We start from the raw sequence: 57671 nt of genomic DNA, 5'->3' as shown, positions 1-57671 counted from the left end.
GAAGAGAAGTTGCGTCCGCTCAGCGGTTATATGGCGATTGGGCATACGCGCTATTCAACCACCGGTTCATCAAAGCTCGAAAACGCCCAGCCGTTCGTTGTCGAGAGTGCATTAGGGCCACTGGCGGTTGGTCACAACGGTAATCTGACCAATGCTGCCGCACTTCGGCGTGAGTTGTTGCAGCGTGGCGTCGGTCTGACCAGCAGCAGCGATAGCGAAGTTATTACGCAGATGCTGGCTGGCGGCGAAGGGCGTACCTGGGAAGAGAAGCTCAAGGTCTTTATGGTGCGGGCCCAGGGTGCGTACTGCCTCACCGTACTGACGCGCGATGCGCTCTACGCGGTGCGTGATCCGTGGGGGTTACACCCGCTCTGCCTGGGTCAGCTCAGTGACAATGGTTGGGTGGTGGCTTCAGAAAGCTGTGCTTTGGGGACGATTGGCGCAGAGTTCGTGCGTGAGATTGAGCCGGGTGAAATTGTCAAAATTACGCTTGACGGTCCCCAAACTGTCTCGCATCAACCGTCCCTGCACCCGGCTGCCTGTCTGTTCGAGTACATCTATTTTGCACGCCCCGACAGTATGCTGCACGGAACGGTTCTGCACGCCATTCGGGTCGCTCAGGGGCGGGAACTGGCCCGTGAAGCGCCATGCGATGCCGATATTGTGATCGCGGTTCCCGACAGCGCAACGCCGGCAGCAATCGGTTATGCGCAGGAGTCGGGTATCCCCTACTCGGAAGGGTTGATTAAAAACCGCTACATCGGACGAACGTTCATTCAGCCTGATGATCGATTGCGTCAACTTGGTATTGCGCTCAAATTCAACGCCCTGACCGATAATCTGGCCGGCAAACGGGTGGTGTTGGTTGATGATAGTATCGTGCGGGGCAATACCAGTGGGCCAATCGTGCGTCTGCTGCGTGAGGCCGGTGCGCACGAGGTTCACGTGCGCGTCTCGTCACCACCCATTCGCCATCCCTGCTTCCTCGGCGTCGATATGGCAACCTATCCTGAGCTGATTGCCCATCGTTTGACCATTGAGGGCATTCGCCAGCATCTCGGTGCCGACAGCCTGGCCTACCTGAGCCTCGAAGGCTTGATTCGCTCGACCGGACGCGATCCTTCTACCTTCTGCACCGGCTGCTTCACCGGTCAATACCCGGTTGAGGTCGAGCTAGTTGACAAAGAGGTGTTTGAGGTGCGCTGAAATGCGCTGAAAATAGCAGGTCCACGCCGACGCATGTGTGGGGGGAGTAGGGAATGGCGTGTTCCGTATAGCGTCCGGTCACCTTGCTCCCGCCCCCCTCCCGACCTCCCCCCGCTGGGGGGAGGAGACGCGGGAAGGGTGTCCAGAATCGGCGAGCGCAGGCAGGGCTGTGTCCGCCGTGTCTCTGTGGTGCATCTACAAAAGCACTGCTCCGCTCCCTTCGGGGAGTGGGGAGTAGGGAATGGCGTGTTCCGTATGGCGTCCGGTCACCTTGCTCCCGCCCTCCCCCAGCTGGGGGAGGAGACGCGGGAAGGGTGTCATCTAGCAGCACTCTCGCTTCTATCTCCTACCTCCTATTTCCTATCTCCTACCTCCTACTCATCACCAACGATCCATTGGCGATACGCAGGTGGTTGCCGAAGTTTCGTTGCCTGCTCGAAAGCGTAAGCCAATCGGATCAGCATCGGTTCAGACCATGCGGTGCCGATGAAATTAATTGCGATTGGTAGACCGAATGCCATACCTGCCGGCACCGTCACCATTGGATAGCCGGCTCGTGCCGCGAGCGAACTGCTCCCGCCGGGGTAGCGATCTCCGCCGATCAAATCAATCGGCCAGGCCAGACCAGTTGCCGGCGCGACCAAGGCATCGATCTGCTGTTCGTAGAGCAGGGTATCGAGTGCCTGACGAGTAGCATCACGACTGGCGGCCAGGGCCTGTTGATACGCTGGATCATCGAGGTCGCCAACGGCTGCGGCCTGGACAAGCAGTTCCTGACCGAAGAAGCGTAACTCGTGTTCGGCATGTTGTTCGTTAAAGGCGATCAATTCCTCTAACGAACGTGGCGCAGGGGTGGCTGCCTGCGGGTCAGGCACGCGGCTGGCAAGGTAGTGGTTGAGCGTGGCTTTGAATTCGTACAGCAGAACCGTTAATTCGGCTTCATTAAATGCCAGCAACTCATCAGGAAATGTCACAGGATCAACCACGTGAGCACCGGCGTCGCGCATTGCGGTCAGTGCTGTCGCAAATGCCTGTTCAACGTGGCGGCCAAAGCCGGCGAAGCGATCACTGCGCAACACCCCGATCCGTGCGCCACGCAAAGCGTCGGCCTGAAGACAGGTGCGGTAGTCCGGGCGAACGTGTCCGGCAGCGGCTACGGTCGCCGGATCGAGCGGGTCAGGGCCGGCAATGATCCCCAGCACCGTGGCAGCGTCGGCCACACAACGGGCGTGCGGGCCGACGGTGTCCTGGGTGGAGCTGATTGGAATCACACCGGCGCGGCTGGTCAGTCCAACCGTCGGTTTAATTCCTACCACACCACACATCGCCGATGGGCACGAAATAGAACCATCGGTTTCGGTACCAATCGCCGCTACACACATACTGGCTGCCACCGCAATGGCCGACCCCGAACTGGAACCACACGGACTCCGGCTCAGCACATAGGGGTTGCGTGCCTGACCTCCCCGCGCACTCCAGCCACTTGATGAGCTGGTACTGCGGAAATTCGCCCATTCGCTCAAGTTAGCTTTACCCAACAGCACGGCACCAGCAGCTCGCAGACGGGCGGCAACCGTTGCTTCAGCAGCCGGTCGCGAGCCGATCAGGGCCAGGGAACCGGCAGTCGTGGCAGTGTCGTCAAGCGTATCGATGTTGTCCTTGAGCACTATTGGAATGCCGTGGAGCGGACTGCGCGGGCCGTGCACGTCACGTTCAGCATCGAGGGTAATCGCGGTTTCGAGGGCGCCTGGACTGACTTCGATCAGCGCATTCAGACACGGCCCGGCCCGATTCAGCGCATTGATCCGCTCCAGGCAGGCCATTGTGAGCGCTTCTGCTGTAAGGGTACCGGCTGTCATTGCCGCCTGGAGATCGGCAATAGTTGCTTCGTAAGCCAGCGTTCCGATGGAACTGGAGGGATCGTTGAACGTCATAGCATCCTCATTTCCAGGCATCACCGGCAAATAGCATCAGGTATCCCTGCCCGACCCACGTCAGTCGGGCAGGGATACCCTGCCAGGCACTACAGCACCTTCACCGGTTTGAGCAACCCAGGCCGTTCGCGATTGGCGGCCTCGATAGACTCTGCCGGGCCGAGTACCGCCACCTGACCATGATCGCGTAAGGCTGCTGCCGCTTCGGCAAATGCTACGAAATCGGCTGGCGACGTTGCCAGCACTTGATCGCGTATCTGCTGGCGATATTCGTCGCTGACACTGGTGAGGTAGCGTACCAGCGCTGTGTAACCTTTGGCATCCGGCAACTGATAGGCATCCATGTCGCCGATAGTGCCGATAATCGCCCGTTCAACGGTTGTTGGATCAAGAGCGATGGTTTGCAGGTACGTTGCCATTTCATCGTATACATCCAGCGTGCGAAGCAGGTTGGGGTCGCGGTAGGATGTGGTGATGAACAGGCCGGTGCTGCGGTCGTAGTTGCCACTGGCACCATAGGCACCACCCTGAATCCGAATCTGGTCTAGCAGATAATCGATCCGGAGATGGCGTAAGACAACCATCGCCGCACCGCTCGGCCGGATGCCGTGGGCATGCAGGTTGACCCCCTTGGCGACGTAGTTCACCTGGGCAGGAATGATCAACCCTTCGCCATCATCAATACGGCTGGTCGGCCACGATGCCGGCGAGTATGGCTGATCTGGCAAACCGGCTATCAGCTCGTGCAGCAGCGGCAACACGGTCTTCTGACCATCAGCGTCGAGCGTGAGATTGACCACCAGCCCCCGCCGGTTGATCAGTGAAGTGCGCACCGTTTCCAGATCGGCCAGCACCCCCGGCCAATCCTGCTGAATCCGTTGTTCGAGTTCGCGTAGGAAGAAGATGGCCGAAATGCCCCCCATTTGTTCATCGGCCCACTCAGCGGGAGAGAACCGGGCCGCAAGCCGTTGTCGGGCGTAAGCATTGCCGGCTGGCACCAGCGACGATTCTTTGTTTGCGCGGGCACGCAACACGATCTGACGGAAGCGTTCTTGATTGTCAAGCTTTACAGTCAGCAGAATCTCCTGCAACAGCTTGATCAGCTCTGTCGTTTGGGCCAGCGTACTCTTGCCCCGCACCACCAGGCGACCTACCGGCGTTGCCGTCACTACGTCGGTTGCCGTCATAGTCGCCGCCGAGATACCACCGGTCTCACGGCCAATTCGCTGCAACAGCCGCACAAAATCGGAGGTTGCGGTACCCATTTCGGTGAGTGCACGGGCAAAGAGTGGAACATACGGTAAGAGCTGTGGTGGTAGTGCCCGCAAGTCAAAGGCCAGATCGAGATACACAATGCCATTTGTGAAGAGAGGATGCCGCAGCAGCGGTACGCCATCCATCTCGTCGATATCGGTTGGAATGCGCTTCACCTGGCGGTCGAGATCGGTCAGGTGCAGGGTCGGAATTGTGGCCAGCGCCTCCGGTGGATCAGGAGTTTGTTGCCATTCCGCCAGGGCCTTGGTCTCAGCAATCAGTGCCGCCCGCTTCTCAGCATCGAGCGTGGCCGCAAACGCCTCGATCCGGGCCTGCTCGGCAGCAGCCAGCCGGGCGGCGTATTCAGGATCGGGGCGCAGCGTAACTCTGGTGCGGTGCGGATTATCGAGCAGTAATTCGCGGATTAGACGCTCAAACAGACGTTCACCGTTGGTAACTGCTGCGCGCACCGCTGCCAGAGGTGCTTCGAAGCGCAACGGCGCAATTGGATCATCGTCGTACAGCCAAGTGCTCAGCGCTCGCATCATCAACACCAGGCCACGCGGAAAGCTGCCGGTGTTATTCTCGCGCAGACTGAACTCGAAGGTGTTAAACGCCGCCGCAATGGTCTCCGGATCAAACCCATGTTCAGCCAGTTCGTTGAGTGTACGCAAAATGAGCGCCTCGACCTGTTCGGCGTTCGCCGGATCGATCCCTTTCATACCGACCGAGAAGGTGTGTTGCAGGAGATCACTCTCGTACCCGCCGATCACCTCTTCACCCAGCCCCGAATCGATCAGGGCTTTGCGCAAGGGAGCGGCGGCATTCCCCAACAACATATAGCTCAGCAGCTCACGCGCCATCAACTGCGTCGGATCGCGATTATCGTCAATTAGCCAGTTGACCATCACCATACCCTTCTGCTGCTCGTTATCGGCAGCGCTGAAGGTGTATTCAAAGGTGCGCGGCGCGGTGAAGCGCTCTTGCTTCTCGATCTGCGATGGTGGTGTAATCGGCTCGAACTGGCTGAGATACTCATCGAGTTTGCGCAGCCGCTCTGCCGGCGGATCATCACCGTAGAAGAAGATACGTGCATTCGAGGGATGGTACAGGGTCTCGTGAAACCGTTTAAAGGCTTCGTAGGTCAAATCGGGAATGACCAACGGGTCGCCACCTGATGAGTAGCCATAGGTGGTATCGGGGAAGAGTGACTGCTGCGAATAGCGGTAGAGCATCCCATCAGGTGATGAATATGCCCCTTTCATCTCGTTATACACCACCCCTTTGATGGTGATCGGCGCATCAGCTGCCGGTAATTCAAAGTGCCAGCCCTCTTGCTTGAGAATTTCAGGGGTAATGCGCGGAAAGAAGACTGCATCGAGATAGACATCAACCAGATTGTAGAAGTCTTTCAGATTGGTACTCGCGACCGGATACGCAGTCTTGTCGGGGAAGGTGATCGCATTCAGAAAGGTATGTACCGATCCCTTCACCAGCGTAAAGAAGGGGTCTTTCACCGGATACTTGCGCGAACCGCAGAGCACCGAATGCTCCAGGATATGGGCAATCCCGGTTGAGTCACGTGGTGGCGTGCGGAAGGTAATCCCAAAGCACTTATTTTCATCATCGTTTTCGAGCGAAAGGAGTTCAGCGCCGGTCTTTATGTGGCGATACAGGCGGGCGCGCGTGTTGAGTTCGGGAATAAACTCGTCGCGTAGCAGCTCAAATCCATGCTCGTTCGACATGACAACCTCGTCTGGTACAATACGCTTGTATGGGGTACCGATGTATCTACAGTATTGTACCAGAATGTTTTAATTCCTGAAGGCTATGGCAACCACTGTTTCCATCATCTGCACAGTGCGTGACGAGGCAGACAACATTGCGGCGCTGCTCGACTCGATGATCGCCCAAACCCGCGCTGCCGACGAGATAGTGATCAACGATTGTCAGAGCGTCGATGAGACGCCGGCCATCGTGGCCGCTTACGCAGCGCGGTATCCGCAGATTCGTCTGGTGCGCGGTGGTCATAATATCTCTTCTGGGCGCAATAACGCGATCCGGCATGCCCGTGGTCAGATTATTGCCAGTACCGACGCCGATCTGATTCTTGATCCGTACTGGCTGGCCCGGATTGTGGCCCCAATTGAAGCTGGTGAAGCCGATCTGGTGGGAGGGTTCTTCCATCCCACGCCTCGCTCCCTGTTTGCCCTGGCGCTGGGTGAGACGAATTACCGGCGCAGTCGCGAGATCGATCCGGCAACCTTCCTACCGTTTGGCAAGTCAATGGCCTTTCGCAAAGAGGTCTGGGAAGCGGTCGGCGGCTTTCCCGAATGGGCCAGTCATTGCGAAGACCTGCTCTTCGATCTGGCAGTCGAGCAGGCCGGTTTTCGGCGCACCTTTGTCCCCTCAGCCGTTGTCCACTTTGCTCCCCGGCCAACCCTGCGTGCCTTCCTCCGCCAGTACTACACCTATGCACGCGGCGATGGACGGGCCGGCCTGTGGCCACTGCGCCATGCGCTTCGCTACACCGTTTACGCCACCCTCAGTACGTTACTGACTGTGGCTTTGACCAGACCTCAGCTACGAGTTCCGATAGGATTTTTGATTGGATTGGGAGTAGCCGCCTATACTCGTGGCCCTTACCGACGGCTCTGGGTACGCCTGCGTGGCCGGTCGGTTGGTGAGCAATTATTCGCGTTGATCCTGGTTCCATTCATTCGCCTGGCCGGCGATCTCGCCAAGATGGCTGGCTATCCGGTTGGTGTCTGGCAACGCCTGCGCACCGGGATGACGCAGTAGAATCACTGAATACTGCACCGGACGTTATTGCGTGTCGCTGCTTTGTTCTGCTCACCTTGTCGTGCAGAGGATCGAAGCCGCTCTTACCTTCACCGGCGGAGTCATGCACCGGATTGGCGGTCTTCTACGCTTTCAAGCGGCTCGTTTTGCATTGTCCACTGGCAACTCTGAAGAAAAGCGGGTGAAGGCTGACCCTTCACCCTGCAATAAGAATGCTGGCGTATGATCATATTGCCGGTGCTGCCTGCCGTCGTAAACGGTGCTGAAAGAACCGAATGACCTGATCAATCGCTACCACAATCACGGTGATAATGCCGATCTTAACCAGCGTATCGAGCAGGTCGCCTGCGTTGGCCGGTGATGGAGCTTCGGCGATATGCTCACCGCGACCACCAAACTCACCGTCTCCACGCTCCACTCTCCTCAACCCTTCGCCACGCTCAGTCAACCTGAACTCTTCGCCAAACTCATCACCGGCAAACTGTGCTGGGAATGTACTGCTATTGACAGGAAGGCGATGTTGGTCAACGAGCCAGTTCATCCCCAGCACGATCAACCAGGCGATCCCCAGGATTATCAGAATGCGACCCAGCAATTTCATTGTTGTACCTCCTCAAGCCGATTCATGGCAACAACCGGCTTGCGTAATGACCGTCGCTGTGGCAGGATTCGGCGTACCATTCCTACAATCCAGCTCCAGTGGATTGCCACGTGCAATCCCAACAGCAGCACAGTGAGATCAGATGCCTGATGATGCAGCAGTTCCAATGTACGGTCACGTGTCATCGTGAGGCCAAAGAACGGCAATGCCTCTCGTGAGATCAGGATACCGGTGGCAATGGTGACAGTGAAGGCAACAAACAGCAGTGCATTCAGCAGATAATTCAACCGCGAGCGCCATGTTGTTTTGGCAAAGAAGCGTTTACCAATCGCGATAATCCACTGCCAGTGCAACAACAGATGGGTGACGATGGTTGCTGCCAGCGCCAGACTCAACCACTCGTGGATCGCTAATCCGCTGAAGCGTGGTGCCGTCGCAATCAGAAAGGCCAGAAACATTGCACCATCGATCAGAAAATTCGTCAGATTTTGCTTCATCTGTTTCATAAGGTGATCTCCTCGTGAGTTGTTGTGTTCTTACGCTTACGATTATGCGGGGAGATTGTGAAGAACTTGTAGAGAGGCTGCAAGAGGATTATGAAGATTCACTACCAGATTGCCAGGAAGAGGTAGGAAGCAGGGCTGATGCACCATTTGGTCACCGTCTCGCCTATCTGGATGTATCTGCGGATGCCGCGATACAGCCCGGATACCGGTAATAGCCGGTACGCTGACGAATTGTGAAGCCAGACGAGTGAGCGTGGACAGCGTGAATAGAACGAACGTCAGCCAGGCAACCTCCATACCAGGAAGATAACGGAATACCGTTGCCTTCCCAGACACCATTGCCGCCACTGCACACTGGATACAGGAACACAGCGTACCGTTGCTGCATACAAACAGAAAGGGCACGCTGTGTTGTGCCCTTTCCCACTGATCGTTTCTCTTGCCAACAGGGTTAGCTGCCGCGACTCGTCTGCATTAGCGGGTTTTGATGCGGAACGGCAAATAGAGCGGACAGAACCCAATGGCGCTAGTGGCGAGAAAGACCACTGCCAGAATGCCGGCGATCCAGGCCCAGATACCTGACAAAACATTAGTGACAATCAGTACCGTTACCAACAGTGCCACCACAACACGTACAATGCGATCAATATTCCCCATATTCGGTGTCATTGTCTCCTCCTTACTCCTGCATACTGGTGTTTCTGATGGCAGGATAGCACATAGTCAATCGGCGATCAGTGACAAAGTCACATTACAGGCGACGATCACAGCAAGGGGTGGGTTGTTCAACCGCTAACCTGTACCGGGAGATCACTCGCAATAAAGCGCGTTTTCTGCCACTCTTCGCGACTGCGAAAACAATGTTATTCCCGGTTTATGGTATTGTATGCCAGACGGTGCGTTTACGAGGAGAGCAGTGAGATGCGCATTCTGTTCATCACCGGTGAGTATCCACCGCAGCCGGGCGGGGTTGGCGATTATACCCAGCGGTTGGGGCAGACGCTGGTTCGTAACGGACACGAGGCTCTCGTTTTAACAGTCGTCAAACGCAAGTGGCAGCTTTGGCAGGTAACGACTACTGGGGAGCGGGCGCTACCAGCACCGGCGGGTCGGGCCGGTTGGGGGCTTGCTTCGCTTGGTGGGCTGACCAGACTGGTACGCCAAGTGCGCCCTGACTGGTGTCATATCCAGTATCAGACCGGTGCCTATCAGATGAAGATTGGGGTGAACCTCTTGCCACTACTTCTGCGGCGCTCCCGTTTGCCAACGGCTATTACCTATCACGATCTGTTGCCACCATACCTCTTTCCCAAAGCGGGTGTGGTGCGTGAATGGGTAACCATGCTCCCGGCCCGTACAGCGCGAGCGGTGATTGTCACTAACCCTGAAGACGAGACGACATTGCGGGCAGCGCGAGTGAGACCGCACCTGATCCCAATAGGAGCCAATATTGATCCTGTGTTACCAGAGGGGTATGATCGATCTATCTGGCGTGCCGATCTGGGTGTTCCTGACGAGATACCATTAATTGGCTATTTTGGTCTCTTATCGCCGGGTAAAGGGATCGATCTGCTAATTGATCTGATTGCCGATCAGTCTGCCTGGCGTTTGCTGATCATCGGGGGGGCTGCCACCTCACCGACTGATCGGGTGTACGCCAGAACTATCCAGCAACGTCTTGAGACGCTGGCGTTACGGGATCGAGTACTCATTACCGGCCACGTTGCTGCTGAACGGGTTTCGGCGTACTTGAATGCCTGCGACCTGATCGTGCTTCCTTTTCGCGATGGCGCTTCTTTACGTCGCGGTAGCCTGCTCGCCGCCCTGGCCCATGGCTGTGCTGTTATCACCACGCCACCTGCTTCACCGGCAACCGCGGCTGCTTTGACCGGTGTTGTCCATTTTGCCGCTGCCTACCCTGAGTCGTTAAAAACGGCGATTATCTCTCTGCTCAGCAATCCCAATGCCCGACTTCGGCTGAGTGAAGCAGCTCGACAGGCTGCCCGCCGCTTTGACTGGCAGAATATTGCCGCTGCGCATCTTGAGTTGTACCGGTCATTGTAGTATCGGTGTTACAGACGCATAATCGCATCACGAAGATCACGAGCGACCCCAATCTCATGCAAATCGATCCCCAATCCGATCATCGTCTGCGCAACATCAGGACTAATGCCAATCAAGTACAGGCGTGCACCGAGGAGGCGTACACTGCGTGCCAGAACAATCAATCCATCAGCAGCCGTCTGATCAATGAACGGCACACCGGTTACATCGACCAGCAGGAAACGGGTGCGCTGCTGTTCAATGGCGCTGAGTGCACGTTGTTGCGCAAGTGACAGCCGTTCGCCATCGAGTGCACCGATCAGCGGTATCACCAACATGTCATGGCGAACGGCTAAAATCGGCACACTCAGCGCCTGTATTTCTCGCCGTTGTCGCTCATTTTCCTGCAACGCAGCCGTGAGCGCTGCCTGGCGTTGTTCGCTTTCTGCCAATGCCGTCTGCAAGGCCGCTGTTCGTTCGGCCACACGCAGCTCTAGTGCCTGATTAACCTGGCTCAACTGACGGGCCAGGCTTTCGGCCTGAGATTGAGCCTGTTGTGCCAGTTCGATTGCCCGCCGCACACTGCGAGTGCCAATGCCCCCAATTAATCCAAAGACCAGCGAGAGAAGTATGCCAACGATGATAATTTCTCCCGCCGATGGTGCCACTTGTGGTCGGCCTGACACTCCAAGCCACTGCCCTGCCATACCGGCAATCCCGAACACGACCGCAAAAACAACGTGATGCTCTTGCCCGATGACGGTAGCTGTGATGACTGCAACCAACGCAAAAATAGGTACCAGGCCAATCTGGCCGGTACCGAAGGGAATGATGGCAGAGCTGATTACCAACAGTGCAACCATGGCACTGGCCGCCAGATTAATCAACCCAAACCGGGCAATGCCCAGAACCCCTATCAGGAGTCCCAGGCCGATCAGGTTGGCGATCAGTTGGGGAAGTGGATCGGGCTGAATGAGCACCAATGGAATTGACAGCACCGACATAGTGGCCAGTCCCAGACCAACGATGGTTAAATTTTGGCCACGCCGCCGTGTTTCTGGATCAGGATGAGGTATTGCCAGTAACCAGTTCCACAATTGCATAATGTTGTTTATCCACTGCTGAATGTAGAGATATGTGTTGACAACATCCGAGGAATGGGATCAAGGGGTCAATAGCTGCAACCCGAATGCAGTCATCACAGCTTGCCTGACCAACGACGTTACCTACTTCCACCATGCCACTCTGCTTCGTTGTCCAATAACTATGCTGTCAAGCATACAACGGATCAGGTGTTTCTTGCCACTACTATCATACCATTTCGTGTTCTGGTGTGGCGAGTCATCAAATCCTACGTAAGGCATCAGCTTACCCGGCCAGAAATGATCGCACGAACTCCAACACCTCTGCCGAACGTTGTTCAGGAAACCAGTGTGGATTGGCGGTCATGTGCACGATGCAATCTGCTCGTTGCCGTAATGCCTCTTCAAAACCGGCTGTTGTGGCGATTCGATCAAGGGGGCAGCGTATGAACAGAACCGGAAAACGAATATCGATGAATGGTAGTTGCTGTCCATAACCCGCCAACCGTAATGGCAGGCGTAGCAGCGTTAATGGCCAATCCCAGTAGTGAAAGCTATCGTAGGCCGCATTGTGTGCATCCGGCGCTCGATACCCACTAAGCATGAGCATCGCGGCTACAAAAAAACGTGCCGGTGGCAGATAGTATGGCAACCCAAACAGCACACCGTACAACCACCCCAACGCACCAATACCGTGTTCACCAAAATCGTAACGAAACGATGACCCGACTGAAAGGGCCACCATGCGCTCAATCGGCACATCGGGACGCTGTCGAACATATGCCCAGACAAACGTTGCTCCCCAATCGTGAGCGATAATCACAACGTTGCCGGTTGGGCTGGTGGCAGCGACAATGTCGATCAGAGCTGTCACCTCACGTTCGAGGCGGCGCTGCCAGAGATCGGATAATGATGGCCAGTTTGGATTTGTCCGTCGATTTGGTAGTGCAATCGCGTATATACTTCGCCCGCGCAGCCAATCCTGGCATCGTTCCGCCGGTGTCACGTAGTCATCGTACATGTGCTCAGAATCGGGAAAACCGTGTAGCAACAGTAATGGACTGCGCCGGCTATCAGGTTCGTGATGGATGCGGCGCAAGCGACAGAGCATCGTGTGCGCTGGTGGTTGTCGTATGGCATCCCAGAAGGTAGGAAAGCGTCGTGTGTTCATGGTTAATCAGCCCCTGTTACAACCTGGCGTGATGATTGCCCCCACCAGAGTGCGGCACTCAAGGGAGCTAAGCTGAAGACAGCTCCAATGATACAGAGCACCAGATACCCGAAGCCGGCCAGAATAAAACCGCTACTCAGGCTGCCCAGTGCCGAACCAAGATTAACCAGCAGGTCACTGGCACCCTGTACCGCGCCCCGTTCACCAGGCGTGATGGCGTCAGCCAGCAGGGATGAACCGGCAATGTAGCAAAAGTTCCACCCCAATCCAACCAGAAACAATCCCAACGCCAGCCAGGGTGTGAGCAGTGAAGCTGGCGCAATGAGTGCACCAACGATCAGCAAAAAGGCGCCTGCAATGATGGTTAATGGCCGACCTAACCGGTCTGCAATCCGCCCGGTGATCATCGACAGGCCAAACATCCCGAATGTATGGGCGCCGATTACCAGCGAGATGCTGTCAAGCCCGTGATGATGATGACTCATGTGCAGTGAGGTGACGCTCATCACCAGTACCATGACGAACTGTCCCAATACCATACTGATCAATCCGGCTCTCACCAGTGGTACGCGCAAGATGGTGGGTAATGAGCGGGTTGCCGTTAGTGGCGCTATTGTGGCATGGGGCGACTGATTCGCCTGTTGCATTGCCAGCACCCGTGGATCAGGGCGCAAAAAGACGAACAGAATGAGGGCAGCCAGTGCAAAGAGCAGCGCACCCCCAAACATTGGTCCGGTCAAGTCTGGCAAGCCACCTGCTGCTGCGATCCGGCCAAGCGGTCCTACCAGCAATGGCCCACCAACGGCACCAATCGTTCCCGCGAAGACCACGGTGCTGATGGCTCCCGCCCGCCGGGCAGGGAGCACGGCATCGGCTGCCGCATACCGGCTCTGATCGGTAATACCGCGTGCCATACCAACCAGAAACAGACCAACCAGAAAGAGCCAGAAGGAGTGGCTAATCACCGCTACCCCGTCGATCAGCATGCCGACTAATCCCAACAGCATCCCAACCGTCAATCCCGGACGTCGACCAAAACGCTGCATCGCCCGTCCGGCCGGATACGCCGACAGTGCAGCTCCCGCCAGCATGAGCGTTGCCGGTAGGCCAGCCAGAGCGTCGTTGCCGCTCAGTTGAGCGCCAACTATCGCATTAACGGCGATATTGGCAATAAATGCCGCTGATGCCAGACTCTGGGTCACGAAGAGCGCCCCGATAATCCGGCGAGTGGCGACGGCGTGGTCGAGAATAGACTGTTCCATGCGATGATCTCCGTGACGAAGTGTATGCTGTTGGTATTATAAAAGATTTTGTCTTGTCAAATACTGTCAGAGCGAGGAGATCGTAGAGGAATAGGGTTTGATGAAGCGCAACGTGCTGCCGGCGCATCGCCTTTTTATCAAATCTTGCGTGATACGATGCATCACTGCCTGGCACCGGATATGTGGTGCTCTGTGACTATTCGTCCCATTGGCGGCGATCCGTGGGGGCACCGGCATGATACAGATGGGCGGGTTTCGTAGGGGCCGGTTTAGACACCACCTCTACTCCCTGCGCTGGGTTCGGACGGACAGAATAAAACCAGCACAACGCCTACCACATCAGGAAGCCCTGGTACAGGCTTCTGCGCTCCCCTCGCCCGCGCAGCGGGCGAGGGGCCAGGGGTGAGGGCGTTCATAGCTCTTCCAAGCCCTATCTCTCGCATACTCGCTTCCTAAATCAGGGGAGACATGATAGCGCTCTCGCCTTCAACAGCATGAAGATGTTTCCGTTAGTCACAGTAGACAGATCGCCGGTAACGTGTTAAAGTCATCACTGTGTGTTGCAACAACAATAACGACCCTGTTCGCTCAGCGTATACACTGTAATTCTCACCTGATCAGAAACCTGTGATGTACGATGCGAATCTTTCGCCGTTTTCAATTGATCGTCGCCCGTCTTTCGGCTACCCGCCCCGGTGCCTGGTTCGTCCGCACGTGTATCCAACCACTCGACCGCTTTCTGCTCCGGATCAGCGGTGGCCGATTCGGTGTCGTCTCTCTCGTCTACCCCACGCTTACCTTGATCACTACCGGTGCGCGTAGTGGAGTTCAACGTCGCACACCACTGTTGTTCGTCCCCGATGGCAATCGCATTGTGCTGGTCGCCTCGAATTTTGGTCGTCGGCAACATCCGGCCTGGTACTACAACTTGCAGAAGAATCCGGTCGCTCAGGTGAACATTTATGGACGCACTTTCACCTGCCGGGCATACGAGGTTTCCGGTATCGAGTACCTGGAGCTGTGGGAGCGGGCAGTCCGCTACTATCCTGGCTTCGCTACGTATGCGCAACGGGCCGGGCGTACCATACCTATAGTGGTGCTTGATCTCAATACACCAGCCTGATCACCAGCGGGGTTACCAGTCCTTCAACGATAGCCGCAACCAGGACCAGTGGGGCAATCAGCAAGAGCCATACCTTAGCTGTCTGGGCTGCCGCCCAAAGCAAATTTTCACCAACGCTGAAATCGCCCGGTGTACTCAACAGTGCTGCCCCCATCCGCAATCCCAATGCCGCGCTAACCATAAAGGTTGGTAGCTCGATGATGCCGTGCGGGAGCAGATACGTACTGACGAAGAGCAGCGGATCGCTCAGTGAGCCGCCACTGTTGATAAATAAACGCCCACAGACATACCCGATCTGGGCAAAGACAGTGGCCGGTACCAGAAATGGAAACACCCCCAGGCTCACCGGTGCCAGCAGGTTCGACAGAATCGATACGCGCAGGTTGTTGGCAAAGATGAAGAGAGCGAGGAATAATGACGGTGCTGGCCCGAAGGCAAACGTAGCGAGTGCCTGCTCAACCGGTGGTAATACCAGCGTGTGCGCTAATGTCAGCCCAAACACACTCCCACCCACTGCGGCCAGCAGGCTGATGAGGAGCGGCAGACGCAATTCGTTCAGCAGCGCCGGGAATTCGTGACGGTAGAAACGTGTCGGCGAGAATGGCAGGCCGCGATAGGATGCAAGGGGCATGCCTGCTGGCTGATATTCGCTGAAGAAACGCCGGAAGACCGACCATATCCGTCGTAAACTCATCTCTTCCCGGCTGCGGGAAAAGATAGCAGCTCGCTGAAACGTCTGCATCCCACTGCGCAAAAGGGCAAGTGCCACGACCAGCAATGCTACGATGGCCAGCCAGACTACGTCAAACCGACGGGCAATGAAATAAGGTGCCTGAGCCTGCAATATCGCCGTGGTTGGTAGCAAAATCGCTGAAGCCATCATTGATGCTTCCCGCACGCTACCGGCATGGATAGAGAAGCTTACTGCGCCTGAAACCAGGGCAACCGCGACCATAATGGTCATCAGACTCATCTGACCCAGTAAGGTTAGTGACATACCATCGGCGTAGAGTGCCGGAAAGTTGAGTGCCACCAATCCGTAGAAGAGATGCTGTGTGATCAGAGCCGTCAGCAGCGGGATCAAGAGCGTACCAACCAGTTTACCCAGGAAGAGCTGGTGATCAGAGATCGGTAATGCACAGAGTGCTTCAAGCGTATTACGCTCCCGTTCGCCAACAAATGACTCCAGCGCGGCTACCAGCGCAAAGCTGATCGGGACAAAGCCGGCCAGTATGCCTGCAAATGGAACCAGCGGGGACAGGGCGAGCGGATCATCGAGTTGGGGCGCGACTGCATAAATCGCAGCGGTCAAACCAGTGGGCATGAGGAATGCCAGAAAACCGAGCAACGTTAGCGAACGCCAATCACGTGTGATTTCCACCATCTCGCGCCGGGCAACCACCCATACCGCATGACCACTAAACCACGCAATTTGCCGCCGTGGTCGTCGGTAGAACCAGCCAAACCAGGGTTTACGAATCTCTTCGCGGGCCAGCAACTCTTCGCGACTGAACGAGCGCATGCCGATGTGAACCAGCAGTACAACGACCACACTCAATCCCAGCCAGATACCGATCACACCGTCCCAGCGATTACCAACAATGAGAAAGGCGATCAGCTGCACAACCAACGCCAGCGGCACCAGAATCAAACTGGAGAGCAGACTGGCCGCTCGCACCGTCGTCACGTGGGCAGAGATGATCACTGCCCCGCTCACCATGACCATCGCCATGGTCACTACCAGCACCAGCAACAGCAACAGGCGGAGTGGTTGAAATGCGACCAGAGCTACATCAGGCGCAAACACCAGCAGGGTGATACCAAACACCATCTGACTGAGCAGAGCGCCGATTAACGGCAGGGCCAGCGCCGCTATCCATTTGGCGAGATACAGCTCGCGATCCCCTAACGGCATAGCCAGCAGCGTTTCCAGGGTATTACGTTCGCGCTCACCGGCAAATGATTCGAGCGCCAGGATCAACGAGAAGCCAGCGGGCAAAAAACCGACCAGCAAGATCGCGAACGGAATGATTTGAACGGCAAGCTCAACCTGCTCGGTAAAGCGGATGAGCGCCAGCGCCGCAGCCGCTACCAGCAGTGGCAACACCAGCGCCAGCAACGCGAGCGGCGTTAGTAAGCGCCAATCGGTCAGGGTATCGCGTAATTCACGGCGCGTAATCAACCACCACGCTGGCAGCGGCTGTGCTGGTAAGGTGGCAATCGTCGGACGAGAGAGCGAAAATCGTTTCATCACCTTCACCGGGAATGTGGATTCGGAACGGCTTCGTCTTCAGCAACAATCCGCAAGTAGAGATCTTCCAGTCGGCGTGGTTGTTCGGCCAGGCTATGCACACCAATACCGGCGGTCAACAGTCGGTTCAAAATGACCGGATGGAGCAAGTGTGGTTCAGCAGTCTGCCAGCCCAGCCGGTCGGTATCCAACACCTGTACGGAAACCAGATCACACAGCAGCGCAACCGCCTGTGGTTGATCGGCTGGATTGGTCAGCTTCAACTCAAACGCTGGCTCACCGAGCAACTGTCGACTTAATTCGGCAAACGAGCCACAGGCAATGATCTGCCCACCACGAATAATCGCAATTCGGTCGGCCAGTTCTTCCGCCTCACTCAGATTATGGGTCGTCAGCAGAATACTGCGCTGCGCACTCCGCAATTCACCAATCGCATCGCGTACCGTGCGCGCACTCTGCGGATCCATAGCAGTCGTCGGCTCATCGAGAAAGAGCACCGGCGGATCGTGGATGAGCGCCCGGATCAGCGCCATCTTCTGCCGCATACCCTTGGAAAAACTCTCCAGTTGCCGATCACGTACTTCCCACAGGCCAAACTGCCGCAAGAGCGCCTCGCTCCGCTGACGACACAACGTTGCCTCAACACCGAGCAATGCACCGAAGAAGGCCAGGTATTCCAATGCGGCCATGCGGCCATAGAGACCAGGGTATTCGGTGAGCAAACCAACCATACCGCGCACCCGCTGCGCATGGCGAACCACATCATAGCCACAAATGTGCGCCTGCCCACTCCCCGGTGGCAGGATGGCTGCCAGCATCCGCACCGTCGTCGTCTTCCCGGCACCGTTTGGCCCCAACAGTGCCACCAGCTCACCCGGTTGTACAACCAGATTCAGGTCACGTACCGCAACAAAATCACCAAATTGCTTACCGAGCTGAATGGCTTCAATCATGAACTACTCACAGTATCGTGTGTACCATCATGGTCTACCCGTGACAGGGTAGCGATCATACGCTCAATAGTATTGTAGCTCAGGTTCGTAACCAGAAGCAGTTACAGCGGGTATGAACAGCGAGGAATTTGTTGGCTGTTTACTTGACAGTGGGAACATCTTGCACCGGTGGTTCCTGCCTCCAGCGGGGAGGGTGGGGTTGGGTCTGTGCCTCTGGAAGCGCGAGCCTCCGGCTCGCCCAACGGCGAGAGTCATTCCCGCTCTTAGCGGCTATGCATTACCCACATGTCACGCTGCGTTAGGCCGGGCTGCAAGCGTTCCCTGTGGCGGTATCACACCCACCGCTGGCAGGTACTGGCCGTAACCGCTGGTGCGCAGGCTTGACGTCTGCCCCATGGTCTGATCCAACGGCTACCTCCTCTGCTATCATCCGTTTCCCGTTCGTGACGCAAGCCCCACGCGACAGTAGCGCAACGCGATAGTACCCAGGATTACGCACGATGAGATAGGCGCTACTGATGCGTGAAGAGGTTGACAAAATAGTTATGGGTAATGCATAGCCAGCAGGGGCGGGGTAGGGTGAGGGCGGGTCTGGAATGCCCTGGGAGTGCGAGCCTCCGGCTCGCTGGAGTATCGCTCACCCTGGAATCAGCGCCCAACGGCGGGTGTCATTCCCGCCTCCAGTGGAGGCGGGGTAGGGTGGGGCGATACAAGGACAAAAAACAGAAAAGCGTTGTATCGCCCTCCACTGGGAGCGCACGCCTCCGGTGCGCACAATGACGAGAGTCATTCCCGCCCTAGCGGGGGCGGGGCAGGTCGCAATACATGCGATAACGTCCTAAATCAACGTTCGCGCCACCCCCAGCTCCGGCATCACTTCTTCAAACAGATCAAACATCGCGGCAACAATGTCTTTAGCGGGTTTCTGGTCAACCGACTCGACACGGTAGAGGTCTTTCAATTGTGCAAACAGCGCTGCCAGATGCTGCTTCTGTGAGTCACCGGACATGACCTGAAGCGCAGCAGTGAGAGCTAATGCGCCGGTATTGCATCCCCAAAGCCCTATCTTCACGTGCTTTGGTCGGGATTTGAAAACCTTTGTGCAAGGATTGTTGCCTATCAACGGTTTTCCGAGTAGAGGATCGCCTGTATTACCCACACCTGTTTCGGCAAACAGACGTTCATCAACTGGAATGTACTCAGGTAATCAGCAGGCATTGTCAATGTAACACCCGAAAAATTATTCTTTAGCCACAGCAGCAACCTGATCGCCTCGGTAAACTTGCCCTGCTTGATTTTCCGGGCAATCAGATCGAGTACGACAGGCATCATAACGACCGGATAATCATCGGCGACTGCGCAGACCTCTGTCTTCTGCGCACATGCATTGGTATACGTGTGTAATGCCAGCAATCTGGCAATCAAATCGCGTAACCCCGCGTTTTGCCCGGAAACTGCCGACAGTATCGAGATTGCTGGAGCCTAGTCATAGGGCTGATCGAGAAAGATATGTTTCAGAGCAGCCATATACGCATGATTCTGCTCTGAGAAACCGCCCCTGGTAGACAAGATGAAACATACAGGCTTACCGGTAATCTTGTTGCTGGTGAGGTCGTCACTTCCAATGCCGCCCGCATATGCTAACGGGTACGGCTCCCAGGTAGCAGTATACGGGTTGTAAGACTGGGTCTGCCCATCTTTGAAACTTACAATCGTATACGTATTCGTATCCAGTATCTTCAACGCCAGGCTAAGTACCTTTTCCAGATCGAGATCCACGATTGTCAGCGAATTCGGCACAGCATTAATCGTATTGAGAAACGACAATGCCATCTCGGCGATCTTCCCGGCTCCCAGCAACACGAGGTGATTGTGGGGAGTGTCTATCACCTGCTGGATGTGCTTTTGAAAGGCGCCTGTCTGACGGAACCTGAAATCCTGGAAGCTGCTCCGACTCAGACTCAGGGTTAACAATGACACGGCAGCAGCTACCGTGGGTGCATGACCATTGGTGATCAGCCTGACTGTTGAGACGATCCGACCATGTTCATCATATTCAAACCCATGCAATGGACACGTGTTGAGATCGAATTGTTTTGCTCGCAGCAGCGCCGTCATCATATCAATCGCTATTTGGGTTAGCACGTCAAGCTCGGCTGCCGGCAGCATGCCGCCAAAGGCAATCACCCTGATGTCACTGCGTAAGAAGAGAAGTAATGAGCGTACTGCGAGGTTGAATCGCTCTTCTAGGCTGGTTCTTCTTCCGAAGGGATAATGTATAATATCTATCACTATCTCGTCAAAATCGCTACTATTTTTCAATTTTAACACCTGTCTGACTAATGGAACAACTTGGTTTGTACATACGACGGGATTGAGAAGTTGACTACTAATTCGTCTGAAGTACTCTTCTTTTAATAATGGAACAACTATATCGATTGCATAGGAATGGATGATAACCTGTAAAACCAAAAAATCTTCCCAATAATTGGATTAACCCTTGATCAAATAATGAGAACAACTTTCTGATATATGAATTGAATATTGGTGAGTAAGCACTTAACTGCCCAGGCGATGCGCCGTGAACGGCCCAGACACCTCGCAATTGCTTTGAAGTTTGCGTCAATGATCTATTGGAAATTGGTATGTGTAATGCACGTTTTAGAATATCAATGAGAAGTGGGTTTTCATTATCTTTGCAGACTCGGTCTGCCCATGCTTCTACCATGCTCTGCCATTCCGAAGACGTACTATTCTGGTAAAGTTTCTTAATCTTCTCTATGTAGCCCGATGATCTTTCGTAACTATTATCAAAAATTTATCAAGACTAAAAAGCGATGTAAAATTACTGTACTCGACTGGATTATTAAACCCTTCCACCTTTTCTACTACTATTGTTTGCTAAATCTCTGAAAATTCACCAGATACATCAGACGGTTTACTATCAGATCGATTTCGTATCATTTTCGATATAAACGAAAAAACACCATCCATAACTCCCTCCTCACTCAACGCCCCTGACATTCACATTGACATCTTCCAGGTGGGCTTGAATTTCACCGGATGTTGTGCTGCCTGACCGTCGGACGGAAGCGTACTTCAAGCTGACCGCTACTCTGCAAGCGCGTTTCAAATATCTGTACACTGCTACTGATTGCCAGCACCAGTTTGGACAGACTGGCGTGCCCAAAGTGATTTGGGCGAAATGTGGGATCGAGCTTTCTGATTTCCTGACCAACAACTGCTACACTCACCCAGCCCTGGCTATCACGCCTGGTAATTTGTTCCATTGCTCTGGCAAGCAATGGAACGGCATCATATAGTGGTCGGGTTGCACCATTCGTCATAGTTACAGTCTCCCGCGTGCCCAATAGGGGATTGGCGGCAGGAATACTGTCAGATGTCATCTGTGCATCGCTGGTGGCCGCTGATGGCATAGCTGGATGGGGGTTTACCTCTGCGGGAGCCTGCCCGCCGGCTGCGTGCGCAGGCATCGAATCTGGTCTTGCTGTATCACCTGCTGTGTCCGTTACTCCGCTTATCAGAGGTGGCGACGGTGGTGTGAAACCGGTGTTTTGCCGTGCCTCTGCAAACGAAATAAACCGACTACACGCATCCCTGAGCGCCTCTGCGGTGTGTTCGCTGCCAATCACAATCACCTCTTTACCAGCTTTGCGCAGGCGCTTCACCAGCGGTACATAGTCGCTGTCACCGGTTACGAGGCAAAACCGATCAATCTGTTCGCCGTAAAGCAGATCCATAGCATCCACCACCAACAGAATGTCGGTGGCATTCTTGTTTGTAGCAACTCGTTCGTGATGAACAGGCTGTAAGCCATAACGCGCTACCGGTTCAATCCACGCCTGATTGGCAGGCCGTGACCAGTTAGCATACACTCGTTGCACGACAAGATGGCCCTGGCGTCGGGCAATCTCCAGGGCAACGTTTGCCTGAACCGCAGGATAATTTTCACCATCGATCAGTAATGCTGTACGGGGAAGCTGAGTGATACGTGCAGATGCACGCAAGACGTTTGAAAAGAGCGATTGTGCCTGTATCTGTGGCACGATTCGACGCATCAATCGTTGTAATCTGTTTATGAAAGATAACAACATGATGTTTTACTGCACATTGCATAGTAATCTGTGTGTAGTGTAGAAGAAAGCTATTACCACGGCATTACCATAGAGCTGCTTCCCTGCCGCGAGAGCCTGTAGCAAATCTTGATGTGCATCATACAGATTGTCGTATCCGTGTTTGAGTACTCTGGGCATACCACCGGTGAATGCGGTAGTTCGTTACAGGTGAAAAAATTGGTTCACGTGCAGCCGTGCGTGGAGTGCGCGGGTGATGAGAGGTGAGTGGGTGACGGTGGTGTCGCGTTCAGGCGTGTGCTGCGCCCCGCTCCCGCTAGGGTTATGCATTACACATAACTGGTGTCAACCACGTGCGTATCAGCGAGTATGATTGCCATAGGTGCTGTTGTGGGCGACTGGCCTGGTGACAGTGCGCCGCTCCAGTCGTGCCAACACGTGCTGGATGGATTGCCGTACCCGCTCGTCATGCGCGTGTCGTGCGGTTTGGAGTGCGGCAGCCATGCTGCCGCGCCAGCCGTACACACGATCCAGCGCATGGTACATCGTTACCCATCCTGGTCACGGGGGTGCTGGATGGGATCGTGCCGATCATCGAGTCGGTCAGGCATGAATGAGCTACCTGCGCGTAGACGTATTGTTGCACCAGGTTCGTGCCTGTACACCAACGGTCACGGCCAGCACCTGACGGCGGTGGAGAGGATGTCTCCACGCAGGCTGGAAGCCTGCGCCACGGAGAGCGCTTGCAGCCCGGCCTAATGCAGCGTGACATGTGGGTAATGTATAGCCCGCCAGGGGCGGGAACACCGGTACCGGCGGTTCCCGCTGTCGTGCGCCGGTTTGGGGTGCGATACCACGCAAGTCGCAGGGACAGTGGGCTGTGTCAGGTGGTAAGCAAGTCGGAGGCTCGCACTCCCAGGGGATGCGAGCTTGTGCGTATCAGAATTGAGCGCTTAAGGGAGCAGCGTGAGGGTGACGGTCGATGGTGTGCCATGACGTTTATCATCTACCTGCGAACGTATCGGCTCATTCCTTTGCTTCATGCCAGCCGGTGCTAATTCAGGTATACTGAATATATTCCACCAATACTCAAACCCGGAGTTTCCTATGGCACAACCACCGCGCAGCGATGGCCCGGATATGGGCAATCATCTGACCTATTGGAGCATTATCGGTATTACGCTTCTCCTCTGCTTTGCCTGGCTGCTGACTGGGAGCCTGGTTCTGACCTTGCTGATCATTTTGCTCGGCCTGCTCCATCTGGCGCAGTTCTTCCCTGCCGCCGAAGCTATCGTGCGCGCCGATCCCATTCTGTCGGTTATTCGCCGCTTTTCGCTATTGCTTGTCATCGTGATCACGGTTATCGCGCTAATTATTCGCCAAATACGGTTGTGAAATTTAGACATTTTGCACAAATAATGTACCGCTTTAATTGTTGAAATCATCCAAAGCTTCTGCTATGATGCGAGCAGACAGCCATCGAGTGATGGCTCCATCAGTCTCAAAGGAGAGCTGATCGGGGTTGCAACGCAGCAGCGCGGAGGAAGCGATGGAAGTGCAGGGATTTTTGCTCGGATTGATCGGGTGGGCTGCCACAGCGGTACTGGCGCTTGGCGCTCGCCGTCTGTCTCCAATTGAACAGCGGGCCGTGATCGTCTGTAGCTGGCTGGTCTGGATGATTCCCGGCTTTGGGGCATTCGTGCGTATGGGAGTGCTGACAATTGATACCGCAGCACTTCTTGTCGGATTGTCAACGATCATCCTCGCCGCGCTGCTGCTCATCGGCGCTCGTGGCCGGACGCGCGCTCGTTAAACGAAAGCCCAGTGTGACGAGTCTAATGTAACGCTGACCTGTTCGTAGATTGCAGTAGGGGTACGGCATGCCGTGCCCCTACCTCGCTAGCACATCATCATGCTGGTAGCAACTACAAATACGGAGAGCGGCGTTTCTGCTGCACACACTGTGGTATAACGCGCCGGCATGGATATGGTTTCAGGCCGGATTATCCATAACCCATGGTTTGGCGTGCGGATGCCACAAGCTCGCGCCACCGCACGTACTGGCAGCGTGGGTAGCGCATACATGAAACTGGAAGGGCAGGCTGTCAGCCTACCCTTCCAGCGAGCACACCATCTCAGTTGCACCTGATTTAGCGGTACGGACGAATTGCACCGGCAAAGCGGCTCGTCCAGTAGGATCCCCAAATACTCGAAATCTGCACACCGTAAGCTGGTGTCATAGCGTGTACCATCTGGCCATTGCCAATGTAGATGGCAACGTGGGTAATGCCGCGCCGACCACCGGTGTTAGCGAAGAACATCAGATCGCCGGGTGCGAGATTGCTCATGCTACCGATCATTGCCCCGTAACGAGTGCTAAACTGAGAAGCAGCACTACGCGGCAAGTTGACCCCAAACTGCCGGTAAACATACGATGTTAGACCACTGCAATCGAAACCGGTACGTGGGCTGGCACCACCCCAGACGTAGCGATACCCCACGAACTGTACTGCATAGCTGGCTACATCACCACTGGCAGGAATATTAACTGGTCCACTGTTGGCCAGGCGATTACGGTTGGGAAGCACCGGGATGTCATTGGTGTACGGAACCCGACGGGCAGCCATCGGCGTCACGCCTAATAGCTCGGCATAAATCCACGCTTTGGTGCCATTGGTCAGCTCAACCCGGTACCAGTCCTTGTGACGGGCAAGCAGCTTTACTTCCGTCCCGGCATTGACTGCACCGATCCGCTCGTAGGCTGAACCGGGGCCTTTCCGCAAATTGACCGAGTTCTCAAGAACCGAACCCACAAGTGGCGGGTTAGGATCGGGGATGCTTGCTGCCACCGGAACTCGTTCTACAACGCCAGAGGCAATGCTAAGGAATTCAGAGGTCACCCATCCGAACAAACCGTCGGTCTCAACCAGGAACCAGCCATTGAATTGCTCAACAAGGTTCAACTCTTGCCCAGCGGTGAGGCGTTTCATGCTGACATAGTTCGTACCGGGGCCATCACGGAGATTAAGACCGTCTTCGCGAACCGTTGCAACCCGTGGTGGTGGGGGCGGAGGAATATCCGCTTCAGCCACTGGCTTCAAGTTGTAGAAGACTGCTTCGGGCAAATCAACCAGTTCGGCAGCAATCCAGCGGAGTGAGGGGTCATCGGCGGTGCGGAACCGCAGCCATTCGCCATAGCGTCCAACGACCTCAATGGTTGCTCCGTTCGAGAGGCGTGCAATATCGTCATACGCGAGGCCAGGGCCAGTGCGGACTTTGGCAGTGTCGGCAATCACAGTTGCCGGCACGATCAGCGGTGCCGTCATCTCACTACGTGAGAGAATGGTTAACGGCACCGGTAATGCCTCGTCGGTATCGAGCGGTGGATCGCCCACTACTTCTCCGGAACGAGTTGAGTCAAGATTCAGGGGGCCTGGGATATATATCGGCACTGCACCCTCAATCTCGCCTGTTGGAATTGTAGGGGTGGTGACGACGGGCTTCATCGGTCGGAGTGGTAATTGCCCTAACAGCAGGGCGACCGGTAAGAGGAGAGTTACCACCGAGTGGAGAAGATACCGAGAGGGAAGTTGGCGAAGCCTGCGTTGTAGTTCTAGCGCAGAGCGGGCGAATTCAGCGATTGTAGCAAACGGTCGCGATTGTCGTAAGTATCTACTTCGATGATGAACTGCTCGTTCACGCAAACGTTGCAGTTCAAGGGGAAGTAGATCACCAGAGCGATCGTGATGTAGCTCAATCATGGAGCGTCTTTCCTCTTTCTCGCTGCTAACCACCGGCATAAAGGCTTATGCCAATACCACACACTTGGTGGCGCCGGAGGTCGGCAGGGTAGGAAGCGAAGCCGACGTAGGGGTTGATGTCAGGTTGTTATCAGTTCAGCTTCAGCTTCTTGCCAGCGTTCACACTGTGTTGTCGTTCAAGAGTCATATCACAGCGTAGCGTCGCAAAAGTAGAGAAATAGTAATATACTTTTCGTCATTTGTCAATAGTCGGCGGCGATTGCACGACTTTTCTTCTTTGTAGTGCCTGATCTGTCCAACAGGTGTACATTTGGTTCGTGTTTGACTGTTAAATGTTTTGATATAAAAAATGACGCTTTGCGGCAAATGGGCGTTACCGGTTATTCATGGCAGCGCGTTAAACACAAGGAACTTTTGTCTAAGAAACTATCGATGAATCTGATAATGTTTATCAGTCTGTCGCACAAACGTGACGCAAGATGGTGTGCTATCAAATCTGGTGTAATGTGAGGTTACGACACACTATCCACAGTTCATCTGATAGCGTACCTGAGCGCGGAAGGGTGTAACCAACGCTCCCGTACTGCGACGATCTACAAAGCGCTCGCTGGTGGCGCTTCAGTACGACTATCAACCTGAATGGGTTTTATTGCCGGTGATCTCGGAAGTCGTACCTGTGTACCGTGTGTCATGTTTGCGATATTGCAATTGGCTCGCACAAATCACCCGGTAGCGGGAAGATGATTGTAGAAGGTAGAGGTGACTCACCGTCTATCCGACAGTACGCTGGCGAGTAGGTCCCGGACTTGTTGAATAGTAAACGGTTTCGCCAGTATCGCATCAATTCCCCGCTCACGTGCCTCGTCAGGATCAATCTGTTCGCTCCAACCGGTAACCAAGACCACACGGGCTGCCGGATCAACTCGACGCACCTGCGCGGCTACTTCCCAGCCCGACATACCCGGCATACCGAGATCGGTACAGACCAGGTGATACCGTCCGGCCACGAATTGGCTAAGAGCAGTTTCACCTGAGTCTGCGCTGTCTACCTGATGGCCAAGGCGTTGCAGCATGCGCACTAATACGTTACGCACGGCGTCCTCATCATCGATAACCAGGATATTGAGCGATGGTACCTCGGGATACTTTGGTTGTGCTACTTCACTTTGTGGAGGTGTGCCAATCGGTAGCAAGATGCGAAAGCAGGCCCCTGCGCCAGGTGCACTCTCAAGATCAATCCGTCCTCGGTGTTGCTGCACAACACTGCGGACAATGGCCAGCCCCAGCCCGGTACCGCGTGTCCCCTTGGTCGAGAAGAAGGGTGCAAAGATTTGTTCTTGAATAGACGGATCAATCCCAACCCCTGTATCAATGACTTCCAGTAGCACGGCTGCCTCGCCGAGGCGTTGTGGTGGGGCGAGAGCGGTGCGGAGGGTGAGGGTGCCACCTTCTGGCATTGCGTCAAGAGCGTTGAGGATGAGATTGATAACCAGTTCACGCAGGGCAGGTGCATCGCCTATGATTGCTGGCAATGGTGTCAGATCGGTGCGGATGGTAATCACAACTCCACGACTCTGGGCCTCATCGCGCCAAAGCGGTCTGGTAAGAGCTAAACTCTCTTCGACGATCTGATTCACATTCACCGCACTGTTCGGTGTCGAACGACTGCTTTGTGCAAAGCCTTGCAACCGTCTGACCGTTGCAGTACCATCGAGTGCGGCCAGCTCTATCGCCCGCAACCCTTCTTCAAGTCCGGGGTCGTGGTTTTCGGCCAGCAATAACTGTACATGACCCAGGATGCTCGCCAACAGGTTGTTAAAGTCATGAGCGACACCACTCGATAGTTCACCAAGGGCACGCAATCGATCCCGCTCGACCAACTGATCGTGCACCCGCTGCAATTCGGCGTCGTGACGCAGATTGGCAATGGTTACACCTATCAGATGAGCCATCGCCATCACCAGCTCCAGATCGCCCTGGCTGAAGATACCTTTGACTGCGCTTTCAATGATGATCACCCCAAACACACGCTCATCAACCAGGATGGGAACAACCATCTCGGCAGCAGTCGCCGGTAGGCTGGGATGACTGATGTATCGCTCATCACGAGCTACATCATTCGCAATGGCCGGTTTGGCGTGGCTGATCACCCAACCGCTAATGCCGATATTGATTGGTGTGGGCGGAAAGGTTTGGGGGTCTTTTCGGAGATGACCGACCGCTGATCGTATCACCAGTCGATCATCTTCGATAACGCCGATTAAGACCTGATAATAACCGAACGATTGGTGAAGCAGTCGTGCAGCTTCATCGAGCAGACGATCAACCTCACGGAGCGTACCAATGCGCACACTGAACTGTTGCAGTACCTGAAACTGACGCACTCGCTCTTGGGCTTCGCGGAGCAGGCGCACATTATTGATCACAACTGCCACCTGCTCGCCAAACATCTGCGCCGTCGCCACATCCTCTGCTGTAAACGCATTGGGTGTCCACTTGTCAATTGTCAGGACACCAATCGTCGTCTGATCAACCCGCAGCGGTACCCCGATCCACGAACGAATGATGTCGCTATCAGGAACTTTCTGCCAGTTCGGGAGCTGTTGAACGTCAGGCTCATAGATAGCTGTGCCCAAACGGCGCAAGTCGTTGATTAACGACCCCGCACCGGCAAAGAGGGTCACCTGATCGAAGGAGCTGCGCAGACCGCGTTGTGCAAGCAAACGAACATACTCTTCGTCGTGTACGACAAAGATACCAGCCGAGTCGAAATTGATAAAGCGGTGTAGCTCTGCCAGAATGTGATCGAGAACGCTCACCTGATCGATGTGCGCATTAGTCAACGCCACCAAGTGACTTAGCGCTTCAGCACGAGCATGCGAGCGTTGTTCATACGCCCGCTGGCGGGCGTACATGATCTGGCCTGCAGCAAACGCCAGCAAATCGGCATCACTCTGTGTCCAGTAATGCCCCGGTTGATCGACAACCAGCCAGGCCGGTAGGCCATCGAGGCGTAAATCGACGATCAATGCCCTTTCACGTCGCCAACGGGCAAAATCACTTGCCGAAATCGGAGTGCCGGTATGATCAAACATTGTGCCGCTGGCGATAGTCGTTATCAGGCGCGGTGTCGTACCAAGTACAGTCGTCAGCTCCTGTAGTATCCTGGTTTCGGCATCATTGGTTGCTACACTGGCTGCCAGAATTCGTTCGCGGGCAGTAGCCCGTCGCAAAGCCTGTGCCGTGTTAGCGTTGTCGATAGCAATCGCTGCCTGATCGGCAAAGATCGAGATGGTTTCAATAAGCTCCTGGTTGAATGGTGTCGACAGCTCAAACCGGGACAGGCTCAACGCACCAAAACAATGCTCACGAACGATTAGCGGAATGGCGAGAATCACTGCCGGATGGCGATCAAGTTGCTGGACGTAGCGCGGATCACTGGCTGGATTGACGAGTTGCAGGGCCTGGCGATTGGCGACCACCCAACCGGCGACCCCTTCACTCCTCCGCAATCGTAAGCTGCGAGCATGCTCTTCAACCCCCAACGTGGCCGCACTGCTCAGCCACTCACCACGTTCATCAAGAAGCCAGATCGACACAACATCGGCACCGGTCAGTTCACGAGTAGCAACCAATACTCGCTGCAAGACATCAGCCAGATTGAGCGACGAGAGCACCGTTTTACTGAGCGCGAGAATCGCCGCAATCGGTGATGTGATGCCGGAGGCTCCGGTAGATGGGTTGGGTGAATCGAGCCCGTGTGTCATGACTTTCATTATACTCCCTGATTATTCGTTCTGACACTTTTTTGATACCTTTTATCAAAAATGGGTAAAAATTCCCGTGTCACTTTTGGGCACTTATTACGGTTTATTACATGACAACAGAAATACGACCGGTGCAATGCTGAAAGCAGAAAGGAGTGGGTGATGCGCAGCTTTCGTGGTACGGTGAATCGGGTCGAGCTGATCGGACGATTGGGAGCCGATCCAGAGGTGCGGCAGGTGGGTAATGGCGTCTCGTTTTGTCGGTTCAATCTGGCTACCAATCGTCCGGGCGGGACGGATGAACAAGGGAAGCGGCAGAGTGAAACCGAATGGACAACGGTGGAAGCGTGGGAGAGGCTGGCGGAGGTGTGTGGTAACTATTTACAGAAGGGGCGTCGGGTTATGGTGATGGGCAGCCTGCGCACTGATAGCTGGCAGGACAAAGAGAGCGGGCAAACCCGTTCACGGACATACGTTCGCGCTGACGAGATCATCTTTCTTGATGGTGGGAACAACCGCCACGAGAGTGAGGAGGAGGAATAGGATGCACAGATAATGACAACCACTATTGCTATGCCGGAGACATAGCATACCGGTCTGGTCGTGGTGTATTTGGGGGTGAAGGGAGCGGGTTGACTGCCCGCTCCTCGATATTCAGAGAGTTGTGTCTTATCGTCTTTTCTTTTCGCTGCGCGTACAACAGCGGGTTGACTGCCCGCTCCTTAATATTCAGAGAGAAATATTTGATCTAGTGCAATGTTTGCCTCATCAGGACGCTCTGGTACAGGTCTCTGTAATCCCACCTCATCTATACGTGAGCAAGGAGAGATCACAAGCCTGCATTTGTACTTCCTGATATGGCAGAAGTTATGTTATCTCGCGTATTCTGTCTGCCCTTGAACTGCACAGGGAGCTGCCCGGTGGTATGTTGCCGGCATGAAACGCATCCGTCATGTCTCACCCCATCCAGGCTGCAACCTTCACGACAGGCTCCCGGCAAGGATGTGAATGTGCCTTGTCCGGGCCTGCTCGCTCGTGATCGGTGGTGCTCAGCCGCAGGAAGCTTACTACTCAACCTGCACCATCGTCTCGGTGGTAACGGTGGTAACAGCCGGCTGTGGTGTAGCGGTAAACCGATTACGTAACGTACCATACAACACCACCAGTGAAGTTACCAGCAAACCGGCGCCGATCAGGTAGGGAGCACTCTGACTAACCAGGTCGAATAACATCCCGGCCAGCAACGGCCCAGCCACCATCATCAAACTGTTGTAGGATTGCACACCACCCAGCGTTGCGCCCTGCTCGTGGGCCGACACCGACTGTGATACCAGACTCGTCAGAGATGGGGTAACCATACCGCTACCGAGAGCCACCAGACCAATAGCCGGGAAGAGCATCCATCCAGTAGTAGCCAGACCAGTAGCCGCGAAGCCAGTTGCCATCAGGCTCAAACCAGCTACAGTTAGGCGGGCTTCCCCGAAGCGGGCAACCAGCTTCCTGATCAAAAATCCTTGCACTACGACTGCAATCAGACCGATAAATGCGAACACAAACGCATTTTGCTGCGGACTGAAACCAAAACGTTCATCGCTATAGACTGGAAAATTGCTTTGCAGTCCAGCAAAGGCCAGATTGAACAGGACGCTACCGAGAATGAATGGCTGGACACGCTGATCACCGGCGACGGCCAGCAACCGCTTGATGGGATTGAGATCACGGACGTGCGACTGAACTCGCTTTGCCGGTGGCAGCGACTCAGGCAGACGGAAGAAGCCGAAGGTCGCATTGGCGAAGCTGAGCGCTGCTGCAAAGAGGGCTGGGGCATACAAACTGACATTAGCCAGCAACCCGCCCAGAGCCGGGCCAAGCATAAAACCAAGACCGAAGGCGGCACCAATCATTCCCAAACCACGAGCACGCTCGTTTGGTGGTGTGACGTCGGCAATATAAGCCTGAGCTGTACTGATGCTGGCACCAGTGATTCCAGCGGCAATGCGGGCCAGAAACAACAACCCGATCACCGTCTCAACGCCGAGAAATGTTAACTGTTCGGCCAGAGCAAAGACCAGATAGCTCAACCCGGCGCCAACCAGGCTCAGGAGTAGTACCGGCCGGCGGCCAAATCGATCACCGAGCGCACCCAGAACTGGGGCGAAGAGAAATTGCATCAGCGCATACGAAGCGATTAACGCTCCGACGACAAACGCTCGGTTTTCAGCCAGCCACGGCCATGTCGATTGTTCAACAATTTTGACATATTCTGGCAGCAACGGTAAGACAATACCGATGCCGAGCAAATCAATGAAGATAGTCAGAAAGATAAAGACAAGCGGCGAGCGTGATTTCATAATCTCAGTTCTCCATCTATCGAAGTAAATCGCAAGTCGAACAATTCACTGTACAAATGATATGACAATTCATAGCTTTTGTCAATACTTTGCACAGATTTTGTCACGTTTCTGTGCACGAGCGAGATATGGTACCATGGATCAAAATGTGCTTGCATAAGCCGCAGAGCCAACCCGGCTTGTACGATGCCCAGGATCCGCGTTGCACGGACAAAACGGACTCTCTTGCGTCATATCAGATGCTTGCATAAGGTGTATCATGGGGAGAGGAACAGATTCACCGGTCGCATCCGGCGGTGAGAAGGTATGACTTTCAGTGGCTTTACAACTGAACGACTAACCGGCATCCCGCCGGAGTTTTTCACCGAGATATTGCCGGCTATTACGAAGCCGAGCGAAATCAAAGTGACGCTGCATCTCTTCTACCGCATCAGTCGCCTGCGTAGCCGACCACGGCGGCTCAGTTGGGATGATCTCCTCAATGACGATCTGCTTAGGCGCTCGTTGCAGTCGCTCAGTTCATTGCGCTCGTTCGAGGAGTTGCTCGATGAAGGACTGACAGCAGCTGTGCGCCGGGGCACCGTTTTACATCTGGTAGAACCACGCGATGGCCGGGTACGGAACTGGTATCTCATCAATACACCGGCCAACCGGGCCTGGGTAGAGCAAGTCGGAGTGAGTGGGTTCGTTCCTCCAGCCGGTGAGGCGATTGGCGAGCGACCGGGTTTAATAGAATTGTACGAACAAAATATTGGACTGGTAACACCATTATTGCTTGAGGAATTGCGTGAGGCCATTGCCCGCTATCCCGCCGAATGGCTCGAAGATGCCATTCGCGAGGCAGTACGGGCGAATGTACGTTCGTGGCGTTATATTCAGCGTATGCTGGAGAGGTGGGCCGCCAATGGACGAGAACCTGCGTCGTATCAGACCGGACGACCTATCGATATTGAAAAATATACCAGCGGACAACTCGGACACCTCTTCCGCCGCGGAAGTGACGAGAGCGATCTCTGAAGAGGTGTGTCCAATCTGTCGAGGTGTTGGCTACTACACGCTGGCCGTGCCGTATGGTGATCCCAATTTTGGTGTTCTGATCACCTGTCGTTGCAAACAGGCCGAGAAAGAACGCCGACGCTACGAAGAACTGGAGCGACTCTCAAACCTGGCACCGCTGCGTGATAAGACATTTGCCACCTTTGACCGTACCGTACCCGGCGTCCAGCGGGCATTTGCCCGTGCCTATGAGTATGCGCAAAACCCCCAGGGCTGGCTGGTTCTGTTTGGCGGGTATGGATGCGGAAAAACTCATCTTGCTGCAGCCATTGCCAATGAAGCTCTTGATCGTCATACGTCGGTGCTTTTTACCGTTGTGCCCGATCTGCTCGATCACCTTCGCTCAACCTTCGGCCCTAATTCTGAGACGGCCTACGATGAACGGTTTGAACTGGTACGCGATGTACCATTGCTGATCCTTGACGATCTGGGCACCGAAAATACGACCCCCTGGGCCAGGGAAAAACTTTACCAGATCATGAACCATCGGTATAATTATGCTCTACCGACGGTGATCACCAGTAATCGTGACCCGAAGGATATCGATCCGCGCATTCTTTCCCGGATGTACGATACCGCTATCTGTCGGGAACGGATTATCATCGAAGCAGGAGACTATCGCCGTCTGAGTCTTGAACAGCGGTATCATTCGCGCCGACGCCGGGGCGACAGCGCTCGCGCCAGGACTCAGGAATGAACTGAGTGAAATACATGCTGAGGCGCATCCAATCCTGTCGGCGTTTGCCAGACCTGCCTGTGCCTGAATAGTAAAGAAAGAATATTGCCATGACATTACGACATTTTCTCTCCGCAGCCGACCTTAACCGTACTGAGGCGGAAGCCCTGCTTGACCGGGCTGCAATGCTTAAAGCGGCCTGGCGCACCGGCCAGGTTAATGATAGGCCCTTGTTAGGCCAGACACTCGCTCTCGTCTTTGAGAAGCCGTCGCTGCGGACACGGGTGGCCTTTGAAGCTGGTATGACCCAACTCGGTGGACATCCTTCCTACCTCTCGGCAAATGACATTGACATGGGCGGGCGCGAGAGTGTGCCTGATGTTGCGCGCAATTTAAGTCGCTGGGTGGCAATTATCGCGGCACGGGTGTTCAAACATGCTACGGTTGAGACCTTGTCTCGCTATGCGACAGTACCGGTTATTAATGCCCTCTCGGATCGTGAACATCCATGCCAGGCTCTGGCCGATATGCTAACGCTCCGTGAACGTTTTGGACGATTACAGGGGCTCACCCTGGCGTATGTTGGTGATGGAAATAATGTTTGTCACTCGTTGATGTTGTTGGGTGCAACGCTGGGCCTCAACCTGCGTATTGGGTGTCCACCCGATTACCGACCGGCACCCGACATTATCGAATTAACGGAACGACTGGCCCAGGAACACGACGCCACGCTTACCATTACAGCTTCACCGGTCGAAGCGGTTAGCGGAGCTGATGCAGTGTATACTGATGTCTGGGCATCGATGGGGCAGGAGCACGAGGCTGCACGTCGTCGTCCGGTCTTTACACCGTATCAGGTAAACACAGCGCTTATGGCCCATGCGGCACCACACGCACTGGCGATGCACTGCTTACCGGCGCATCGTGGTGAGGAAGTAACGGCTGAGGTTATCGACGGGCCGCAATCTGTTGTATTTGAGCAGGCAGAGAATCGACTCCACGTTCAAAAGGCGCTCATTTTGTTCTTGTTGGAGAAGTAGCGCTGATAGCATGCGGAAAGACGCTATGGCAGGCAACCGGGCAATCTTTGATCGCGCAATGGAGCAGTGTCGGGACGCTTCGGCACAGGGTCGTTGGGAAGACTCGTTACGGGCAGCGGTACGGGCATTGCAAGAGTTTCCACAAGATCTCGAAGCACGCACCGCAGCAGCCGTCGCACTCTTTCAGACGAACCGGTTTGATAAGGCGTTGCAGGCATTTCGCGACCTGTACGAAACCGACCGCACCAACGCATTTTTTCTCAGCTACATTGCTCAATGTTATCAGCGGCAAGGTGACGTTGCGGCGGCGGCTGATGCTTACCGGGCGTTAGCCGATCTCCACAGTGCGCAGGGTCGCTCGCTACAGGCTGCCGAGTCATTGCGTGAACTGCTCGCCCTTCAACCGGAACTTGATGATCAACGCCGTCGGTTGGCGCAGCTTTACGAAGATATTGGTGCACTCCCCGAAGCTGCCGATACCCATCTGGAACTGGCTCAGCGCCTGATTGCCCAGGGTGATCTGGCCGCAGCGTTACAAGAGGTCGAATGGGCGCTCCGCCTGATGCCCAATCAACGTGCCGCCCGTGACCTTGCTGCCCGGTTGCGTGAACAGATCGGTGCACAACCGGTGGCATCGGTTGCCATGCGTGGCACGAGCGGATTACGTCCGTCACTCCCAACCGGTGCCCTTCGTGGTTCGGCGTCGCAACCCGAACATCTCGTTGCCGAGGCGATGGCATGTCAGCAAGCCGGTGATGAGGAACGGGCGGTGGAACTCTACGAACAGGCTCTTCAGGCTGGCCTCGAACGAGCGGATGTGCTCTATTCACTCGGCTTACTCTACCAGTCGCAGGGTAATCTCAAAGCGGCGGTGGGTGTGCTGACCCGTGCAGCCGGCGATCCCGAATATGCACTCTCTGCCCACTTCGCATTGGGACAGGTCTATCGTGATCTTGGGCAATTGCCCCAGGCTGCGCAAGAGTTCGAGCTAACGATTAGCCTGGTTGATCTTGAGACTATCGGTAAAGCGGAGGCCGATGATCTCATTGCGATGTACGAGAGTGCGGCAACGGTTTACGAGCAAATTGGTGATCTTGCCCGGGCTTCAACCCTCTACGGCACGCTGGCCGATTTTCTGGCAAGTAAGCGGTGGGGGCGTGATCGGGCAGCCGAATTCAAGAACCGGGCGAAAGAGCTGGCCGACCGCAATATGTTTGCCAAGTTGCGTACCATCGGGACAGGTGTCTTGCAGCCGCAGCCGGTACCGGCTGAACCCGAGCCTCCTGTTTCTGATACGGATACCGGGCGATGGGGCAAGATTCGACCGATTACTGACTTTCTCCGTTCAGGGAGTATCCCGAACAACGATCAGGCACCAGCAATCGAGCCGGTGGTCATCGAACAGTTGCCACTGCTCGAACGAATGAGCGCACCAACGGCACTGGCAACGCCTGAATTTCCACCACCAACCCCGCTCGATCCCACCGGCCTTGATGAGGTGACAGCCGGCTGGCTCGAACTGAGTGGAACCTATCTCACCCAGGGCTTGCTCGACGCGGCGCTCGACGCATGTCTGGAGGTCATCCATCATAACGTTGAATATCTCCCGATCCATCTACGGATGGGTGAAATCTATGAACGGCAGGGCCGCCCAGAAGAGGCGCTTGCCAAGTATCAACTTCTGATCGAGACGTACCGTGTGCGTGGTGAGGCAGAAAAAGCGATTGACGTCTACTTTCGCTTTATCGAATTATCGCCCGACACGGTCAATGCGCGCTCGAAGCTGGCCGAGTTATTGAAGCAAACCGGACGCATTGACGAGGCGGTTGAGCAGTTGCTTCAGGTGGCGAACACCTATTTTCGGCTTGGCCAGACCAATAAAGCGCTGGAAGAGTTTCGGCGTTTGCTGCAATTGGCACCAAAACATCGCGATGTGCACGCACAGTACGGTCTGGCCCTGCTTAAACTCGAACGGTTTGAAGCGGCTCTCGACGAGTTTCGGCAGGCGCTTGAATTGGGTTCTCCCGATAACCCTGTCGCACTGGCACGGTTGAACATCACGCTGGCGTTGATGGGTGAGCAACCTGCTGTCATTTGGGACTCGCTGGCAACAGTGCTGGCCCAATTGAAAAAACAGCCAGGCGAGTTTGCCGCTGTGCAGGCAGAGTATCGCGCTGCCTTCTTGATTGAGGATCGCGCACTGCTGCACTACATGCTGGCAATTATTCAACAACAGCACGAACAACATAATATGGCCTTACTTGAGCTGGATCAGGTACAAGCCTTACTGGCGAGTGAACCTGATCCGATGCTCCCGCTGGCACTGGTGTATCAGGCAACTGCCGATAGTTACATTGCGCTTGGGAAGGCAGAGGAAGCCCTTGAACAACTCCGCCGCGGTCAGGCTGTTGCTGACCAGACGTCCCCCAACCCAACGCTACGCCATCCTTTTGCAATCCCGCCTTCACGCGCCGATCTGGTGCGACGAATGGCTGAAGCGTATGCGGTAAGTGACGATCTGGTCGGTGCTGAGCAGGCGCTGGTAGAGGCGAAGCGATTACTGCCTTACGACCGTGCGATTTATACCAAGCTAGCTGAAGTCTATTTCCGGCAGGGAAAACTGGCCAAGGCACTTGCGCAGCTCGATGAAATGGCAACCTATTATGAGAAACGGCAACAGCTTGATCGGGCGATTGAAATGCTCGAATATGCGGTACGGCTGGCGCCAAACCATATCGGTATGGGTAATCGCCTGGCTCGTATGCAATTGCGCCGTGGTTATCTCGATCAAGGACTGGCCGGTCTGGTACGGGTGAGTGAATTACAAAAGCGGGCCGGTCAACTAAAAGATGCAGTCGCCTCGTTGCAGGAAGTTGCCCAGACCTACTGGATGCTCAGCGATCACGAGCGGGCGCGGGAGATGTATGATCGGATCGTTCAGATCGCGCCGAACGACGTTGACGCCCGCCAATGGCTGGCACTCATGCACACGCTGGCCCGTCGCACTAAAGAGGCTATCAGCGAAAAGAAGCAGATTGCCCGTATCTTTGCCCAACAACGCGATTACGATAATGCTATCGCTGAACTTCATCAGATCATTGGGCTTGATCAACAAGACCTGGAAGCCTACTACATGCTCTACGATATGCTGATGCGGCGCGAAGAATACGGTCAGGCCAGCCAGCTCTGCCGGCGAATGCTAAAGATGCCGGGAATTGAAACGGAACGGGTAGAAGCTATGTTAAGTGCCGCCAATCGTATGCTAGAGCAACGTAAGTCGGCGCCGCCACAGAGTTAACAATGATAGAGCTTGAGCGTCTTTGGACGCGGTTAAATCCGCTTACCTCACCATTCGCGCTGATCGACATTTTCATTGTTACAGCCTTCTTTTACTGGCTGTTGGGCATTGTGCGCGGCACACGCGCTGTCCAGTTGCTGCGCGGGGTGGGTATTTTGCTGGCCATCGCTTTTCTGATGCCTGCTATCGCCAGTGATCGGCTTACGCTCATCACCTGGTTGATCGTGAATGTCATCTCACCGGCTTTGATCGTTGCTATTCCCGTTCTTTTCCAGCCAGAGTTGCGACGGGCGCTGGAGAGCCTCGGTCGGTCGAGCGACCTCTTTGGGCGCCCGTTTGGTGGTGCCAATCGCTCTGAGCTGTTGGAGACGATTACAGTGATCAGTCGTGCAGCAGCCCAGCTTTCACAGCAGGGGGTTGGGGCACTGATAGTGATTGAACGCCGCACCCAGTTGCAGGAATTTGCTGACCGTGGCGTTATTCTCGACTCCCGTATTTCGACGCCGCTTTTGCTCAATATTTTCTTTCCTAACTCACCGTTGCACGATATGGCTGTGATCATTCGCGGGAATCGAATTCTGGCAGCTAATGTTGTGCTACCGCTTAGCGAAGATATTTCCGGGCCACGACGGTACGGTACACGCCATCGTGCGGCCAAAGGGATTACCGAGCAGACTGATGCGCTGGCCGTCGTGGTTTCAGAAGAGACTGGTGCTATCTCACTCGTCAGTGATGGCCGTATGGTGAGCTATTTAACCGAGACACGGCTGCGGACAATGCTGGCCGATCTCATGCAGGTGCCGCTTGAGAAAGAAGCGAAGAGGGCGGCATGAATGGTGTTCGTTCAATCGTGTTGCGGGTGTTCCTGGCCTTTGGTCTGAGCTTTGCCCTCTGGTCGTTTGTTTCTTTCAGCGAAAATCCTGAAGAGACGGCCCGTTTTGAGGACCTCACGCTCCAGATCGTTGGCCTGGCTGACGATCTGGTGATCGTTGATGCGAATGGTTTGCCGACAACCTCGTTTCCACTGATTGACGTCACCCTCCGCACCGATCGCCGACAGCGCTCGGAGTTGCGTCCGGTTGACATCCGGGTTGTTGCCGATCTGAGTAATCTTGGTCCCGGCGATCACCTGGTGCCGATCAATGTTCAACCAACGCGCAGCAATCTCTCGTTTAGTGTGCCGGCGGGAGGGATCGAACCGTCTGCAGTTAGCATACGTATCGAGTCTGTAGAAACTGTGACTGTTCCCATTCGCCTTGAAATCGTCGGTTCGCCACCGTTTAGTTTCGAGCGTGGTGATCCAGAGATACGCTACAACGGGAATCTGATCGAAACCGTAACGGTGAGTGGTCCGCAGAGTCGGGTCGTGCGGGTGACGGGGGTGCGGACTGTGGCCAATATCGCGCAACTCCGTGCATCGTATGTCGCCCCGTTGAACCTGACACCGGTTGACAATAATAATCAGCCGGTTGAAGGGGTGCAGGTGCAACCGGCAACGGTGACTGTCGTTATCCCGATTAATCCGGTCGTTGGTCTGCGGCTGGTGCCGGTTTCACCGATCATCATCGGCACACCGGCGCCGGGGTTTGCCGTCACCGATATCAAGGTTGATCCACCATTGATCACGCTTACCGGTAGTTCTGGCCCACTTGACGCGATCAATCTGTTACAGACAGAAGCTATCGATATCGCTAACGCTCGCGAGACGGTGGTACGCATTGTGCCGTTAATCATCCCAACCGGTACTTCGCCGGCCCAGGGCGAGTCGAACGCTGTGCGGGTAACGGTCGAGATCACGCCAATTACCTTGCCATTCCAGATCCGCTTACCGGTAGAGGTTGTGATTGACGGTTTGGAAAGCGGTTTCCTTGTAACCGTATCACCAACGGCTGTTGAGATAACCTTCGCCGGTACCAGTACTCAACTAAATGCTCTGGCGGCGACGCCGCTGGAAGCTACCATTAACGTAAGCGGACTTGCTCCTGGTACCTATCAGTTCCCCGTCCAACCCCTGCTGCCTGCTGGAGTCAGCATCGTGGGTGAAGCGCCGACCGTGACAGTGGTGATTATCCCGGAGCCGACGCCAACCCCGACCCCATTACCCTCTCCCGAACCGTCACCGGAAATCGAGCTAACGCCAACCCCGGACGGTGGCTAGGCTATCAGGGCAATCTATCAGTCGTCAGAACCCGATGTTGCATCGAGGGTGGATGCAATACTTCTGCACCGGTTCATCTCTGTGGCTGGAGTGATAGGTTACGGGGAGCCGGCCACTTCGCGCTACCAGATGTAGACCGGCACCGCCCGACAGACCAGGCTTCCAGCGTAGCAATTGCCACAGTTGTGGAGAAGCGCTATACTGAACACACCGTAGATGCCTGGGGAATGCGCCGGTATTGGCGGATAACGATGGAGCAAAGCGCCGGTAACTATCGCCAGTTGTTGTGCTAAACACGTTTAGAGCATCTACGAAGCGGAGAACCTGTTCGCTTCTCGCGCACAGTGGTTATTCAGTATAGAACAGTCTGAGACAATGACGCAATTGGAACAAGCACGTGCTTTGCTGGAAGCCCATGATTCAATCGTTTTCGCTATGCTCTTCGGTTCGCTGGCGAGAAATACAGCGCACCCCCGGAGCGATGCAGATATTGGCATCTACGTTACCCGTCCCTGGTCACTCCTGGAAACAGGAAAACTCGCCGCTTCCCTGGAGACAGCGCTCGGTCGAACCGTTGATCTGTGTGTGCTAAACGTGGCGCTTGAGCGTAATCCCCTACTCGCCTACCGGGTTATTGCCGAGGGGAAACTGTTGTTTTGTCGAGACCCTGACATCTTTGCTGATGTTAAGGCCAGGATTATCTTGCACTATCTGGATACATCCTTTCTACGGACGATGTCGATGAATGCCTTTCGCGAGCGTCTGGAGAGCGGGCAGTTCGGCAAAGGGGGATGATCGTGTTAGAGCGATTACAGCGGCTGGAAACCACTGTGCGCGAGCTTCAGCGTTTTGCGCAAACGTATTCTCTCGCCGATGTGCGACAGAACACACATCTGGAGTGGGCACTGCGGTATGGTTTTCTGGAAGCTATTCAGATGGTGATTGATATAAGTTGCCAGATTGTTAGCCGGCATAACCTGGGAGTTCCCACCACATATGCTGAATGTATAGACCTTCTGCACCGTGTCGGCTATGTTGATCATCATCTGGCTGATACACTGCGTGGTATGGTCGGATTACGCAATATTCTGGTGCATGAATACATTTCTGTTGACCTTGAGCAACTGTATGAATTACTTCATCGAGTAAGTAATTTTCAACAGTTTGCCGAACAGATTAAAAATTATGGATAAGTAGAGCTTATTTCATAAAAAGCTATGCCGTCGTGCTTCCAGACGGTTGCACAGGCTCACGAACGCTTGCTAATCGCCAACGACCGCATATCCTGCTCCCAATCTATCGGTATGGTAGCGAGGAGGGCGAGCGATCATCTTCGGTGCCCTTACGTGCTGAAATGGGTTGCCTTACACGCTCGTCATACACATGTCGCGGCGTGTGGCGTGCGGCAGCTATGCTGCCACACGCCAAACCCTGCACCACGCGCATGACAGGCGAGTAAGGCACGCCATCCAACGAGTGATGGTCCTGACAATGGTTGTCAGTCCTCCGCGCTGCTATGCCGGTAGCCTGAGCGCAGGATATGGTATCGATGGTCGGTTCGCACGACAGTACAGCTTTTATGAAATAAGTTCGAGTGTACTCGTGAATGTTCAGTGGCCTGGCGACTCGCGATACTGCACCCTGGTTTCGTCATTCGCTACCGTCACCCGCTGCTGACGGGCAACGAGTACACTCCCCGCCGTGATCAACAGAAATACCACAATACTCACCGCATTCAACATCCCACCCCAGCGTCGTAGATCGACCACCATCAGCAGATCACCAAACACACGTAGTACCAGCGAGAGGTGCAATAATCCCAGTGGTAGATAACTCCAGTTGCTAAAGCGCAACGGCACCTTCAACAGAGCGGGAATGATGATCGGAGCATGCCCAAAAATCATCGCAAAGACAAAACCGACAAAGACGCTGTGTAGGATAGCGTCGTAAAGAAAGCCACCATAGACACCGCCGACAATCACCATCAGCAGACCGCCAATTGCCAGCCATGCACTGCCTGAGAGCATACAGGTCGCGCTGAAGCGGGGTAATCCAGGCCGGCGAATCGTCCGCCGTCCGATGTCATAAGTTAACAACCACAACCCACTACCCAGCAGGCCGAGGCCAGCAATGTGTGAACCATTGACATAATCGAACAACGCCCATAGCAGACCTAACCAGAGCAACCCAACACTCAGACTAAAGCTCCAGAACGCCTGAACCGGCAACTGGCGCAGCCGCCCCAGCTCCAGCCGTTCACCGAAGATGGTCAGGGTCAGAAAGCCGATCCACCAGAGTGAGGGCAGCGCTAAAGGTTTGCCACTAAGCCAGAGCAGGTTACCGCCGAACCACGCCAGCCCACCGAGCGCCATCGTAATCAGGAAACGAGCCGGTTGGCGCTTGAGCAGAGTGGCAAAGATGATGAGCAGGCCAAAACTGCCACTACTGATAAGTAATGCACCGAGGGTAGTCGGCAATCCCAGCAGCAATCCCAAGCCGCCGATGAGGGTCAGCAGTGGCCCGGCAAAAGCCCAGGGGCGTCCAATCGCTACAGCCCGTTCCAGCCCAATGACTGTACCGAGCAGACCGCCAACGAAAAGCTGACCATGGAGCGCAACCAGCGCGATGGATGAGAAGGGTAAAGCCCAGCCGATCCGTAATAAGCCTGCCCAGAGTGCACTCACCAACATCACCATGACGCTGGCGGCGAATCCTACCCGTAACCCAAAAGCATACTTTGATATGTTCATGGCGTATCTCCCCATTGCTATGAACCATGTTTGTATTACCAACACTCCGGCTTGTCTCTATGGTTCGAGCGAGTTTCCTCGTGCTCCAGCATAGGATGCAGCGCCAAAGCTCGCTGTGACTTTTTTCACAGCAAAAACCTGCCTGTAACTCTACTGTAGAAACAGGCAGTACAGGCGTGATGGGAGCCGGTCTATGAGATCACGACATCGGTGGCAAACACTCGTCGGTTGGCTTTGCATATGCTGGATCATAGCCGTTCCGGTATGTGCCATCGCCGCACCACAGACGGTAGAGACTGATGACGATAACGGGGTCATTCACATTATCCGCGTGGGTGCAGGCGGGGATTACAGCCAGCTCACCGACGCACTGGCAGCAGCGCCTGCCGGCGCTATCATCGAGGTCCTGCCCGGTATCCAGATCGGCCAATGGGTCATCGACCGGCCATTGACATTGCGCGGCTCCCACGGTGCCATTCTCGATGGTGGCGGGAGTGGTACAACGCTGACCATTACTGCGCCAGATGTTCATGTTCAAGGGTTGAATTTCCAGCGTACCGGATTGCAGCCGGTTGATGCCGCGATTCTGGTGCGTGCTCGCGCAGTCACGATTGAGGGCAATCGCTTTGAACGCTTTATGCGTGGTATTACGATTGGTGATGGTGCCGGTGTGAATGGTGATGCGGTCTACACCATCGTCAGAAACAATACACTCGTCGGATGGCCTGATGGCACACTGCCAGAACGTAGCATTGGGATTGCTGTGCTGAAAGCCTCGGCAGTGCGGATTGAGCTAAATACCATTCTCGCTGTGCAGACCGGTATAGCAGTTGATGATGCACCTCGTGGGGTCATTCGGGGCAACGTCATTCGGGCAACTGAAACAGCATTTGTCACCCCTCTTCTGGCCGGTTCGACTTCCATCCTGGGTACTACTGCAACCTTCTTCAGTGCAGCTCTATGCCTGCCTACCGCCAGCGACGTTGTATTTGAGCAGAATACGTTAGAACATAATACGACGGCAATGAAGCTGGCCGGCAGTGCACGGATGACCATCCGCCAGAATCTGCTCCGCACGCAACATGCCGATGCTCTGCTGGTTCACAATAGCACTGGTTTGCTGATTATCGATAATCACTTCCACCAGAATCCACGAGCCGTCACGATTGGCGGGAGTGGTACCGTAGACATTCGCCAGAACCGATTTACCGACAACGAGACAGCGTTCATCCTCGCGGCGGGTGATGCAGTAGTTACCGTGCATCACAACGATTTCATTCACAATCGGAATCTGCTAATGCGCGACGTACAGGCAGCAACAGTCGCCTGGGAAGGCAACTATTGGGAACAACATGTAGTGACCGATTGGTGGTTTTGGCTGCGTGCGCAATGGGTGAGTCAGGATCAGCAGGGACGTAGCGTGTTACCATACGTTGTTGATGGTGTTGTTGATCCCTATCCGTCACTCATTCCCTATTATCCTGATGTTCAGGCAACAAATCGACAACAGTTGTTGGTTGTGATTATATGCATTGGAGTCTGTCTGATTGCATTGTATCGATTCTGGCGACTGAAAGGAGTACAGTGATGGGATTGCCGGCAGAGCATGTCATCGATGTTGCAGCAGCCATGCGAGCTGCGACTCATGATGGTGCGATCTGGAGCGTGAACAGCGAACAGATGAATGTGAATCTCATGCGTTTGAAGACTGGGGCGACCATTCCGTCTCATGTTAATGCGGAACTTGACGTGTTACTGGCAATCTACGAAGGAGAAGGTGAATTGGTGGTTGATGAGACGGCTGTGGCGCTTGCTCCCGGTATCGTGGTGGTGGTACCACGGGGCGCCCAGCGTTCATTGCGCTGTCTGCGCGGGCCGCTGGTCTTCCTGTCTGCCCACCGTCAACGGGGAGGCTTGATGCCTCGCTGATGCCCGGTACGTCTTTCATTCTAAATCTTGCGCAACAATGTGCATTGTTCTGGTGTGCTATCAGCGAGTTGCCGGTGGGTTCTTGTGAGCGTAGTCGTAGGGGTATAGCATGCCGTGTCTCTGCCGATGTCTAGCGGTGCATCATCCAGGTACAGGTTCCGTAGGGGCGGGTTCCGCAACCGTCCCTACAGACGGTGCATGTGCCCGTTCACATTGCCATACGAGAGAAAGGGTACGTTTTGGATCGCGTGCCCTGCATGGGGCCGTATCAGATTTGATATAACTCTGTCTGGATAGTATCCCTCCGGCATCCGGCGTGTCCGGGTTGTCTTTGCGCGTGTGGAAGCCGCGCTTTCGTACCCCTGTGCGCTGCATAGATGCACGTGACCATCGCACTGTTTCACGGTCGTTTCGGGCAATCCAGGTGCCATCGCAGCGTTCGTGCAACGTCTGCACATAGCACAACACACCGTCCTGTGTGCCTTGCACGCATTCCTGCCCGATCACCCCTTACCTGCACCGCACCACAACGCGGCATTTTACAAAGTGTCGCGACAAGAGTACAATGTCGTGTTGATCCACGCCGCCACGCTGCGGCTACTGCCTCATAAAGCTGTGTTGAAAGGAAAGAAGCGCTGTGAGCAAGAAGATCCGCGTTGCGATTATTGGCGTTGGCAATTGCGCCTCCTCACTGGTACAGGGCGTCCATTACTACCGCAATGCCCGTGATGGCGATGACATCCCCGGTCTGATGCACGTCAACCTGGGCGGCTACCACATTGGCGATATCGAGTTCTCGGCGGCATTTGATATTGCCGATACCAAGGTTGATCGTGATCTGTCCGAGGCGATCTTCGCCGAACCAAACAACACCTACCGCTTCGCCGATGTACCGAAGCTGGGTGTACCGGTGTCACGTGGAATGACCCACGATGGCATCGGCAAGTACCTCAGTACGGTGATCCGTAAATCGAAGCGCGATACCGACGATATTGTAGGTATTCTCCGCGAGACGAAAACGGATGTTGTCGTCAATTTTCTGCCGGTCGGCAGTGAGATGGCGACCAAGTGGTACGTCGAGCAGGTGCTCGATGCCGGTTGTGCATTTATCAACTGCATCCCGGTCTTTATCGCCAGCCAGGAGTACTGGCGACGCCGCTTCGAGGAGAAGGGGCTGCCGATTATCGGCGATGACATCAAGAGTCAGGTCGGCGCAACTATCACTCACCGCGTGTTGACAACCCTCTTTAAGGAGCGTGGCGTTCGTCTCGACCGTACCTATCAGTTGAATTTTGGCGGCAATACCGACTTTCTCAACATGCTCGAACGTGAGCGTCTGGAGAGTAAGAAGATCAGCAAGACCAATGCTGTCACTTCACAGTTGGGGTACGAGTTGCCGGCTGAACAGGTGCACGTTGGGCCGAGCGACTACGTACCGTGGCTGGGGGATCGCAAGTGGTGCTACATCCGTATGGAAGGTACTACCTTCGGCGATGTGCCGCTCAATCTGGAGCTGAAACTGGAGGTGTGGGACTCGCCCAACTCGGCGGGGGTGGTGATCGACGCTATTCGCTGTGCCAAACTGGCCCTTGACCGGGGGATTGCCGGTGCACTCTACGGCCCCAGCAGCTATTTTATGAAGACACCGCCTCGCCAGTTCACCGACTATGAAGCGCACGATTTGACCGAGCGCTTTATCCGTGGTGAGGTCGGCGCCAAGTAGTGATTTCCCGCTGAGGCAAGCTATGGGCAACCCTGGTGGCGTCCCTCTCAGCCAGGGTAGGGGCAGCCACCAGGGCTGCCCGTCGGGGCACGGTAGGGCACCCCGCACGGCAGCCTTACCGGCTCATGACACCGGACACTATTCAAGCAGGATGGGCATGAAACTGATAGTGCAGATTCCGGCCCTCAACGAACGTGATACTATCGCCGATGTCATTCGTGCTATTCCCCGTCAAATCCCCGGCGTAGATCAGGTTGAGGTGTTGATTATTGATGATGGCTGTACCGATGATACGGTTATGGTCGCCCTGGATGCCGGTGCTGATCATGTGGTACGTCATACTGCCAACAAAGGGCTGGCAACCGCATACCAGACCGGTATCGATACCGCGTTGCGTCTCGGTGCCGATATTATTGTCAATACCGATGCCGATAATCAGTATCCAGGGAGCGAAATCCCTCATCTGATTGCACCGATCCTTGCCGGCAAGGCCGACATTGTGATTGGCGACCGGCAGGTACATCAGATCGAGCATTTCTCCCCCCTGAAAAAGGCATTGCAACATATCGGTAGTGCAGTGGTACGCTGGGCATCCGAGACAAATGTGCCCGATACCGTGTCGGGTTTTCGTGCGCTGTCACGCGAAGCTGCGCTGCGCACCTTTGTGACCTCTGATTTTTCGTATACGGTTGAAAATCTGATCCAGGCCGGTAAACGTCGTCTCACAATTGTGGCGGTGCCTATCAAGACCAATCCTGTGCAGCGTCCCTCTCGCCTGCACCGCGGCAACTGGAATTTTATCAAGCGGCAGGCCGCCATCATCGCCCGCACCTACACGACCTACGAACCCCTCAAAGTCTTCAGCTACATTGCGCTCGTCTTCGCGACTCCGGGCATTGTATTGCTGGGATGGGCTGCGTTTGTCTTTATCGGTCGGCGCCTGTCCATACTCTCGGCCACCAACGATCAGTCTTTGCTGGTGGGGAGTATCCTGGTTTTAATGGCGTTGATCATCTTTCTCATCGGCTTACTGGCCGACCGGGTCGGGGGTGTGCGCCGGTTACAGGAAGAGATACTTTACCGCACGCGCGTCAATCTGGTCGAACAAGAGGCGTGGCGACGCACGATTAGCGCCCGTCTTGATCGGATCGAGCGGGCGCTGGGGGTGACGGTGAACGATGAACCTGAGCCTTGATCTCAGTGGCCGGCAGTGTTCAGTTCGGGAGCGTCGAAGACCGTTGGATTGGGGTCGCCACTGACCTCAATTTTGGCGATTGCCCCCTTGTCAATCGAGCGGCTGAGGGCATGATCGACCAGGATGTAGGTGCCCGGTACTTCCACTTTGAACTCGATGATGACCGCTCCGCCTGCCGGGATGAGGGTTGTCTGTACATTGTGGTTCTGCAGGCTACCACCCTCGACATAGACGGTGTCGAAGATTTCGCCGATCACGTGAAAGTTGCTGCTCACGTTCGGGCCACCCACGCCAACAAACAGCCGTACCGTTTCACCAACCCGTGCCTTCATCGCATTGTCGCCAGTTAAACCAGCGGCCCGGCCGTTGAAGACGATATAGGTCGGGTTTTCATCCTTCACCGCCAGCGGGTTGAAGGTTAGATGGCCTTTGGTACCGTAATCTTGTTGGGTGTAGAAATCACCTTGCATAATGTAGAACTCGCGATCAACCGGCGGCAGACCACCTTCAGGCTCCACGACGATTAGCCCGTACATCCCATTGGCGATGTGGGACGGAATATGTGGCGTTGCGCAGTGGTACACGTAGACACCGGGGTTAAGCGCCTGGAAGCGGAAGCTCTTGGTCTGACCAGGAGCAACCTGCGTCGCCACTGCCCCACCACCCGGGCCAGTCACTGCGTGCAGATCAATTGAGTGTGGTAACTGGCTGTCAGGCGCATTGGTGAGTGAGAGTTCGACGGTATCGCCGACCCGCACCCGGATCATTGGGCCAGGAACCGTACCGTTGAACGTCCAGAACGTATAGGTGCTGCCATCACCCAGGTAACCTACCACTTCACGAGTCGTCAGCTCTACGGTTACCGTCTGTGCCGGGCGGGCACCAACCGGTGCTGGGACTGTATTGGCCGGTAACATTACCTCATGGGCTACCTCCATTGCTGGGGCAACTGTCGGCATGACCGGCATTTGGACGCCGGTAGGCGTAGGCATAGCCGCACAACCGGCCAGTAAGGTGACCAATACTGCAATAATAAGTGAGCGAACCATGTGTTTTCTCCTTCTGTCTAAGCTTTTGCCTTACTGACCCAATGGTAGCGAATAGCGTTCATTATGAATGTGACAGAAGTCACAACCTCTTGTTCAACAGGTGTTGCCAGGTAAGTAGCTCAGCGATATGTGTAGAACGTATCTCACCAAGCTGTGCGGTTGTGCTACCAGACTGTCGGCTCACGAACGCTTGCCAATGACCAACGATAGCCTGGCCTACCCTGCTCTCGGTACGCTGGTATAGCAGCGAGCAGCGCTGGCGACCATCTCCAGTGCCATTACCCCTTGGATTAGTTGCCTTGCGCGTTATGTGGCATGTTGTGTGGCGGGTGGCAGCCATGCTGCCGCGCCAGTCGTGCTCACGATCCGGCGCTTGTCACGTCGTTGACCTGCTGGTCACGGAGAGACTATGTATGCTCGTCACGTAGTCTGTCGGTGATTAATGAGATAACTTCTGCTACTGCGCTAACTCTTTTCCCCACTCTCCAACCGTGCTACCATGCAGATGTTCGCTGATAGTATGGAGACACAAACTATGGTTGATCACCTTCGCCAACGTTGGGCAAGCGACGCAGTGATCTACAATGCGTGGCTCACCATTCCCAGCCCGTGGAGTGCTGAGCTACTGGCCGCTGCCGGATTTCCCTCGCTCACCATCGATCTTCAGCACGGCTTGATCGACGATCCAACCGCATTGCAAATCCTGCATACCATTGACCGACGGTGTCCGGTCTTTGTTCGTTTAGCCTGGAACGAACCGGCAGCGATTATGCGCGCCCTGGATCGGGGTGCTGCCGGGATTATTGCGCCGTTGATTACCGGCCCGGCTGATGCCCAGGCGCTGGTTGCTGCCTGTCGCTTTCCACCAGAGGGCATCCGGAGCTATGGGCCGGTGCGGGTTGGCGTTGTGCACGGTGTGGCTGAGCCGGCCCTGGTGGCACGCCTGCCGTTCATTATGCCGATGATCGAAACTGCCGGCGCCCTCGATCAGCTTGAGGCGATTGCTGCTGTGCCCGGCATTGATGGCCTCTACGTCGGACCGGCCGACCTCAGCCTGAGTTTAGGACTTCCCGTACCAGTGGATTTCGCTGCCCCACCTTTCCGAGCGGCGCTTAGCCGGGTGGTTGAGGTTTGTCGGCAGCATCGCCTGGTCGCCGGCATCTACGCCAGCCCGGAATGGGCCGCCGATCTGGCGGCGCTCGGCTTTCGGTTCATCACGATTGTCAACGACAGTGATCTGATCAGTCGTGGGGCAATAGCAGCATTACAGCGCGTAAGCAGCTAATCTGAACCTACGTCTCAGCACAGGCGGCCAGCGCGGCGCGGTCGCAAATCGCGATTGCGCCGCGTTCGATACGGATCATCCCCTGCATCTCAAACTGGTGCAGTGTCCGACTCACCATCTCGCGCACGGTACCGATCATGGCGGCCATCTCGGCCTGTGTCAGCGGTGCCATCAATTCGCCCTTTTCAGACGCAATCGCCCGATTGAGCAGCAATTGCGCCAGACGGCCTTGTACGCTGTGTAGCGCAATGTTGTCGATCAGATTGACCATGTAGCGCAGGCGAGTGGCAAACTCACGGAGCAGGGCCATCGCCAGTGCCGGGTGTTCATGCACCAGTTGCCGCATTGCTGTGATGGGGAATTCCAGTACCTCAACATCGGTAATCGCTTCCACGTTCACCGGACAAGGCCCCTCATCGAAGATCGGTACCGCATTGAAGTGCTGACCTGGCCCCATGACATTCACGATCTGTTCGCGGCCATTCGGGGCAATGCGAGTCAGCTTGACCCGTCCTGCTACCATGGCGTACATTGCCTGTGGCGGCTCACCGGCAAGGACAATCAAAGCACCGGCGGGGTATGAGCGCGGGAAGGACGTGGCTGCCAGTGCCTGCAATACCGTATCAGTGAGGTGCGTACAAAAACTCACCCGGCGCAATTGAGTGATTCGTTCGTTATTCAATGTCCACCTGCACTGTGACGATTGTCACTGCAACCGTAGCTTTATTCTCATTATAGTGGATTGCAGAAGATGATGAACCGGAGGAATGATATGAATACGACTCAATCTGTAATCCGTCTGCCACACCTCCCTGAGATAGATCGCAACCGTTGCAACGGCTGTGGTCTTTGTGTGGCACTCTGTCCGACCCATGCGGTTGCTATCTGTGACGGATATGCAGTGATCGCCAATGCCGATGCCTGCAATTTTTGCCCGCTCTGCGAGAGTTATTGTCCAACGGGAGCCATTGGGCGACCGTTTACAATCACGTTTTGTTCGGCGAATGCAACCTGATGAGATCTGGCTGGATGCATACCGACAACACAGCAGTGATTTATGCCAGCACCTTCTCCATCACCAGGCTCGGCCAGCCCAGGCGAGCACGCCAGCCATCCAGTCGCCAGATTTCATCGTACCCACACCGCCGATAGAAACGTTGAGCGGCAGTATTGTTCGCCAGCACTTGCAACCGGGATCGGGGCAATCCACGTGATCTAATCTGCGCCTCGAGGGCTGCCATCAATGTCTGCCCGGCCCCCTGACCACGCGCCGCCGCAGTGATCACGACCGAGTGGATCAGGGCACTCTGCGGATCGGTATGACGATACACACCTATCAGACTACGTGCCACCACACTTACCAGTTTGAGGGTTGGCCCGATCCCAAGCTCACGCACTGCTGCCGCAATCGTTCCCCGTGGCGCTCGCTTGTAAGCTGACTCGTCGGGGAATTGCAGCATACCGGTACCGATCACTCGCTGCTGATCATCACATACCACCAACCTGTTGTTGAGGGTGGCTGCGCCATTGGCCTGCAGCGTATAGGCTAACAACCGCTCTTGTCCGGTCCGGGAGCCACTGAGTGCACCGGGCAATTCAGAGTGATACAGTTCGACGATCAAGCGGGCCAAATCAGGTATATCGGCGCCGATGGCGGGGCGAATAGTGAATGCAGGCATACGATAGCACCTTTTCAAGCAGCATTGATGTTGCGATTACGACCAAAGCTTATTGGATACGTCACACCGGATACTCCATCGCAGGATGGCTCTCACTATCTACCGTAGCAGTCACCGTGAGCGTGTTTAACGCGCCAGCCCTCTCTCACCGACGAATGGCAGGCTTTTCATCCGGCTGCCGCAGGAGCGTGAGAAAAGTGGGTACTGACTCGTTCAATCATTCACATAGTACAGACATCAGCCGGTGTTCCATTCCCGTACCAGGGTAACCTCAGCGTGTGTGACGCGCCAGTCCCCTCTCACCGACGACTGGCAGGCTTTTCATCCGGCTGCCGCAGGAGCGTGATAAAAGCGGGTACTGACTCGTTCAATCATTCACATAGTACAGGCATCAGCCGGTGTTCCATTCCCGTACCAGTGTGACCTCAATCCAGGGCCGGTTCCTATCTATTTTGACTCTGGAACCCAGGGTGGAGACTGACGATTGAGAAACGCCCGCAACCCGGCCTGGCCCTCGGCACCGGTACGGGCAGAGGCAATCGCTTCGATTGCCAGCCGTCGCACCTCATCGAGTGAACCGGTGCGCACCACCTGCAACAACGCTTTACTCATCGCTATCGCACGTGGCCCGGCCTGCAACAAATCGCGCACGACACGGTCAACAGCCTGATCGAGTTGATCGACCGCTACCACCTCGTGTACCAGACCAATCGCCAGCGCCTGCGCTGCCTTGATCCGGCGTCCGGTTACAAACAAGGCACGGGCATGCCCAAAGCCGATTTTTGCGCTCACAAAACGGGCAATAACCGCCGGCAGCAGACCCAGGCGCACCTCGGTTAAACCAAAAATAGCTTCTTCAGCCGCAACCACATAGTCGGCACAACAGACCAGGCCCACCCCGCCACCGAGTGCTGCGCCGTGTACCCTGGCAACCACCGCTTGCGGTAGTGTATCGAGGGCCGTGAACATCGCATCAAGGCGAGAAGCATCGGCCAGATTCTCTTCACGTGAATAGTTGAGACTGGCCTGCATCCAGTTGAGATCGGCTCCAGCACAAAACGATGGCCCCTCTCCCTGCAAGATCAGAACCCGCACGGCAGGATCATCGCGTAGCTCAGTGCAGACCTCAGTAATTCCGGCGATCACGTCAGGGTTAAAGGCATTGTGAACAGTTGGTCGCTGTAGTGTAAGGGTGGCAATCGGGCCATCACGGGTAAGCGTTAACACTGCCATCGTGCTTGCTCCTTCTCCAGGCGAAACAGCACTACTCTAGCGGTAATTCCACGCTGGCCAACACCTCGGCCAAAACGTCAGCACTGGTGCGGCCACGGATTGCGGCTGTCGGACGCACTAGTAGACGATGCTTCAAGACCGGTTCGGCCAGTGCCTTGTAATCGTCGGGCAACACATAATCGCGTCCGGCCAGCGCTGCCCGCGCCTGCCCGGCACGAAACAGCGCCAGCGTCGTCCGTGGACTCATTGCCAGCGCCAGATCGGGATGGCTGCGCAACTGCTGCGCCAGCCGCACCAGGTACTCACGCAATGATGGTGCGACGCGCACGGTATAGACTATCCGTTGCAGTGCCGGTATCTGTGACCCGTCAACCACTGCCGTCACTTGTGTAATGGGATGATCGCCAGCGAGGGTCGTCAACATCTGCAACTCATCAGCCGGAGAGGGATAACCGAGCTGTATCTGGAGCAGAAAGCGATCAAGCTGCGCTTCGGGTAAGGGAAACGTACAAACTCAATCGGATTCTGGGTAGCCAACACCAGAAATGGTTCTGGCAAACGATGCGTCACACCGTCAACACTCACCTGCCCTTCCCCCATCGCTTCGAGCAAGGCGCTCTGCGTGCGCGGTGTTGCGCGATTGATCTCATCAACCAGCACCACATGGCTAAAGAGTGGGCCGGGCTGGAAGACAAATTGCCCATTCTGTGGACGGTAGACACTGACACCGGTGAGGTCATTGGGCAGCAAATCGGGAGTACACTGAACCCGTTGAAACCGCAATCCCAGCGATAGGGCCAGGGCACGGGCCAGCATGGTCTTGCCCACTCCGGGGACATCCTCAATCAACACGTGCCCACCGCACAGCAAAGCGATGAGCAGTAAGTCTATTGCTGCCGTTTTGCCAATAATAACCCGTTCAACATTTGTCCGCACACGTTCAGCAAAATCGGCCAGTGCGTGCAGATTGGAGATAGAGGTCGAAGATGGTGTATTCACAGAGTTTATTTCATACGTGATAAGCTGATGACCACGTAACAGATTATACCTGATCGACAGAATCGGTTGACACCAGTTATCACACATTAACCCACACTATCCCACATTATCCCACGTGGATTTGTGGGTGTGTTAAGAATTTTTAGAACAAATGTTTTTTATTAGGTTTTTTATTTTGGTTGATAAATGAAGTGCAATGCTTTCTGTCTGGCAACGCCTCAGAAAGTTTAGAGCAAATGGGGAGTGTTTGCCCAAAATTTGCTCGCTTGCAACAGCTTCTCATAAAACAGAGCAGGATACGGGCAATTTTGATAACGGACGGTTGATCGCCGTATAGATTGCGTATCCTGCTCTGCAGAGGATTTAACGCACCACCAGCGGGATATGCACTTGTATCCCTGTTGGCGAGCTACTGGCCTGCTGCACCACAATCGTATCACTCGCCTGATAGGTTGTCGTACCCTGGCGGATCTGCACGAAGACGGTGTGTTCACCGCTGCCGCTAGCTAACGTCCAGGTGTAGGTAGTGCTGTACGGTTGCCACTCCGTCCAGGTTACACCATCGTTGCTCAGGCGCATCTGTTCGGCCCATCCCGCCCCGTAGATGTACAGTTGTACCGTTGATGAGGTGGTGGTTGCCGCTTCGCCGTTGATCACCACCGGATAGGTATTCCAGCGGCAGCCGAAGGTCTGCGACCAGAAGTGGCCGTAGGTTGTGCTACTGCGATAGGTGTAACCGGCACCCATCTCGCACAGGCCGTTCCGCAAAATATTTGCTCGATGACCACTGCTGTTCATCCAGCCATTGATTACAGCGTCCGGGGAAGTGTACCCTGCCGCCAGGTTTTCAGCCGCTATTGAGTAGTTGTAGCCAAAGGCGATAAAACGTTGGCCCATACTTCGCCCCAGGCCATCGGTATGCGAGAGGGTGTTGCGACTGGCGTTATCTTCGACGATGAACACCGCCGCCTGTTGCAGGTTATCGTTCCGCTTGAGCGGCGATAGACCATTTGCCATCCGTATCTGATTGGTCAGCTCGATTACCTGTTGCATTGGATCGGGTTGGGCAAGGAGTGGAGGTGCAGGCAGGTGGGGCAAAGTGCCGATGATCAAGAGACCGAGACAGATCGTGCCGCATAGCAGGTGCAAAGAGTGGATCAGCATACGTTGATCACCTCATCAATGTGTGCTATGGCTGCCGGAGATCCGTACTCTGGGGGGAGGTGTCTCAGGACGAGGAGTCGCATCTCCTGAGCTGTTTGCGTACAAACTGTAGTATATGATAGCAGAGCAGTAGTGGCAGTAGGATGGAAATTTTTTCATCAAGATATGACAGATAAGACAACACTGTTTTGTCCCTGGCATCTGCCATTTTCTATCGGGCTATGACAGATTACATGACGTGATAACACATACAATCACCCATGCCTGCCGGGTCGAGTGCGGAAGTCTGGCTTCCGCACTGCATTTCCCGGCTGATGGCACGAGAGTTCAAGTATCTGGCTCACGATGGGTAAGGCGTAGTCCTTTACTCTTTCGTTCATTACCTCTATACCCCTGGCACACCAATTGTTAGCCGGGCTACCAGGCCATCGTTCAGTGATCCGGTCACTGTTGCCATCTGGGTCTGCCAGCCATCACGAAATATACCGTCGCGCTCCAGCGAGATACGACCAAGATTATTCAAACTGTTACCGTATTGCGGATCAGCGTAGACTTGCCGGCATATCTCTTCCGGGAGAGCCAGTTGTGAGGTATGCACCACATTGCGCGCACTGGTGGCCTGATCCAGCGCAGGGTAGATCTCAAAATGCACGTGCGGCCAGCGTCCAGAATAGCACCCGGGGAAGATGGTTTGGAAGACAACAATCCCATTCGCGTCAGCAGCCTGCACCCCGCGCAGATAATCCTCACCTTCCACTCCACTGCTGTACATTGAATAGCGTCCCTGCGCATCACAATGCCAGGCGTACAATGCATAACCGGCGAGTGGCGCACAATCGCCACCGGCCCGCACCAGCTTCAGTTCCAACCGAAGCGGAATGCCAGCGGCAAGGTTACCGGTGCCAAGGCTCGTCCGAATGTCCTGGCGTACCACACCAGATCGAGCCAGCACATTGAGACTTGCCCCCTGCGAGCCATCCCCAGGGAAGGGGCCCGCAGTCTCGGTTGGAATTGGTGAAACACATTCGGCAACCGGAGCAGAGGTGGGCGTGACTGCCGTGGCAGGCGTGCTTGCGGTAGCGGCTACCGTTGGACTGGCCGGTAGCGCTGTGGGATTGGCTGGTAGTGCCGTCGGGCTGGATACACTGGCCGAACCTGCCGCAGAGGTGGCCGTTGGCACGCCTGTTGGCGCGGATGACTGACCGGCGAAGGGTGTACAACCGGCCAGAAAGCTGGTAATTCCTACCAGTCCCAACTTTAAGAGACGGCGTCGAGTCAGTGGTGACTGTTGCAGCATGGTCAAGTCGGCTTGCAGGCCGAGGTCGAACAGGTCACGGTGTTCTTGTTCCATTGGGTACCTCACATCAGCGAATACTATTCTTTGAGAGAGTTGTAGCACGGCATTGTGCAGAACTTGATGAGAATTTGAGTAGATTTGATGAAGAATTGTTGTGATGTATTTCTCCCCGGCGGTTGAGTATTACCCATACCCTGGCGCCATGTCGCTACAGGCGTATCTTGCATTCCAGAGAACGCGCTACTGGATAGTCCTTTTTCCTGTTGTAGTGCCTCGGTTGCATTACTTGCAGTGCGGAAGCCACGCTTTTGCCCCCAACACGCTCCGGTATTGGGTGAGAGGTACAACCGCCAATCCCCATGCCATCCTGATAAGGCGTTTCTAGGCAAGCCTGTAACGTACAATTGCCGGTAGGTGTAGGTTGAACGCAGGTAACAGCAGTCTATGCGTTGTTCGCTACGATCCGCAGATGACTGTTATTGTTTGCAGTCTCCAGATGCTGCACTGGCGTAATAACCCGTGCGTCTCTGGGGCGTGGTGGAGTGGACGTCAGGTTGCTGTACGCCAGACCTGCGGCACAGATACTCCTGCACATAGTGCAATGGCGGACAGCACATGAGAGCGTCTTGCGGATGCTCTGAACGCCCTTACCTCCGGCTCCTCTCCCGCGTAGCGCGAGAAGGGCGGTCGGAGGTTTGATTCAGGGCTTCCTGATGAAGTAGAAGTTTTTCGTTCGCCTCTGAACTGCCCATTGAGGGAGATCTATCCGACAACGGTGAGCGCTTTCTGGAATGGCTGCGACACCTGCACATTGTGGGTGCACCAGTGTTCACACTGGTTACTCGCATCGTGCCGGATGGTTATGGAGAACTAGAACTTATTTCATAAAAGCTGTGCTATCGTGCTGCACGACCGTCGTCCTGGTGCATGAACGCTTGCCAATCAGCAACGATAGCCGACCCGGCTCCTGGCCCGTTGG

The 57671-nt window shown here is 55.2% G+C and carries 45 protein-coding genes and 1 pseudogene (1 of these 46 running past the window's edge); 21 read left to right on the top strand and 25 right to left on the bottom strand.

Translation table 11 applies throughout. The features are described 5' to 3' along the window. Nucleotides 1-1206, top strand: partial view of an amidophosphoribosyltransferase gene (gene purF / locus VAE57_RS14750; protein ID WP_322822628.1) — the 3' portion only. It extends 267 nt beyond the left edge of the window; 1206 of the gene's 1473 nt are visible here — the last part of the coding sequence; the start codon falls outside the window, past its left edge; the stop codon is at nt 1204-1206. 374 nt (nt 1207-1580) lie between these two features. Here the strand turns inward: purF and VAE57_RS14745 are convergent, their stop codons facing one another. Further along, complete coding sequence (locus VAE57_RS14745; protein ID WP_322822627.1) at nt 1581-3140, bottom strand: amidase; 1560 nt, start codon at nt 3138-3140, stop codon at nt 1581-1583. 89 nt (nt 3141-3229) lie between these two features. Beyond that, nucleotides 3230-6139 (bottom strand): insulinase family protein, encoded by a 2910-nt coding sequence (locus VAE57_RS14740; RefSeq protein ID WP_322822626.1) that lies wholly within the window; start codon nt 6137-6139, stop codon nt 3230-3232. 85 nt (nt 6140-6224) lie between these two features. On the opposite strand from VAE57_RS14740, the gene VAE57_RS14735 reads away from it, so the two are divergent. Next, nucleotides 6225-7196 carry a glycosyltransferase gene (locus tag VAE57_RS14735; protein ID WP_322822625.1) on the top strand — a complete coding sequence of 324 codons (972 nt, stop codon included), beginning with the start codon at nt 6225-6227 and terminating at the stop codon, nt 7194-7196. 226 nt (nt 7197-7422) lie between these two features. Here VAE57_RS14735 and VAE57_RS14730 read toward each other — a convergent pair whose 3' ends face one another. The 3 genes from VAE57_RS14730 to VAE57_RS14720 all read right to left on the bottom strand — a co-directional run bounded on the left by VAE57_RS14730 (nt 7423) and on the right by VAE57_RS14720 (nt 8972). Further along, nucleotides 7423-7797 carry a hypothetical protein gene (locus tag VAE57_RS14730; RefSeq protein ID WP_322822624.1) on the bottom strand — a complete coding sequence of 125 codons (375 nt, stop codon included), beginning with the start codon at nt 7795-7797 and terminating at the stop codon, nt 7423-7425. Beyond that, the gene (locus VAE57_RS14725; RefSeq protein ID WP_322822623.1) at nt 7794-8303 is read right to left on the bottom strand and encodes a DUF4405 domain-containing protein; all 510 of its coding nucleotides are present in this window, start codon (nt 8301-8303) and stop codon (nt 7794-7796) included. Before VAE57_RS14725 ends, VAE57_RS14730 begins: the two co-directional genes overlap by 4 nt. A gap of 474 nt (nt 8304-8777) precedes the next feature. After that, complete coding sequence (locus VAE57_RS14720) at nt 8778-8972, bottom strand: DUF2892 domain-containing protein (protein ID WP_322822622.1); 195 nt, start codon at nt 8970-8972, stop codon at nt 8778-8780. A 252-nt stretch (nt 8973-9224) separates the two neighbouring features. Here VAE57_RS14720 and VAE57_RS14715 point away from each other — a divergent pair, with 252 nt between their 5' ends. After that, the gene (locus VAE57_RS14715) at nt 9225-10367 is read left to right on the top strand and encodes a glycosyltransferase (protein ID WP_322822621.1); all 1143 of its coding nucleotides are present in this window, start codon (nt 9225-9227) and stop codon (nt 10365-10367) included. 8 nt (nt 10368-10375) lie between these two features. On the opposite strand, the gene VAE57_RS14710 is transcribed toward VAE57_RS14715, so the two are convergent. The 3 genes from VAE57_RS14710 to VAE57_RS14700 all read right to left on the bottom strand — a co-directional run bounded on the left by VAE57_RS14710 (nt 10376) and on the right by VAE57_RS14700 (nt 13861). After that, entirely contained in the window at nt 10376-11449 is a 1074-nt protein-coding gene (locus VAE57_RS14710; protein ID WP_322822620.1) for an STAS domain-containing protein, read from the bottom strand. Between the two features lie 265 nt (nt 11450-11714). Further along, nucleotides 11715-12599, bottom strand: coding sequence for an alpha/beta hydrolase (locus VAE57_RS14705; RefSeq protein ID WP_322822619.1), 885 nt, complete (start codon nt 12597-12599; stop codon nt 11715-11717). Nucleotides 12600-12601: 2 nt separating this feature from the next. Next, on the bottom strand, nt 12602-13861 hold the full coding sequence (locus tag VAE57_RS14700) for an MFS transporter (RefSeq protein WP_322822618.1): 1260 nt from the start codon (nt 13859-13861) through the stop codon (nt 12602-12604). Nucleotides 13862-14498: 637 nt separating this feature from the next. Between VAE57_RS14700 and VAE57_RS14695 the strand changes: the two genes are divergently transcribed. Further along, a complete protein-coding gene (locus tag VAE57_RS14695; protein ID WP_322822617.1) occupies nt 14499-14984 on the top strand; it encodes a nitroreductase/quinone reductase family protein in 486 nt (161 codons plus the stop codon). Here the strand turns inward: VAE57_RS14695 and VAE57_RS14690 are convergent. The 6 genes from VAE57_RS14690 to VAE57_RS14665 form a co-directional block, all read right to left on the bottom strand. Continuing rightward, the gene (locus VAE57_RS14690; protein ID WP_322822616.1) at nt 14968-17235 is read right to left on the bottom strand and encodes an ABC transporter permease subunit; all 2268 of its coding nucleotides are present in this window, start codon (nt 17233-17235) and stop codon (nt 14968-14970) included. The genes VAE57_RS14695 and VAE57_RS14690 overlap by 17 nt on opposite strands. A 5-nt stretch (nt 17236-17240) precedes the next feature. Further along, nucleotides 17241-18188, bottom strand: a complete 948-nt coding sequence (locus VAE57_RS14685; protein WP_322822615.1) for an ABC transporter ATP-binding protein — start codon at nt 18186-18188, stop codon at nt 17241-17243. A gap of 838 nt (nt 18189-19026) precedes the next feature. Continuing rightward, entirely contained in the window at nt 19027-19260 is a 234-nt protein-coding gene (locus VAE57_RS14680; RefSeq protein WP_322822614.1) for a hypothetical protein, read from the bottom strand. A gap of 47 nt (nt 19261-19307) precedes the next feature. Beyond that, entirely contained in the window at nt 19308-19613 is a 306-nt protein-coding gene (locus VAE57_RS14675) for a hypothetical protein (RefSeq protein ID WP_322822613.1), read from the bottom strand. A gap of 57 nt (nt 19614-19670) precedes the next feature. Continuing rightward, nucleotides 19671-20660, bottom strand: coding sequence for a hypothetical protein (locus VAE57_RS14670; protein ID WP_322822612.1), 990 nt, complete (start codon nt 20658-20660; stop codon nt 19671-19673). A 584-nt stretch (nt 20661-21244) separates the two neighbouring features. Beyond that, nucleotides 21245-22267 carry an NYN domain-containing protein gene (locus VAE57_RS14665; protein ID WP_322822611.1) on the bottom strand — a complete coding sequence of 341 codons (1023 nt, stop codon included), beginning with the start codon at nt 22265-22267 and terminating at the stop codon, nt 21245-21247. Nucleotides 22268-23389: 1122 nt separating this feature from the next. Here VAE57_RS14665 and VAE57_RS14660 point away from each other — a divergent pair. Both VAE57_RS14660 and VAE57_RS14655 read left to right on the top strand, forming a co-directional pair. Next, nucleotides 23390-23677, top strand: a complete 288-nt coding sequence (locus VAE57_RS14660; protein ID WP_322822610.1) for a hypothetical protein — start codon at nt 23390-23392, stop codon at nt 23675-23677. 154 nt (nt 23678-23831) lie between these two features. Continuing rightward, nucleotides 23832-24095: a hypothetical protein gene (locus VAE57_RS14655; protein ID WP_322822609.1), complete on the top strand. Its 264-nt coding sequence runs from the start codon at nt 23832-23834 to the stop codon at nt 24093-24095. 337 nt (nt 24096-24432) lie between these two features. Here the strand turns inward: VAE57_RS14655 and VAE57_RS14650 are convergent, their stop codons facing one another. Together VAE57_RS14650 and VAE57_RS14645 are read right to left on the bottom strand one after the other, a co-directional pair. Then, nucleotides 24433-26043 carry an SH3 domain-containing protein gene (locus VAE57_RS14650; RefSeq protein WP_322822608.1) on the bottom strand — a complete coding sequence of 537 codons (1611 nt, stop codon included), beginning with the start codon at nt 26041-26043 and terminating at the stop codon, nt 24433-24435. A 764-nt stretch (nt 26044-26807) separates the two neighbouring features. After that, entirely contained in the window at nt 26808-29810 is a 3003-nt protein-coding gene (locus VAE57_RS14645) for a GAF domain-containing protein (RefSeq protein ID WP_322822607.1), read from the bottom strand. Nucleotides 29811-29972: 162 nt separating this feature from the next. On the opposite strand from VAE57_RS14645, the gene VAE57_RS14640 reads away from it, so the two are divergent. Beyond that, nucleotides 29973-30353 (top strand): single-stranded DNA-binding protein, encoded by a 381-nt coding sequence (locus VAE57_RS14640; protein WP_322822606.1) that lies wholly within the window; start codon nt 29973-29975, stop codon nt 30351-30353. A 524-nt stretch (nt 30354-30877) separates the two neighbouring features. On the opposite strand, the gene VAE57_RS14635 is transcribed toward VAE57_RS14640, so the two are convergent. Continuing rightward, nucleotides 30878-32161 carry an MFS transporter gene (locus tag VAE57_RS14635; protein ID WP_322822605.1) on the bottom strand — a complete coding sequence of 428 codons (1284 nt, stop codon included), beginning with the start codon at nt 32159-32161 and terminating at the stop codon, nt 30878-30880. A gap of 306 nt (nt 32162-32467) precedes the next feature. Between VAE57_RS14635 and VAE57_RS14630 the strand changes: the two genes are divergently transcribed. From VAE57_RS14630 to hepT, 8 genes are all read left to right on the top strand, one after another. Further along, nucleotides 32468-33178 (top strand): DnaD domain protein, encoded by a 711-nt coding sequence (locus tag VAE57_RS14630; protein ID WP_322822604.1) that lies wholly within the window; start codon nt 32468-32470, stop codon nt 33176-33178. A gap of 46 nt (nt 33179-33224) precedes the next feature. After that, entirely contained in the window at nt 33225-33914 is a 690-nt protein-coding gene (locus VAE57_RS14625) for an ATP-binding protein (protein ID WP_416208464.1), read from the top strand. 89 nt (nt 33915-34003) lie between these two features. After that, nucleotides 34004-34933, top strand: a complete 930-nt coding sequence (argF, locus tag VAE57_RS14620) for an ornithine carbamoyltransferase (protein ID WP_322822602.1) — start codon at nt 34004-34006, stop codon at nt 34931-34933. A 25-nt stretch (nt 34934-34958) separates the two neighbouring features. Then, nucleotides 34959-38231 (top strand): tetratricopeptide repeat protein, encoded by a 3273-nt coding sequence (locus tag VAE57_RS14615; RefSeq protein WP_322822601.1) that lies wholly within the window; start codon nt 34959-34961, stop codon nt 38229-38231. A 2-nt stretch (nt 38232-38233) separates the two neighbouring features. Continuing rightward, the gene (gene cdaA, locus VAE57_RS14610) at nt 38234-39064 is read left to right on the top strand and encodes a diadenylate cyclase CdaA (RefSeq protein ID WP_322822600.1); all 831 of its coding nucleotides are present in this window, start codon (nt 38234-38236) and stop codon (nt 39062-39064) included. Next, nucleotides 39061-40389 (top strand): YbbR-like domain-containing protein, encoded by a 1329-nt coding sequence (locus VAE57_RS14605; protein WP_322822599.1) that lies wholly within the window; start codon nt 39061-39063, stop codon nt 40387-40389. The genes cdaA and VAE57_RS14605 overlap by 4 nt, the downstream gene beginning before the upstream one ends. A gap of 375 nt (nt 40390-40764) precedes the next feature. Continuing rightward, nucleotides 40765-41184 carry a type VII toxin-antitoxin system MntA family adenylyltransferase antitoxin gene (mntA, locus tag VAE57_RS14600; RefSeq protein WP_322822598.1) on the top strand — a complete coding sequence of 140 codons (420 nt, stop codon included), beginning with the start codon at nt 40765-40767 and terminating at the stop codon, nt 41182-41184. Continuing rightward, nucleotides 41181-41582, top strand: coding sequence for a type VII toxin-antitoxin system HepT family RNase toxin (hepT, locus tag VAE57_RS14595; RefSeq protein ID WP_322822597.1), 402 nt, complete (start codon nt 41181-41183; stop codon nt 41580-41582). The genes mntA and hepT overlap by 4 nt, the downstream gene beginning before the upstream one ends. Nucleotides 41583-41999: 417 nt before the next feature. Here the strand turns inward: hepT and VAE57_RS14590 are convergent, their stop codons facing one another. Further along, nucleotides 42000-43139: a hypothetical protein gene (locus VAE57_RS14590; RefSeq protein WP_322822596.1), complete on the bottom strand. Its 1140-nt coding sequence runs from the start codon at nt 43137-43139 to the stop codon at nt 42000-42002. A gap of 193 nt (nt 43140-43332) precedes the next feature. Here VAE57_RS14590 and VAE57_RS14585 point away from each other — a divergent pair, with 193 nt between their 5' ends. From VAE57_RS14585 to VAE57_RS14570, 4 genes are all read left to right on the top strand, one after another. Beyond that, nucleotides 43333-44727, top strand: a complete 1395-nt coding sequence (locus VAE57_RS14585) for a right-handed parallel beta-helix repeat-containing protein (RefSeq protein ID WP_322822595.1) — start codon at nt 43333-43335, stop codon at nt 44725-44727. Continuing rightward, nucleotides 44727-45068, top strand: a complete 342-nt coding sequence (locus VAE57_RS14580) for a cupin domain-containing protein (RefSeq protein WP_322822594.1) — start codon at nt 44727-44729, stop codon at nt 45066-45068. Before VAE57_RS14585 ends, VAE57_RS14580 begins: the two co-directional genes overlap by 1 nt. Before the next feature lie 637 nt (nt 45069-45705). Beyond that, on the top strand, nt 45706-46791 hold the full coding sequence (locus VAE57_RS14575) for an inositol-3-phosphate synthase (protein WP_322814948.1): 1086 nt from the start codon (nt 45706-45708) through the stop codon (nt 46789-46791). Between the two features lie 157 nt (nt 46792-46948). Next, a complete protein-coding gene (locus VAE57_RS14570) occupies nt 46949-47986 on the top strand; it encodes a glycosyltransferase family 2 protein (protein ID WP_322822593.1) in 1038 nt (345 codons plus the stop codon). Between the two features lie 2 nt (nt 47987-47988). Here the strand turns inward: VAE57_RS14570 and nirK are convergent, their stop codons facing one another. Further along, nucleotides 47989-49035 (bottom strand): copper-containing nitrite reductase, encoded by a 1047-nt coding sequence (nirK, locus tag VAE57_RS14565; protein ID WP_322822592.1) that lies wholly within the window; start codon nt 49033-49035, stop codon nt 47989-47991. A gap of 535 nt (nt 49036-49570) precedes the next feature. Here nirK and VAE57_RS14560 point away from each other — a divergent pair. Next, nucleotides 49571-50320 carry an HpcH/HpaI aldolase family protein gene (locus VAE57_RS14560; protein WP_322822591.1) on the top strand — a complete coding sequence of 250 codons (750 nt, stop codon included), beginning with the start codon at nt 49571-49573 and terminating at the stop codon, nt 50318-50320. A 7-nt stretch (nt 50321-50327) separates the two neighbouring features. Here VAE57_RS14560 and VAE57_RS14555 read toward each other — a convergent pair whose 3' ends face one another. Beyond that, complete coding sequence (locus VAE57_RS14555; protein ID WP_322822590.1) at nt 50328-51002, bottom strand: Crp/Fnr family transcriptional regulator; 675 nt, start codon at nt 51000-51002, stop codon at nt 50328-50330. A gap of 69 nt (nt 51003-51071) precedes the next feature. Here VAE57_RS14555 and VAE57_RS14550 point away from each other — a divergent pair, with 69 nt between their 5' ends. After that, nucleotides 51072-51335, top strand: coding sequence for an ATP-binding protein (locus tag VAE57_RS14550; protein ID WP_322822589.1), 264 nt, complete (start codon nt 51072-51074; stop codon nt 51333-51335). A gap of 40 nt (nt 51336-51375) precedes the next feature. On the opposite strand, the gene VAE57_RS14545 is transcribed toward VAE57_RS14550, so the two are convergent. The 5 genes and pseudogenes from VAE57_RS14545 to VAE57_RS14525 form a co-directional block, all read right to left on the bottom strand. After that, the gene (locus VAE57_RS14545; protein WP_322822588.1) at nt 51376-51999 is read right to left on the bottom strand and encodes a GNAT family N-acetyltransferase; all 624 of its coding nucleotides are present in this window, start codon (nt 51997-51999) and stop codon (nt 51376-51378) included. A 447-nt stretch (nt 52000-52446) separates the two neighbouring features. Beyond that, nucleotides 52447-53232: an enoyl-CoA hydratase-related protein gene (locus VAE57_RS14540; RefSeq protein ID WP_322822587.1), complete on the bottom strand. Its 786-nt coding sequence runs from the start codon at nt 53230-53232 to the stop codon at nt 52447-52449. A gap of 31 nt (nt 53233-53263) precedes the next feature. Then, nucleotides 53264-54231 (bottom strand): annotated as a pseudogene (locus tag VAE57_RS14535) (AAA family ATPase). Nucleotides 54232-54594: 363 nt separating this feature from the next. After that, nucleotides 54595-55395 (bottom strand): CAP domain-containing protein, encoded by an 801-nt coding sequence (locus tag VAE57_RS14530; protein ID WP_322822586.1) that lies wholly within the window; start codon nt 55393-55395, stop codon nt 54595-54597. Nucleotides 55396-55780: 385 nt separating this feature from the next. After that, nucleotides 55781-56746 carry an intradiol ring-cleavage dioxygenase gene (locus tag VAE57_RS14525; RefSeq protein WP_322822585.1) on the bottom strand — a complete coding sequence of 322 codons (966 nt, stop codon included), beginning with the start codon at nt 56744-56746 and terminating at the stop codon, nt 55781-55783. Between the last annotated feature and the right edge of the window lie 925 nt (nt 56747-57671).

The sequence above is a fragment of the Chloroflexus sp. genome, assembly GCF_034434295.1.
In the GTDB taxonomy this organism is placed as follows: Bacteria; Chloroflexota; Chloroflexia; order Chloroflexales; family Chloroflexaceae; genus Chloroflexus.
The sequence above is the reverse complement of the archived record's forward strand: the minus strand, read 5'-3'. Positions and strand labels throughout refer to the sequence as shown.

What these genes read in the sequence shown, in the direction of transcription:
- VAE57_RS14745 (WP_322822627.1), bottom strand. Translation starts at nt 3,140, where the DNA reads ATGACGTTCAACGATCCCTCCAGTTCCATCGGAACGCTGGCTTACGAA.
- VAE57_RS14740 (WP_322822626.1), bottom strand. Translation starts at nt 6,139, where the DNA reads ATGTCGAACGAGCATGGATTTGAGCTGCTACGCGACGAGTTTATTCCC.
- VAE57_RS14735 (WP_322822625.1), top strand. Translation starts at nt 6,225, where the DNA reads ATGGCAACCACTGTTTCCATCATCTGCACAGTGCGTGACGAGGCAGAC.
- VAE57_RS14730 (WP_322822624.1), bottom strand. Translation starts at nt 7,797, where the DNA reads ATGAAATTGCTGGGTCGCATTCTGATAATCCTGGGGATCGCCTGGTTG.
- VAE57_RS14725 (WP_322822623.1), bottom strand. Translation starts at nt 8,303, where the DNA reads ATGAAACAGATGAAGCAAAATCTGACGAATTTTCTGATCGATGGTGCA.
- VAE57_RS14720 (WP_322822622.1), bottom strand. Translation starts at nt 8,972, where the DNA reads ATGACACCGAATATGGGGAATATTGATCGCATTGTACGTGTTGTGGTG.
- VAE57_RS14715 (WP_322822621.1), top strand. Translation starts at nt 9,225, where the DNA reads ATGCGCATTCTGTTCATCACCGGTGAGTATCCACCGCAGCCGGGCGGG.
- VAE57_RS14710 (WP_322822620.1), bottom strand. Translation starts at nt 11,449, where the DNA reads ATGCAATTGTGGAACTGGTTACTGGCAATACCTCATCCTGATCCAGAA.
- VAE57_RS14705 (WP_322822619.1), bottom strand. Translation starts at nt 12,599, where the DNA reads ATGAACACACGACGCTTTCCTACCTTCTGGGATGCCATACGACAACCA.
- VAE57_RS14700 (WP_322822618.1), bottom strand. Translation starts at nt 13,861, where the DNA reads ATGGAACAGTCTATTCTCGACCACGCCGTCGCCACTCGCCGGATTATC.
- VAE57_RS14695 (WP_322822617.1), top strand. Translation starts at nt 14,499, where the DNA reads ATGCGAATCTTTCGCCGTTTTCAATTGATCGTCGCCCGTCTTTCGGCT.
- VAE57_RS14690 (WP_322822616.1), bottom strand. Translation starts at nt 17,235, where the DNA reads ATGAAACGATTTTCGCTCTCTCGTCCGACGATTGCCACCTTACCAGCA.
- VAE57_RS14685 (WP_322822615.1), bottom strand. Translation starts at nt 18,188, where the DNA reads ATGATTGAAGCCATTCAGCTCGGTAAGCAATTTGGTGATTTTGTTGCG.
- VAE57_RS14665 (WP_322822611.1), bottom strand. Translation starts at nt 22,267, where the DNA reads ATGCGTCGAATCGTGCCACAGATACAGGCACAATCGCTCTTTTCAAAC.
- VAE57_RS14660 (WP_322822610.1), top strand. Translation starts at nt 23,390, where the DNA reads ATGGCACAACCACCGCGCAGCGATGGCCCGGATATGGGCAATCATCTG.
- VAE57_RS14655 (WP_322822609.1), top strand. Translation starts at nt 23,832, where the DNA reads ATGGAAGTGCAGGGATTTTTGCTCGGATTGATCGGGTGGGCTGCCACA.
- VAE57_RS14650 (WP_322822608.1), bottom strand. Translation starts at nt 26,043, where the DNA reads ATGATTGAGCTACATCACGATCGCTCTGGTGATCTACTTCCCCTTGAA.
- VAE57_RS14645 (WP_322822607.1), bottom strand. Translation starts at nt 29,810, where the DNA reads ATGACACACGGGCTCGATTCACCCAACCCATCTACCGGAGCCTCCGGC.
- VAE57_RS14640 (WP_322822606.1), top strand. Translation starts at nt 29,973, where the DNA reads ATGCGCAGCTTTCGTGGTACGGTGAATCGGGTCGAGCTGATCGGACGA.
- VAE57_RS14635 (WP_322822605.1), bottom strand. Translation starts at nt 32,161, where the DNA reads ATGAAATCACGCTCGCCGCTTGTCTTTATCTTTCTGACTATCTTCATT.
- VAE57_RS14630 (WP_322822604.1), top strand. Translation starts at nt 32,468, where the DNA reads ATGACTTTCAGTGGCTTTACAACTGAACGACTAACCGGCATCCCGCCG.
- argF (WP_322822602.1), top strand. Translation starts at nt 34,004, where the DNA reads ATGACATTACGACATTTTCTCTCCGCAGCCGACCTTAACCGTACTGAG.
- VAE57_RS14615 (WP_322822601.1), top strand. Translation starts at nt 34,959, where the DNA reads ATGGCAGGCAACCGGGCAATCTTTGATCGCGCAATGGAGCAGTGTCGG.
- cdaA (WP_322822600.1), top strand. Translation starts at nt 38,234, where the DNA reads ATGATAGAGCTTGAGCGTCTTTGGACGCGGTTAAATCCGCTTACCTCA.
- VAE57_RS14605 (WP_322822599.1), top strand. Translation starts at nt 39,061, where the DNA reads ATGAATGGTGTTCGTTCAATCGTGTTGCGGGTGTTCCTGGCCTTTGGT.
- mntA (WP_322822598.1), top strand. Translation starts at nt 40,765, where the DNA reads ATGACGCAATTGGAACAAGCACGTGCTTTGCTGGAAGCCCATGATTCA.
- hepT (WP_322822597.1), top strand. Translation starts at nt 41,181, where the DNA reads ATGATCGTGTTAGAGCGATTACAGCGGCTGGAAACCACTGTGCGCGAG.
- VAE57_RS14590 (WP_322822596.1), bottom strand. Translation starts at nt 43,139, where the DNA reads ATGAACATATCAAAGTATGCTTTTGGGTTACGGGTAGGATTCGCCGCC.
- VAE57_RS14585 (WP_322822595.1), top strand. Translation starts at nt 43,333, where the DNA reads ATGAGATCACGACATCGGTGGCAAACACTCGTCGGTTGGCTTTGCATA.
- VAE57_RS14580 (WP_322822594.1), top strand. Translation starts at nt 44,727, where the DNA reads ATGGGATTGCCGGCAGAGCATGTCATCGATGTTGCAGCAGCCATGCGA.
- VAE57_RS14570 (WP_322822593.1), top strand. Translation starts at nt 46,949, where the DNA reads ATGAAACTGATAGTGCAGATTCCGGCCCTCAACGAACGTGATACTATC.
- nirK (WP_322822592.1), bottom strand. Translation starts at nt 49,035, where the DNA reads ATGGTTCGCTCACTTATTATTGCAGTATTGGTCACCTTACTGGCCGGT.
- VAE57_RS14560 (WP_322822591.1), top strand. Translation starts at nt 49,571, where the DNA reads ATGGTTGATCACCTTCGCCAACGTTGGGCAAGCGACGCAGTGATCTAC.
- VAE57_RS14550 (WP_322822589.1), top strand. Translation starts at nt 51,072, where the DNA reads ATGATGAACCGGAGGAATGATATGAATACGACTCAATCTGTAATCCGT.
- VAE57_RS14545 (WP_322822588.1), bottom strand. Translation starts at nt 51,999, where the DNA reads ATGCCTGCATTCACTATTCGCCCCGCCATCGGCGCCGATATACCTGAT.
- VAE57_RS14540 (WP_322822587.1), bottom strand. Translation starts at nt 53,232, where the DNA reads ATGGCAGTGTTAACGCTTACCCGTGATGGCCCGATTGCCACCCTTACA.
- VAE57_RS14530 (WP_322822586.1), bottom strand. Translation starts at nt 55,395, where the DNA reads ATGCTGATCCACTCTTTGCACCTGCTATGCGGCACGATCTGTCTCGGT.
- VAE57_RS14525 (WP_322822585.1), bottom strand. Translation starts at nt 56,746, where the DNA reads ATGGAACAAGAACACCGTGACCTGTTCGACCTCGGCCTGCAAGCCGAC.